This is a genomic window from Paenibacillus tianmuensis (genome assembly GCF_900100345.1).
Lineage (GTDB): Bacteria > Bacillota > Bacilli > Paenibacillales > NBRC-103111 > Paenibacillus_G > Paenibacillus_G tianmuensis.
Window position 1 is genome coordinate 156934 of the sequence record NZ_FMTT01000006.1, and the last position, 47392, is coordinate 204325.

51 protein-coding genes and 1 pseudogene are annotated in these 47392 nt (G+C 51.8%); all 52 read right to left on the reverse strand.

The window, feature by feature from the left end:
- Positions 1–635 (reverse strand): translation initiation factor IF-2 N-terminal domain-containing protein (locus tag BLO51_RS06505; protein WP_174551201.1); only part of this gene is annotated, 635 nt, incomplete at its 3' end.
- Positions 613–960, reverse strand: a complete 348-nt coding sequence (locus tag BLO51_RS06510; RefSeq protein ID WP_090668764.1) for a YlxQ family RNA-binding protein — start codon at positions 958–960, stop codon at positions 613–615. The genes BLO51_RS06505 and BLO51_RS06510, both read right to left, overlap by 23 nt.
- A complete protein-coding gene (gene rnpM, locus BLO51_RS06515) occupies positions 947–1261 on the reverse strand; it encodes an RNase P modulator RnpM (protein WP_010491249.1) in 315 nt (104 codons plus the stop codon). Before rnpM ends, BLO51_RS06510 begins: the two co-directional genes overlap by 14 nt.
- Positions 1262–1306: 45 nt before the next feature.
- Positions 1307–2404, reverse strand: a complete 1098-nt coding sequence (gene nusA, locus BLO51_RS06520; RefSeq protein ID WP_090668595.1) for a transcription termination factor NusA — start codon at positions 2402–2404, stop codon at positions 1307–1309.
- Between the two features lie 57 nt (positions 2405–2461).
- Entirely contained in the window at positions 2462–2920 is a 459-nt protein-coding gene (gene rimP, locus BLO51_RS06525) for a ribosome maturation factor RimP (protein ID WP_090668598.1), read from the reverse strand.
- Between the two features lie 230 nt (positions 2921–3150).
- Positions 3151–7464 carry a PolC-type DNA polymerase III gene (locus BLO51_RS06530; protein WP_090668604.1) on the reverse strand — a complete coding sequence of 1438 codons (4314 nt, stop codon included), beginning with the start codon at positions 7462–7464 and terminating at the stop codon, positions 3151–3153.
- 329 nt (positions 7465–7793) lie between these two features.
- Complete coding sequence (gene proS, locus BLO51_RS06535) at positions 7794–9251, reverse strand: proline--tRNA ligase (protein ID WP_090668609.1); 1458 nt, start codon at positions 9249–9251, stop codon at positions 7794–7796.
- A 32-nt stretch (positions 9252–9283) separates the two neighbouring features.
- Positions 9284–10543 (reverse strand): RIP metalloprotease RseP, encoded by a 1260-nt coding sequence (rseP, locus tag BLO51_RS06540; protein WP_090668614.1) that lies wholly within the window; start codon positions 10541–10543, stop codon positions 9284–9286.
- A gap of 198 nt (positions 10544–10741) precedes the next feature.
- A complete protein-coding gene (locus BLO51_RS06545) occupies positions 10742–11884 on the reverse strand; it encodes a 1-deoxy-D-xylulose-5-phosphate reductoisomerase (RefSeq protein WP_090668617.1) in 1143 nt (380 codons plus the stop codon).
- A 24-nt stretch (positions 11885–11908) separates the two neighbouring features.
- A complete protein-coding gene (locus BLO51_RS06550) occupies positions 11909–12697 on the reverse strand; it encodes a phosphatidate cytidylyltransferase (protein ID WP_090668620.1) in 789 nt (262 codons plus the stop codon).
- A gap of 73 nt (positions 12698–12770) precedes the next feature.
- A complete protein-coding gene (locus BLO51_RS06555; RefSeq protein WP_090668622.1) occupies positions 12771–13538 on the reverse strand; it encodes an undecaprenyl pyrophosphate synthase in 768 nt (255 codons plus the stop codon).
- Between the two features lie 59 nt (positions 13539–13597).
- Complete coding sequence (gene frr / locus BLO51_RS06560) at positions 13598–14152, reverse strand: ribosome recycling factor (protein WP_090668626.1); 555 nt, start codon at positions 14150–14152, stop codon at positions 13598–13600.
- A 3-nt stretch (positions 14153–14155) separates the two neighbouring features.
- The gene (pyrH, locus tag BLO51_RS06565) at positions 14156–14881 is read right to left on the reverse strand and encodes a UMP kinase (RefSeq protein ID WP_090668629.1); all 726 of its coding nucleotides are present in this window, start codon (positions 14879–14881) and stop codon (positions 14156–14158) included.
- A gap of 97 nt (positions 14882–14978) precedes the next feature.
- Positions 14979–15629, reverse strand: coding sequence for a translation elongation factor Ts (tsf, locus tag BLO51_RS06570; RefSeq protein WP_090668632.1), 651 nt, complete (start codon positions 15627–15629; stop codon positions 14979–14981).
- 94 nt (positions 15630–15723) lie between these two features.
- Positions 15724–16422: a 30S ribosomal protein S2 gene (gene rpsB, locus BLO51_RS06575; RefSeq protein WP_090668634.1), complete on the reverse strand. Its 699-nt coding sequence runs from the start codon at positions 16420–16422 to the stop codon at positions 15724–15726.
- A gap of 250 nt (positions 16423–16672) precedes the next feature.
- Entirely contained in the window at positions 16673–17182 is a 510-nt protein-coding gene (locus tag BLO51_RS06580) for a hypothetical protein (protein WP_090668637.1), read from the reverse strand.
- Positions 17175–17768, reverse strand: coding sequence for a hypothetical protein (locus tag BLO51_RS06585; RefSeq protein WP_245719548.1), 594 nt, complete (start codon positions 17766–17768; stop codon positions 17175–17177). The genes BLO51_RS06580 and BLO51_RS06585 overlap by 8 nt, the downstream gene beginning before the upstream one ends.
- A gap of 30 nt (positions 17769–17798) precedes the next feature.
- A complete protein-coding gene (locus BLO51_RS06590; protein ID WP_090668643.1) occupies positions 17799–18131 on the reverse strand; it encodes a hypothetical protein in 333 nt (110 codons plus the stop codon).
- Between the two features lie 39 nt (positions 18132–18170).
- The gene (locus BLO51_RS06595) at positions 18171–19580 is read right to left on the reverse strand and encodes a flagellar assembly protein A (RefSeq protein WP_090668766.1); all 1410 of its coding nucleotides are present in this window, start codon (positions 19578–19580) and stop codon (positions 18171–18173) included.
- Between the two features lie 23 nt (positions 19581–19603).
- Positions 19604–20386, reverse strand: a complete 783-nt coding sequence (locus BLO51_RS06600; RefSeq protein ID WP_036676395.1) for a FliA/WhiG family RNA polymerase sigma factor — start codon at positions 20384–20386, stop codon at positions 19604–19606.
- Positions 20387–20404: 18 nt separating this feature from the next.
- Positions 20405–20821, reverse strand: coding sequence for a hypothetical protein (locus BLO51_RS06605; RefSeq protein WP_090668648.1), 417 nt, complete (start codon positions 20819–20821; stop codon positions 20405–20407).
- A gap of 4 nt (positions 20822–20825) precedes the next feature.
- The gene (locus BLO51_RS06610) at positions 20826–21320 is read right to left on the reverse strand and encodes a chemotaxis protein CheD (protein ID WP_090668651.1); all 495 of its coding nucleotides are present in this window, start codon (positions 21318–21320) and stop codon (positions 20826–20828) included.
- The gene (locus BLO51_RS06615) at positions 21317–21937 is read right to left on the reverse strand and encodes a chemotaxis protein CheC (protein WP_090668655.1); all 621 of its coding nucleotides are present in this window, start codon (positions 21935–21937) and stop codon (positions 21317–21319) included. The genes BLO51_RS06610 and BLO51_RS06615 overlap by 4 nt, the downstream gene beginning before the upstream one ends.
- Before the next feature lie 5 nt (positions 21938–21942).
- Complete coding sequence (locus BLO51_RS06620; RefSeq protein ID WP_090668658.1) at positions 21943–22404, reverse strand: chemotaxis protein CheW; 462 nt, start codon at positions 22402–22404, stop codon at positions 21943–21945.
- 51 nt (positions 22405–22455) lie between these two features.
- Complete coding sequence (locus tag BLO51_RS06625) at positions 22456–24507, reverse strand: chemotaxis protein CheA (RefSeq protein WP_090668661.1); 2052 nt, start codon at positions 24505–24507, stop codon at positions 22456–22458.
- A 48-nt stretch (positions 24508–24555) separates the two neighbouring features.
- The gene (locus BLO51_RS06630; protein WP_090668664.1) at positions 24556–25671 is read right to left on the reverse strand and encodes a protein-glutamate methylesterase/protein-glutamine glutaminase; all 1116 of its coding nucleotides are present in this window, start codon (positions 25669–25671) and stop codon (positions 24556–24558) included.
- Between the two features lie 53 nt (positions 25672–25724).
- On the reverse strand, positions 25725–26594 hold the full coding sequence (locus BLO51_RS06635; RefSeq protein WP_090668667.1) for a MinD/ParA family protein: 870 nt from the start codon (positions 26592–26594) through the stop codon (positions 25725–25727).
- Complete coding sequence (gene flhF, locus BLO51_RS06640) at positions 26587–27885, reverse strand: flagellar biosynthesis GTPase FlhF (protein WP_090668670.1); 1299 nt, start codon at positions 27883–27885, stop codon at positions 26587–26589. The genes BLO51_RS06635 and flhF overlap by 8 nt, the downstream gene beginning before the upstream one ends.
- Positions 27882–29915 carry a flagellar biosynthesis protein FlhA gene (gene flhA / locus BLO51_RS06645; RefSeq protein ID WP_090668673.1) on the reverse strand — a complete coding sequence of 678 codons (2034 nt, stop codon included), beginning with the start codon at positions 29913–29915 and terminating at the stop codon, positions 27882–27884. Before flhA ends, flhF begins: the two co-directional genes overlap by 4 nt.
- Before the next feature lie 24 nt (positions 29916–29939).
- On the reverse strand, positions 29940–31031 hold the full coding sequence (gene flhB, locus BLO51_RS06650; protein WP_090668676.1) for a flagellar biosynthesis protein FlhB: 1092 nt from the start codon (positions 31029–31031) through the stop codon (positions 29940–29942).
- An 18-nt stretch (positions 31032–31049) separates the two neighbouring features.
- A complete protein-coding gene (gene fliR, locus BLO51_RS06655) occupies positions 31050–31832 on the reverse strand; it encodes a flagellar biosynthetic protein FliR (RefSeq protein WP_090668679.1) in 783 nt (260 codons plus the stop codon).
- Between the two features lie 12 nt (positions 31833–31844).
- Complete coding sequence (fliQ, locus tag BLO51_RS06660; RefSeq protein WP_036676425.1) at positions 31845–32114, reverse strand: flagellar biosynthesis protein FliQ; 270 nt, start codon at positions 32112–32114, stop codon at positions 31845–31847.
- 25 nt (positions 32115–32139) lie between these two features.
- The gene (gene fliP, locus BLO51_RS06665) at positions 32140–32904 is read right to left on the reverse strand and encodes a flagellar type III secretion system pore protein FliP (RefSeq protein ID WP_090668682.1); all 765 of its coding nucleotides are present in this window, start codon (positions 32902–32904) and stop codon (positions 32140–32142) included.
- Positions 32901–33431, reverse strand: a complete 531-nt coding sequence (locus tag BLO51_RS06670) for a flagellar biosynthetic protein FliO (RefSeq protein WP_245719549.1) — start codon at positions 33429–33431, stop codon at positions 32901–32903. Before BLO51_RS06670 ends, fliP begins: the two co-directional genes overlap by 4 nt.
- Positions 33432–33606: 175 nt before the next feature.
- Entirely contained in the window at positions 33607–33969 is a 363-nt protein-coding gene (locus BLO51_RS06675; RefSeq protein WP_090668688.1) for a response regulator, read from the reverse strand.
- Positions 33970–34016: 47 nt separating this feature from the next.
- Positions 34017–35267, reverse strand: a complete 1251-nt coding sequence (gene fliY, locus BLO51_RS06680) for a flagellar motor switch phosphatase FliY (protein WP_090668691.1) — start codon at positions 35265–35267, stop codon at positions 34017–34019.
- Complete coding sequence (gene fliM / locus BLO51_RS06685) at positions 35257–36258, reverse strand: flagellar motor switch protein FliM (RefSeq protein WP_090668694.1); 1002 nt, start codon at positions 36256–36258, stop codon at positions 35257–35259. The genes fliY and fliM overlap by 11 nt, the downstream gene beginning before the upstream one ends.
- Before the next feature lie 40 nt (positions 36259–36298).
- The gene (locus tag BLO51_RS06690; RefSeq protein ID WP_090668697.1) at positions 36299–36778 is read right to left on the reverse strand and encodes a flagellar basal body-associated FliL family protein; all 480 of its coding nucleotides are present in this window, start codon (positions 36776–36778) and stop codon (positions 36299–36301) included.
- A 1-nt stretch (position 36779) separates the two neighbouring features.
- Entirely contained in the window at positions 36780–37001 is a 222-nt protein-coding gene (locus BLO51_RS06695; RefSeq protein WP_090668700.1) for a flagellar FlbD family protein, read from the reverse strand.
- Positions 37002–37055: 54 nt separating this feature from the next.
- Complete coding sequence (gene flgG / locus BLO51_RS06700) at positions 37056–37889, reverse strand: flagellar basal body rod protein FlgG (protein WP_090668704.1); 834 nt, start codon at positions 37887–37889, stop codon at positions 37056–37058.
- A 163-nt stretch (positions 37890–38052) separates the two neighbouring features.
- Entirely contained in the window at positions 38053–38430 is a 378-nt protein-coding gene (locus tag BLO51_RS06705) for a TIGR02530 family flagellar biosynthesis protein (RefSeq protein WP_090668707.1), read from the reverse strand.
- Complete coding sequence (gene flgD / locus BLO51_RS06710; RefSeq protein WP_090668710.1) at positions 38427–38876, reverse strand: flagellar hook assembly protein FlgD; 450 nt, start codon at positions 38874–38876, stop codon at positions 38427–38429. The genes BLO51_RS06705 and flgD overlap by 4 nt, the downstream gene beginning before the upstream one ends.
- A gap of 34 nt (positions 38877–38910) precedes the next feature.
- Positions 38911–40383, reverse strand: coding sequence for a flagellar hook-length control protein FliK (locus BLO51_RS06715; protein ID WP_090668713.1), 1473 nt, complete (start codon positions 40381–40383; stop codon positions 38911–38913).
- Positions 40384–40409: 26 nt separating this feature from the next.
- Positions 40410–41333 carry a MotE family protein gene (locus BLO51_RS06720; protein WP_090668717.1) on the reverse strand — a complete coding sequence of 308 codons (924 nt, stop codon included), beginning with the start codon at positions 41331–41333 and terminating at the stop codon, positions 40410–40412.
- A gap of 27 nt (positions 41334–41360) precedes the next feature.
- Positions 41361–41813: a flagellar export protein FliJ gene (fliJ, locus tag BLO51_RS06725; protein WP_342672338.1), complete on the reverse strand. Its 453-nt coding sequence runs from the start codon at positions 41811–41813 to the stop codon at positions 41361–41363.
- Entirely contained in the window at positions 41810–43129 is a 1320-nt protein-coding gene (gene fliI / locus BLO51_RS06730) for a flagellar protein export ATPase FliI (protein ID WP_090668723.1), read from the reverse strand. The genes fliJ and fliI overlap by 4 nt, the downstream gene beginning before the upstream one ends.
- A gap of 3 nt (positions 43130–43132) precedes the next feature.
- Positions 43133–43951, reverse strand: coding sequence for a FliH/SctL family protein (locus BLO51_RS06735; RefSeq protein WP_090668726.1), 819 nt, complete (start codon positions 43949–43951; stop codon positions 43133–43135).
- The gene (gene fliG / locus BLO51_RS06740; protein ID WP_090668729.1) at positions 43944–44969 is read right to left on the reverse strand and encodes a flagellar motor switch protein FliG; all 1026 of its coding nucleotides are present in this window, start codon (positions 44967–44969) and stop codon (positions 43944–43946) included. The genes BLO51_RS06735 and fliG overlap by 8 nt, the downstream gene beginning before the upstream one ends.
- Before the next feature lie 4 nt (positions 44970–44973).
- Positions 44974–46566, reverse strand: a complete 1593-nt coding sequence (fliF, locus tag BLO51_RS06745) for a flagellar basal-body MS-ring/collar protein FliF (protein ID WP_090668733.1) — start codon at positions 46564–46566, stop codon at positions 44974–44976.
- A 44-nt stretch (positions 46567–46610) separates the two neighbouring features.
- The gene (gene fliE / locus BLO51_RS06750; protein ID WP_090668737.1) at positions 46611–46913 is read right to left on the reverse strand and encodes a flagellar hook-basal body complex protein FliE; all 303 of its coding nucleotides are present in this window, start codon (positions 46911–46913) and stop codon (positions 46611–46613) included.
- Between the two features lie 22 nt (positions 46914–46935).
- Positions 46936–47061 (reverse strand): annotated as a pseudogene (locus tag BLO51_RS06755) (flagellar basal body rod C-terminal domain-containing protein); the annotation flags it as partial.
- A gap of 31 nt (positions 47062–47092) precedes the next feature.
- Positions 47093–47392, reverse strand: a 300-nt coding sequence (locus BLO51_RS30970; protein WP_143006830.1) for a transposase, incomplete at its 5' end; no start/stop codon positions are given.

The window sequence follows — 47392 nt, forward strand, 5'->3', positions numbered from 1 at the left end:
TGACCTTGGCCTTGACCGCCGCGATAGCCTCCGCCCTGGCCTCCTTGACCCTGACCTTGGCCGCCGCGATAGCCTCCGCCTTGGCCCCCTTGACCCTGACCTTGGCCGCCGCGATAACCGCCGCCTTGGCCTCCTTGACCTTGGCCTTGACCGCCGCGATAGCCGCCGCCTTGGCCTCCTTGACCCTGACCACCACGATTGCGATCTTGTCCTTGGCGATCCCCTTGGCGAGGCTGGCCTTGACCTTGACGGCCTTCGCCGCCTTGACCTTGCGGTCTGTTTTGTCCCTGACCGTTGTTTTGCTTAGGTGCAGCCGATTGTACTTGCGTCGTTTGCGGGCGCTGTTCCGGTTTTGGCTGCGCCGCTACGGTTTGTTGTTTGGACTCCGGACGATTGGTCGGCTTATCCCCTGTTTTGGCTCCGCCCTCGCTCCGTTTTGCTGCTGCATTGGCTTTAACATCTCTGAAAAATTTCTCTACACTTGACACCGCATCATTCTCCATTACGCTCATATGATTGTTGACCGGAAGATCCAGTCTTTTTAATATTGTGATGATCTCTTTACTGCTCATATTCAAAGATTTGGCATATTCGTACACTCTGAGTTTGTCTTTATTGTTGTCTTGTTTCGTCAATACCGTCCACCTCCGTACGATCTAACTGCTTCAACAACATCCGCGCAAATCCCGCATCGTTTACCCCAATGACGACTCGCGCTTCTTTACCGATACTTGCCCCAAGCTGATCCCGACGGCCGTACTGATGGATAGGAACTTGATAATAAATGCACTTATCGTTCACTTTCTTGAAGGTGCCTGCGGAAGCGTCCTCGGCCACGATTACAAGCTTCGTTTCGCCGCTTCGGACCGATTCGATCACCATGTCTTCACCGGTAATCAGCTTTCCCGCCCGCATGGCGAGCCCCAGATTCGAGAAAAATTTGCCGCTATTCTTGTTCATCATCCACCGCGTCTTTTCCGGCAATAAATTCGTCTTCCACCTTAATAAAATCCTGCTCGAGAGCGTCGTATATATCCGGACTGACCGACGATTTCAGTGCGCGATCCAGCGCACGCGATTTCTTGGCCAGCTTGAAGCAGGATAGTTTACCGCACAAATAGGCGCCGCGTCCGGCTTTTTTTCCCGTCAAATCGATGAGCAATTCATCATTTGGCGTTTTCACCACGCGGATTAGTTCTTTCTTAGGCATCATCTGCTGGCAGGCTACGCATTTACGCAGAGGTATTTTTCTTTGTTTCATCGGATCATCCCCCTCCCGCATGGCCGTCAGACCGATGTCTGCGAATTAATCGATACTGACGGAATCCTGGTGCATTTCTTCAGCATATGTCTTCGGTCGGCCGTACTCCTGCTCGGCTTGCGTCTCGCTCTTAATGTCGATCTTCCAGCCGGTCAATTTGGCGGCCAGCCGCGCATTCTGCCCTTTAATGCCGATGGCAAGCGACAGCTGATAGTCCGGAACGATAACCCGGGCCATTTTCTCAGCTTCGAACGCTTGCACCTCCAGCACCTTGGACGGGCTGAGCGCGTTGGCGACATACTCCTCCACACTTTCCATCCAGCGGACGATGTCGATTTTTTCGCCCTTCAGCTCGCCGACGATCGTTTGCACGCGCATGCCCTTCGGCCCGACGCAAGAACCGACCGGATCGACTTCCGGATTGCGGGAGTATACAGCGATCTTGGAACGGAAGCCGGCTTCGCGAGCGACGGAACGAATTTCGACGACCCCTTGGAAAATTTCCGGAACTTCCAGCTCGAACAACCGTTTCAAAAGCCCCGGGTGGGTACGGGACAAAATGATCTGCGGCCCCTTGGTCGTATTTTCGACCTTGGTGATATACGCTTTAATGCGGTCTCCGTGCTTGAATTTGTCCGTGGGCATCAGCTCGTTCAGCGGCATGACCGCTTCGATTTTGCCCAAATCGATATACAGGTTGCGCGTATCTTGACGCTGCACGATGCCGTTGACGATATCTTCCTCTTTATCGACATAGGCATTGTAGATCAGCCCGCGCTCCGCCTCGCGGATCCGCTGCGTGACGACCTGCTTCGCCGTCTGCGCCGCAATCCGGCCGAAATCGCGAGGAGTAACCTCAATCTCGACGATGTCGTTCAGCTGATAATTTTGGTTCATTTCTCTTGCAGCGAAGAGCGAAATTTCCAGCCGCGGATCAAGCACGTCGTCGACGACCGTTTTGCGGGCGTATACTTTAATAAGACCCGTATGGCGGTTGATGTCGACGCGCACGTTTTGCGCGGTATTGAAATTGCGCTTATAGCTCGAAATCAGCGCTGCCTCAATCGCGTCGATCAGCACGTCTTTGGCGATGCCTTTCTCCTTTTCGATTTCGTTCAGCGCTTCGATAAAATCCATGTTCATTTGAATGGAGTTCCCCCTCTCATAAAATACGAGCTGCCCAGCGCTTTGGCAGATCGACTAGAATTTGATGGCGAGCCTGGCGCCGGCCACTTTGTCAAACGAGATTTCGTGCTTTTTCTTGCCGACCTCGACGACAACCGTTTGTTCGTCGTACGACACGAGCGTGCCCTCGAATTCCTTCAAACCGTTTACCGGTTCGTACGTCGTCACGAAGACATGCTCGCCAATCGCTTTACGATAGTCCTGAGGCTTCTTGAGCGGACGCTCCGCCCCGGGCGAAGACACTTCCAGGAAGTAAGCCGATTCGATAGGGTCCTTCTCATCCAGCTTGGCGCTGAGGTACTCGCTGATGCGGCCGCAGTCATCGATATCGATGCCGCCTTCTTTATCCACATATACTCGCAAAAACCAGTTGCCGCCTTCTTTCACATATTCGATGTCGACCAGCTCAAATCCGTTTTCGTCCAAAAAAGGGCGAACCAGCTCTTCCACAGTGGATTTGATGTTTGTGCTCAAACGTGCGTTCCTCCTTAGTAGGGTGAAAAAGCGAGCGATAGTTAGAGTATGGAAGCTCAGCGTCTTCACTCGCTTTGGGGCCTTATACAAAATGTAAAGAGTGGGTTTCCCCACTCTTTGGTCACGAGATATTACATTGCTACCGAAGAAGATTATACCACAAGTACAGAGATCATGCAATAAGGCGTAAAAAGGCGCTTGAGGAAGCAAAAAAGACTTCTTCACGAGTTCTAAAACAGCGAAAGCTGATTCGTTTCCGGAAGGCCTCGGAAGCAGCCCATGCCGCCAAGAAGCTCGATGATCGTCTTCGACGCCTTGCTTCGGGTCTGAAAGTCCTCTATCGATAAGAACGGGCCGTCGTTTTTGGCAGCCGCGATGTTCTTCGCCGCGTTCTCCCCGATCCCCGCAACGGCGGAAAACGGCGGAATAAGCGAGTCGTCTTCGATAAGAAACTTTGTCGCCTCCGATTTGTACAAATCGATCGGTTTAAAGGAAAAGCCGCGGGCCGACATCTCCAGCGCCATTTCGAGAATGGAGATCATGCTTTTCTCTTTTGGCGTCGCCTGGAACCCTTTTTCCTCAATTTCGATCAGTTTACGCAAAATCGCGTCGTAGCCTTGGCACAGCAGCTCGATCTCGAAATCCTGCGCGCGGACGGAAAAGTAAGTCGCATAGTAAGCGATAGGGTAATAAAGCTTAAAATAAGCGGTGCGTACCGCGGAAATAACGTAAGCGGAAGCATGTGCCTTTGGGAACATGTACTCGATTTTTTCGCACGAATCGATGTACCACAGGGGAACGTTATGCTTCTTCATATCTTCTTTCCACTCGTCGGTGAGCCCTTTCCCCTTCCGCACGCTCTCGGTGATTTTAAACGCCAGCCCCGCGTCCATACCCGCTTTGTAGATCAAATACAGCATGATATCGTCGCGGCACCCGATCACCGTCTTAATCGTGCAGATGCCTTTCCGGATCAGTTCCTGCGCATTGCCGAGCCACACGCCGGTTCCGTGGGAGAGACCCGAAATTTGCAGCAAGTCCGCAAAGCTGGACGGCTTTGCTTCCTCTAGCATCTGGCGCACGAACTTCGTCCCCATCTCCGGCACCCCGTAGGTCGCCACCGTCGTCCGGATTTGCTCCGGCGTCACGCCGAGCGCGCCCACGGAGTTGAACATGCTCATGACTTTCGGATCGTTCATCGGAATCGTTGTCGGATCGACGCCGGTCAAATCCTGCAGCATCCGCATCATGGTCGGATCATCGTGTCCCAGAATATCGAGCTTCAGCAGGTTGGCGTCGAAGGCGTGATAATCAAAATGCGTCGTTTTCCATTCGGCGCTCGTATCGTCGGCCGGAAATTGCACCGGAGTGATATCGTCGACCTCGATGTAATCCGGCACGACTACGATCCCGCCGGGATGCTGGCCGGTGCTTCGCTTTACGCCCGTGCAGCCGGAAGCCAGCCGGTTCAACTCCGCTCCGCGCCACTTTTTGCCATGCTCTTCTTCATACTTCTTTACAAAACCGAATGCCGTCTTTTCCGCAACCGTACCGATCGTGCCCGCCCGGAACACACTTTTCTCCCCAAACAGCTCTTTGGTATAGTTATGCGCGTGCGGCTGGTATTCGCCGGAAAAGTTCAAGTCGATATCGGGAACCTTGTCGCCCTTGAAGCCGAGGAACGTTTCGAACGGAATGTCCTGGCCTTCCCCTTTCAGCTTTTCCCCGCAGTTCGGACAGTTCTTGTCCGGCAGGTCGAAGCCGCTGGGAATCGATCCGTCGAGAATCCATTCACTGTGCTTGCACGATTTGCAAATGTAATGCGGCGGCAGCGGATTAACCTCGGAAATGCCGAGGAATGTCGCTACGACCGAGGAACCGACCGAGCCCCGCGAACCGACTAGATAGCCGTCGGCGTTCGACTTCTTAACAAGCCGCTCGGAGATCAGATAGTTCGCCGAGAAACCGTACTTGATAATCGGCACAAGTTCCTTCTCCAGTCGCGCTACAATAACCTCCGGCAGCGGGTCTCCGTAAATCTGCTTCGCCGTATCGTAGCAGGTATCGCGGATCTCATCGTCCGCTCCTTCGATAATCGGCGTGAACAGCTTGGTCGGAAACAGCTCCAATTCCTCGAACCGGTCGGCAAGCTCCGACGTATTTTTCACAACGACCTCGTAAGCCGTTTCTTTCCCCAAGTATTCGAACTCTGCAAGCATTTCTTTCGTTGTGCGAAGGTGCACATCCGGCTTGCGGATATCCTTAAGCGGGCTAAAGCCGGTAATTCCGTGAATGGTGATGTCACGGTATATTTTTTCCCGCGGATGCAGATAATGCACGTTGCCCGTCGCAATAACAGGCTTGCCAAGCTTGCGGCCGATTTCGACAATTTTGCGATTGGCATTCTCCAGCTGCGCCGGGCTGCCGACCAATCCTTTGTCCACCAAGTGCATGTTCACGCCAATCGGCTGAATTTCGAGCACGTCGTAAAATGCTGCGACCATTTCCGCTTCTTCGACCGATTTGTTCAGCACCGTTTCGTAAAACTCGCCCTTTTCGCAGCCTGAAGCGATGATCAAGCCTTCGCGCATTTCCATCAGCTTGCTCTTCGGAATGCAGGCCACCCGGTGAAAATACTCCGTGTGCGAAAGGGATATTAGACTGAACAGATTTTTTTTGCCGGTCATGTCTTTAGCGTAAATGCAGCAATGGAATGGCCGCTGCGTTTTGAGGTTTTTGCCGACCTCGTCGTTCAAACGGGACAGCAGCTTATAGCCGCGGTCCCCGGCTTCCTTCAACAGGTGAAAAAGTACGTGACCAAGCGCAATCGAGTCGTCGATCGCCCGGTGATGGTTGTCCAAGCCGACCTTGAACTTATCGGATAGCGTGTTGAGCCGGTGATTTTTAAGCGTCGGGAACAACAGCCGGGCAAGCTCCAGCGTATCCAGCACAGGATTAGTCACTTCGAGCAAACCGAGCCGTTTGCAGTTTGCTTGAATGAACCCAATATCGAATCGCGCATTATGCGCTACCAGAACGCTATCCCCTACGAACTCGATAAACTTGGGCAGCATCTCTTCCAGCTCGGGCGCACCTTTGACCATGTCGTCCGTAATGTTGGTGAGCTGCTGAATGTTGTATGGAATGCGCTCATGCGGATCAATGAACGTAGCAAACCGGTCGATTTCTTTACCGTCTTTCATGCGGACGCCGGCAAGCTCGATAATTTTGTTGCTGGTAACAGAAAGCCCTGTCGTCTCAATATCGAAAATGACATATTCCGCATCGGTCAGGCTAATGTCCGTCGCATTCATAACGACCTGCACGGAATCGTTGACGACGTTGGCTTCCAAGCCGTAAATGACCTTGATCCCGTTTTTCTTCGCAGCCTTATACGCCTCCGGAAAGCATTGAATACCGCTGTGATCGGTCACGGCAATCGCTTTATGGCCCCATTTGGCTGCGGTCTTGATATATTGGTCGACCGGCGTGATTCCGTCCATCGTAGACATCGCCGTGTGGAGGTGAAACTCCACACGCTTCTCTTCCGCATCGTCCTTCCGGTCCGGCGGGGCAACGATTTCATTGACGTCAGAAGGAATCATCACGAGCTCGGGGATTTGCATAAACCGGTCGTACTCGACCCGGCCGCGCAGCTTCAGCCACTTGCCGTTCGTGATCAGGCTGTAAATTTTAACGTCTTCTTTCGTTTTGGCAAACGCCTTGACCATGATCGAATCCGAAAAGTCGGTAACGTTGAATATGAACAGCGTGCTGCCATTCTTCAGCTCTTTCGTGTCCAGGCCGAAGACCGTGCCTTGTACCGTAACCTTCTTCTCTTCATCCCTGACGTCCTGCAGCGGAACCGCCGGATCTTTAATGTCATAACCGACCATCAGCTTCAGCTCCGCATCCTGCTGCGCATCCGCTTCGTTCTCCGCCTCAACAGCCGTCAAGATATTAATCGTTACTTCTTTCTCTTCCTGCTCGATTTGCTTCGAGAATTTCTCCAGCTCTTCTTCACGGGAATCGCTGACCGCATACTTCACATGAAAATCCACGCCGAAAAATCCGCTGAAATATCGTTGAATCAGTCCGCCGATATTTTTTTTCTTAGCCAATTCAAAGCCGATCGTGTCTAGCAAATAAAGCGTAAGCACGTTCCCGTTCGTTTCAATTTTGGCCTTGGTCATCCAGCCGTTAATCGATGCCGCTTCCCGCTGCACCCATTCGAGAAACATGCTCCAGTATTCGTGCGCCACTTCTTCCGGCTTCACATCCGGCGTGTATTGGAGCACGAAACGGATGGCAGCGATGTGCGAGAATTTGTCCCGGATCATTTTGCAGAAGGAACGGTAAATATCTTGCGGCACCACTTGAGTTTTGACGATATGAAACGTCCATTCCCTGTTTTTGCGGCTCGTTTCCACTTTATCGATATACCCGTCCGAAAAAAAAGACCGAACCACGTCTGCCGGTACACTGGCCTGCTGCATCAGCATTTCAAAGCGGTCCCGTTTCAGCGCCGTACTGTCATTGCTCATGGTGCTCCTCCCCCGTAAAACGATGAAAGGGGCAAAAGGAGTGTTGCTTTCCCATTGCCCCTTATGTAAAAGGTTAGGCGTTTGTTTTAGAAATGTAGCGATCATCTTCAGTAACTGCCGCGTCGGAAAAGTATTACCACTCCACCGCTCTTGAAATCAAGTTGCCTTATTTTATAAAAACCTACAAGGTAACAACTTGATTTCAAAGGCGGCCGTTTCACTCTCCGTGGTAACACTTTTCCTGAGGCCCTTCGAAGAAATAAGCAACTTAAGCCAACTCTAAACACAAACTCCTAATTACATTGCGTTAGTAGAAAAAATCGTGTTAATTAATACGATTTGCCGAAGACGACGGTGTGCTTGGCGTCTTCGCCGCAGACGAGACATTTCGGCTTGGATACGCCCGGCTCGAACGGAATATTGCGGCTCGTTGCGCCTGCCTCTTCTTTGACCTGCGCTTCGCAGGCGGCGGAGCCGCACCAGCCCGACAATGCGAAGCCGCGTTTTTGCTCGAGGAACGATTTCAGCTCGTCCACCGTATCCGCTTCAGTCATGCTTTCGTCGCGGAACCGCTTGGCTCGATCATACATTTCCTGCTGCGTTTCCGTCAATAGCTTTTGCACTTCTTCTACAAATTGGTCTTGCTGGACGACACGCTTCTCTCCGGTAATCCGGGACACCAGGACCACTTGCCCGTTTTCCATGTCCCGCGGTCCCAGCTCGACGCGGACCGGTACGCCACGCATTTCGTATTCGTTAAATTTCCAGCCCGGACTTTGGTCCGGCCGATCGTCCACTTTCACACGTACGCCAGCCTGCTTCAACTGGGCGTACAGCTCGTCTACGCGGCCGACAACCTGCTCTCTCGTCTTCGGAGGACCGATAGGAATCATGATGACTTGCGTCGGTGCGATCTTCGGCGGCAAAGCCAAACCGCGGTCGTCGCCGTGAACCATGATCAGAGCTCCGATGAGACGGGTGCTGACTCCCCAAGAGGTCGTATGGCAGAACTGATGCTGATTCTCGCGGTCCAAATATTTAATATCAAACGCCACGGCGAAGTTCGTGCCCAAATAGTGGGAAGTTCCCGCTTGCACCGCTTTGCCATCCTTCATCATCGCTTCGATGGAATACGTATCGACGGCGCCCGCGAACTTCTCGGAAGGCGTCTTCTGGCCCATAATGACCGGAATCGCTAAGAACTCTTCGGCGAAAGAACGATAAATTTCCAGCATCTGCATCGTTTCTTTGCGCGCATCAGCTTCATCCTCGTGAGCCGTGTGGCCTTCCTGCCATAAAAACTCGCTTGTACGCAAGAACGGCAGCGTCCGCTTTTCCCAACGGACCACGTTGGCCCACTGGTTGATCAAGAGCGGCAGGTCGCGGTAGGAATTTATCCACTCCGCATACATGTGGCCGATCATCGTCTCGGATGTCGGGCGAATCGCCAGCCGCTCTTCGAGCTTCTCACCGCCTGCTTCCGTTACCCACGGCAGCTCCGGGTTGAACCCTTCCACATGTTCTTTTTCTTTTTGGAAAAAGCTCTCGGGAATGAACAGCGGGAAATAAGCGTTGCGGTGTCCCGTTTCCTTAAACCGGCGGTCCAGCTCCCGCTGAATATTTTCCCAAAGCTCGTACCCGTCCGGTTTAAATACGATGCATCCGCGGACAGGCGAGTAGCTCATGAGATCGGCCTTTTTAATGACATCAATATACCAGCGGGAGAAATCCTCGCCCTGCGGCGTAATTTCTTTCACAAACTGTTTGTCTTGCTTTTGGTTCGACATCGTTCTGTTTTCCCCCTACGGACGGCAATTCGTTAACCTTTAATCAAACGTAATATATCGTTATAAGTGACAGCGATCATAAGCAGCATCATCATCGCAAAGCCGACAAAATGGACCATGCTTTCGCGACTCGGATCGACAGGCTTGCCGCGGAGCGCCTCCAGCAGCAAAAACAGCAGCCGGCTTCCGTCCAGCGCCGGGATCGGCAGCAGATTGAACAATCCCAAATGAAGGCTCATAACGGCCATCCAATAGATGTATTGGATAAACCCTGCGCTAGCTTGCTGGCTTGTAAATTCCACGATCCTTACCGGACCGCCCAAATCGTCCATTTTTACCTGAAGCGTCACCAGCTTGCCAAAGCCGTCCAGGATGATGGTCGATGCGGAAACAAGGGTGTTCCAGCCTCCGGTAAACCCTTCGAGCACCGTGGCAGGGCGCGTTTCAGTCAGAAGGGAGACGCCGACGCGAATGACGCCGTCCTTGTCCATAAGCGGAGTCACTTCTTTGCGGATCTGCTCCTTGTTGCGCTCAATAATCCATACCATCGGTTTATTCGGAGATTGTTGAATTAAGCCGGTCAGCTTATTGCGGTCGGAGCCGATCTGCACATGATCTACCTGAAGGATAATGTCGCCGGACTGGAGCCCCGCTTTCTCCGCAGCGGAAGCTGAACTGATTTCCTGAATTTTCACCTTGTCGGGCAGTCCAGCTACGAACACTACGGTTACAAATAGCGCCAAGGCAAGAATAAAATTCATCAGCGGTCCGGCAAAGATAGCCATTGCGCGCCGTCCTACCGACTTGCTCCCGAACTGGCGGTCCAACGGGGCAATCTGGGTCTCCTGTTCCTTGGACACCATCATGGCCTGAGGATGAATCGAATAACGTTCGATTTCCCCATCGACATCCAGACGGACGAACAAATCTTTTTCCAGATCGATCTGCTCGACGACGCCTTCAATCGCTTCCCGGCGGCTTTCGAACTCGTTCAAGTAAATGTGTGTGACCTGATTATCGTCCAACTGCACGGCGATACGCTGACCCTGGTTGATCTGAACGATCTCCGGATCTTCCCCGGCCATTCGGACGAACCCGCCGATCGGAAGAAGTCTGAGTGTAAACCGGGTTTCTCCGCGTTTGGAGGAGAGTAACTTGGGACCGAAGCCGATAGCGAATTCCCGAACGAGAATGCCCGCTCGCTTGGCAAAGTAAAAATGTCCCCATTCATGAATCGTGACTAGAACAAAAAACAAAAGAACAATTTGAAATACGATCTGGATGTTAGCCAATGGGTGTACGGCCTCCTTAAGCGCAAATGTTCATATCCAAGCTATGGGCAAATGGTATTGGCTGCATGAAAATCGTCCGAAGCCTTCCTTTAAGATTAGCATTAATCCCAAAGGGAATACAAGCCGGGACTCATGATATGAACATATGAGCAGCTTCGCCGAAAGATGCCCTGGCGTCGCATCTTCAAACGGATCATTTTAGCCCAAGCTGCGCGCCTCTTCCCGGGCCCAACGGTCGATCTCCAGGATGGCGGACAAATCCGGGCCCGGGATCGGGGAATGCTTGTCCATGACCCTGGCAATCACCTCTTCGATGGCCAGGAATGAAATTTCTCTTTTCAAGAACCGTTCTACCGCAACTTCGTTAGCCGCATTGTACACGGTGGGCATGGAGCCGCCCGTCCGTCCGCTTTCGTACGCCATCCGCAAACACGGATACCGGTCGAAATCCATCTCGCGAAACTGCAGCTTCCCGACATCGGATAAACGCAAACGTTCGGAAGGCGTTGCCATCCTGTCCGGATAGGTCAACGCATACTGAATCGGCACCCGCATATCCGGCATCCCTAACTGGGCGATAATGCTGTAGTCTACGAACTCAACGAATGAATGGATAATGCTTTCGGGATGAATCAGTACTTCTATCTGATCGTAAGGCAAGCCGAAGAGCCAGTGGGCTTCGATCACTTCCAGCCCTTTGTTCGCCATCGTCGCCGAATCGATCGTAACTTTCGCTCCCATCGACCAATTCGGATGCTTGAGCGCATCTTCAACCGTTACATGTGTAAGCTCTTCCCGGGTGCGGTCACGAAACGATCCCCCGGAAGCGGTTAACGTAATTTTATGTACGCGATCCCGCGATTCTCCGTTCAAGCATTGGAATATGGCGGAATGCTCGCTATCGACCGGAAGCAAAGCGACGCCGCGGCGCTGCGCTAATTCCGTCACTAGATGCCCTGCGCTAACCAACGTCTCCTTATTGGCAAGACCGATATGCTTACCCGCGTCGATCGCGGCCAGCGTCGGCTTAAGTCCTTGGCTGCCGACAATAGCGGTGACCACAAGCTCGGCATCGGTGCCCGCCGCAATTTCGTGCAGCCCCTCTTCACCGTATAGAACCTGAGCGTCCGATTTCGCTGCCGCACGCAGCTGTTCCGCCGCTTCCTTCGTCGCAACGGCTACCTTGCGGGGACGAAAGCGCTCGATTTGCTCCAGCAGGAGCGGGATATTATAACCACCGGCAAGCCCTTCCACCTCGAAACGTTCCGGGTAATGCGATATGACATCCAAGGTCTGGGTTCCAATGGAACCGGTAGACCCCAGAATACTGACTTTTTTCACCAACGTTCACCTCGGGGGCAATAGTTATACGTGCGGGAGCAGAGCCGCTAAATGAAGGAACGGAAACACGATCAGCCAGCTGTCAGTGCGGTCAAGCACGCCGCCGTGTCCCGGCAGGATCGTTCCCGTATCTTTGATGCCCTTGACCCGCTTATAGGCGGATTGAATCAAATCGCCCATCTGACCGACAATCGCAATGACGAGCCCGATCCAAATCGCTTGCGCAAAGCTAAGCAGCTCCGGACGGTACCAGGCAAAGCCGAGTGCAACGACAATGGACAATGCCGTGCCGCCGATCGCTCCCTCGACGGATTTCTTCGGACTAATGGCAGGCCAGAGCGGTGTTTTTCCAATCATCGATCCGGTAAAATACGCGCCGGAATCCGTTGACCAAATGCATAAAAATACAAGCAGCGTCCAATAAAGCCCATTCTCGGATAGCCAGCGCGTCTCCACCATGTAATGAAAGCCGATACCCACGTACACCATGCCCAAAAATGCCGTAGTCACATGATCGATCGTAATTTTGTTTTTCGAAATAACGGTAACGGCCAGAAAAACAAACATAAACAACCAAATCAAGCGCTCTATCGAAATCCCGGCCTCCTGCCACGGTACAACAAGGCCGATGACCCCTAGATAGCCTAAAATTGAGATCGTTTTGTTCTTGTTAAGACCGCTCATCCGTAAAAACTCGTCGTACCCGATCAGCGACAATACCAGGATTAACCCGGCAAACCAATAGCCTCCCAAATACAACAGGATGAAAAAGGCGAGCCCTGCCACGACTCCTGTGACAATTCGCTGCTTCAAATCGCGATTCCTCCATCGTTTATGCTGGCAGACGGACATAAGCCGAGCTGCCCCTACCTGTTGTCAACGGCCGCTATAAACCGCCGTATCTTCTGGCGCGGCGTTGGTACTCCCCGACAGCATCGTAGAAATGCTGCTCTGTAAATTCCGGCCAGCACAAATCTGTAAAAAATAGTTCCGAATAAGCTAACTGCCAAAGCATAAAGTTGCTGATCCGAAGCTCTCCGCTGGTGCGTATCAGAAGATCGGGGTCCGGGAGCGGATCGGTTAACAAATATTTGGAGAAAAGCGCCTCGTCCACTTCGTCCGCGGCTACTTTATTTTCTTTCATATCCTGAGCAAGCTGCTGGATGCCCTTGAGCATTTCTTTGCGGCTTCCGTAATTTAGCGCAAAGTTCAGAATGAGGCCGGTGTTGTGCTTCGTTTGATCGATCGCGTCCTGAACCGCTTTCAGCGTAAAGTCAGGCAGATCTTCCTGCCAGCCCGTCATACGGATCTGGACGTTATTCGCAATCAGTTCGCCGATTTCTTTCGGAAAAAATTCCATCGGGAGCTTCATTAAATAGTCGACTTCTTCCTTCGGTCTTTTCCAATTTTCCGTGGAAAAAGCATACAGTGTCAGCACCTTCACACCGATGCTGTTTGCGGCCATCGTAATTTTTTTTACGTTCTTCATACCTGAATGGTGGCCTGCCACCCGCGGCAGTCCCCGCTTTTGTGCCCATCGGCCATTACCGTCCATGATGACGGCGACATGGTTCGGAATGTTGTCCGCATCCAGCTTGAGAGCGGCTTGCTCTCCTTCTGGTTTGCTTCCAAACCATTTTTTGAATGACATCATGTCTGAATCCCCCATCAGGAAAGACTAAAAGCCCCCTCGAATAAGGGGGTCTTTACCGGTTACACTTCCATGATTTCTTTTTCTTTGGCAGCCAATACTTTGTCGACTTCCGCGATATGCTTGTCCGTGAACTTCTGGATGTCGTCCTGATGACGGCGGGACTCGTCTTCCGATATACCCGTCTTCTCCAGTTTTTTGATATCGTCGTTCGCGTCGCGGCGGATGTTGCGGATCGCCACTTTCGCTTCTTCACCGAACTTGCGCGTCATTTTGACGAGCTCGGCACGGCGTTCTTCCGTCAAAGCCGGAATGACGATACGGATCGCGCTGCCGTCGTTGGAAGGCGTCAATCCAAGATCGGATTTCATAATCGCTTTTTCGATAGCGGCAACCGAGCTTTTGTCCCACGGCTGAATCATCAGCGTGCGGGAATCCGGCGTATTAATGTTCGCCAGCTGATTTACCGGTGTCATAGAGCCGTAGTATTCGACTTGAACGCGATCCAGCAGTGCAGGGGTTGCCCGCCCCGCCCGAAGCGAAGCCAGCTCCTTCTTCAGCGCGGCGATCGCTTTCTCCATGCGATCTTCCGCACTTTTTTTAATGGATTGCGGCATAGATTACACACTCCCTTTTACAATCGTGCCGATCTTCTCCCCAACTACGACGCGCTTGATATTGCCGCTTTCCGTAATAGAGAAGACGACCAACGGAATATTGTTGTCCATACATAAGGAGGATGCGGTCGAGTCCATAACGCCAAGGTTTTTGTTCAGCACTTCGAGGTAAGTCAGCGTTTCGAATTTTTGCGCGGTAGTGTCTTTGAACGGGTCGGCGGTATAGACGCCGTCGACTTTGTTCTTCGCCATCAAGATCACTTCCGCTTCGATTTCGGCTGCTCTAAGCGCCGCGGTCGTATCCGTCGAGAAATACGGATTGCCCGTTCCTGCCGCAAAAATGACAACCCTGCCCTTTTCCAAGTGCCGGATCGCTCTTCTGCGGATGTACGGTTCTGCAACCTGTTGCATCGTGATGGACGTTTGTACCCGTGTCGGTACGCCGATCGTTTCCAGCGCATCCTGCAGCGCCAGCGAGTTCATCACCGTAGCCAGCATACCCATGTAGTCTGCAGTTGCCCGGTCAATGCCTTTTGCGCTTCCGGCAATGCCGCGCCAGATGTTGCCGCCGCCAACGACGATGGCGACCTCCACCTGAAGATCCACTACTTCCTTCACCTGCTGGGCGATGGACGAAATCATCTCGGAGTCGATGCCGTAACCTTGTTGTCCGGCTAACGCTTCTCCGCTTAATTTCAAAATGACTCTTTTATAAATCGGACGTTCCAAGCTCCAACCCCTCCATTTCAATCAGACCGCTAAAGCTTTCTGTTAAAAAACAAGGAACACAGCGTGTTCCTCGTTCCCTTGCATTTATCTTGTTGAATTACAGTTTAACTTGGGACATAACTTCTTCAGCGAAGTTTTCTTGTTTCTTCTCCAGGCCTTCTCCGAGCTCGAAACGAACGAAGCGGCGGATCGACAAGTTTTCGCCGATCGTTGCGATGTTTTCTTTCAGTACTTCTTCTACGGTTTTGTCCGGGTCTTTTACGAAAGGCTGCTCAAGCAGGCAGTATTCCTCGTAGTATTTCGCCAGACGTCCTTCGACGATTTTCTCGACGATTTTTTCCGGCTTGCCTTCGTTCAGCGCTTGGTTCGTCAAGATTTCGCGCTCTTTGTCCAGCGCTTCTTGCGGAACTTCATCACGGCGAAGGAATTTCGGGTTGGAAGCTGCGATATGCAAAGCAATGTCGCGTACAAACGTTCTGAACTGCTCGTTTTTCGCAACGAAGTCAGTTTCGCTGTTTACTTCAACCAATACGCCGATTTTGCCGCCGGCGTGAATGTAGGACTCGATCATGCCTTCCGTTGCGATCCGGCCTGCTTTGTTGGCTGCCGCGGAAAGACCTTTTTCGCGCAAAATCTCGGCAGCTTTGGTCAAGTCGCCGTTTGCTTCTTCCAATGCTTTTTTACAATCGAGCATGCCTGCTCCTGTTTTATCGCGCAATTCTTTTACTGCTGCTGCACTAACTGCCATGATTTGGCCTCCTTGGAATGTGATATGTATTCCCAAAAAAAGGGCGGTGAAAGGATTTTGCACCTTTAAACCACCCTTTCTCGTATTCAATGCATTAAGCTGAAGTCTCTTCGCCTTGGCGAGCTTCGATAACCGCGTCGGCAATTTTAGCCGTCAGCAATTTCACGGCACGGATTGCATCGTCGTTACCCGGGATCACGTAGTCGATTTCGTCCGGATCGCAGTTCGTGTCTACGATACCAACGATCGGAATACCAAGCTTGCGCGCTTCCGCAACGGCAATGCGCTCTTTGCGCGGGTCGATGATGAACAGTGCGCTTGGCAGACCTTTCATATGGGAAATACCGCCCAAGAATTTCTCAAGACGATCTTTTTCTTTGCGAAGAATAATAACTTCTTTTTTCGGCAGCACTTCGAACGTGCCGTCTTGTTCCCATTTTTCCAGCTCGTGCAAACGGTTGATCCGTTTTTGGATCGTTTGGAAGTTCGTCAGCGTACCGCCGAGCCAACGTTGGTTGATGTAGTACATTCCGCAACGTCCAGCTTCTTCTTTAACCGAATCCTGTGCTTGCTTTTTCGTACCTACGAACAAGATCGTGCCGTTTTCTGCGGCTACGGACTTGACGAAGTTGTAAGCTTCCTCAACTTTTTTGACCGTTTTTTGCAGGTCGATGATGTAAATTCCGTTTCTTTCGGTGAAGATGTATCGATCCATTTTCGGGTTCCAACGACGGGTTTGGTGACCGAAGTGTACCCCAGCTTCAAGCAGCTGTTTCATGGAGATAACTGCCATCCTCACGCACCTCCTCTAAATTGGTTTTTGTGGTTTCCTCCGCCGATCGCATCTCCCGGTAAAACTCCTTGGCCGAGACGCTTAAGCAAGCATCTGTCGAACCCAGTGGGAGCACCATTACCGGAATTAACCGACGTGTGGTTTTTAACACCGAAAATTACTATACCATAACTGACAATCGTATGCAACACCCGCGGCAGCTCGACGAAAAAAGACAAAGTCAGACCCCAACCGCCCGAGTCTGATCGTTTTATGGTGTCGTTAAATTGGCTATGATTTGCGTCAGCTCTTGAGACCCCTTAAATCCATGCACGCCTGAGATAATTTTATCGTTGAGTTGCTTTTGTCTCAGCTCGTCTACTAAGGCGGTCCGGTCTGCAATAACGCCGCTCTGCTGCAGCAAATCCGCTACTTGGGCCGCAGTCATGCCTTTGGAGACATAAATGTACGTTTCCTTATCGGGCGCGGCAGACTGCGGCTGTGCGGCTTGTTTGTCCTTCTCTTCTTTCAGCTTCTGCGCGATCATGGCATCGACCTGCGGCTGGTCGTACAGCTTTTGACTTTTGTCGTACACATTAAAATAGGTAGAAGCGGCTTCCTTGAGCCGGATGCGGTCCATCTCCTCGGGCGCCTGTCCTGCCGCGGGCTGCTTGGAAGCGGCGCTGCTCGACGGAGCAACCGCATTCATCAGCTGAAGCAGAACGGCGCCCAAAATCAAACCGGTGCCGAGCCCGTACAGAAGCGATTTGTTCTTAAGCATTCGAGCGTTCCTCCTGTTTGGCAAGCTGCAGGATCAGACTGATTTCCCCTTTGTTCATGCCCAGCTTCTTGGCGATATAGTCCGTCGATTTGCCGGACTCGTACAATCCGAACAGCTCGCCGTAGCGCTCCTTCATATTCATCGCAGCTTTGTTCGCTGCTTCCGGCTGCGCGTCGGGCGCGGCGGACTCCGAATAGGCCGGCGATACCGAGGCCCCGGCGCTCGCTCCCAACGCTTCTCCCAGCTTTAACGCGTCGGCTTGGCGGGACATGCGCCGCTGCTCCTCCGAGAACGTCAGCCGGCCCAGTTCGTGCCGCAGCTCCTGACATTGCTTTTCAAGCGTTTCCACACGCGAGGTCAGTTTAGCCGCATGCTCCTCGTACGTTTGTTTGGTCCCGGAGAACAGCTCGATCAGCGCTTTGTTTTGCTCCTCAAGCTCCATAGCCAAGTGATCCATTGCCTGCTCCATCTCTTTTACGATGGCGCCGTCGGGCTTGGCCGCTCCTTCGGATTTTCGCGGGATAATCTTTGCATAGACCACGATTAGAAGCCCGACCAGCACGATGTATACCCAAGGTTGGTCCAATTGCATTCACCTAGTTTCACAACAAAATAGTTATAAAGTCAAGTCGATATGACGCCCCTTGAACGGATGCTCCGGCGCGGTGCCGCTTGACGCCTGTTTGGCTTCCTCAGCCGACTTCTTGGCCCCTCCGCCGCCTCGGGAGTTCCGTTCGCCCGAACGGTCCGACTGATCGTCTTTGATCGAAGCTTGACCGGTCTCCTCCGTCTTGGCGCTAACCTGACGTTCTTTTATCGTAGACTTCTCGTTGGAGCTGTTCAGCATGGCCTGGTCTTCCACTCGCTTTTGCACCATTTGATGCTGCTTCAGACCGGCTTCGTCGTTCTTATGCAGCGCAAACTGCATTTCAACCGGTTTCATGCTCACCGGCATCCCCTCCTTCGAGCTGTACGCACACGTCAGCCTTTATACGATAGGAAGCATCGCGATATCTCCGTCGATCAGTTGAAACCTGACGCGGGGAGAAGTATCTTTAATAAACTTGGTATATCGGCCGATCACGATTTTCGTTCCGCTGTAGGCGTTAGAAATGACTTCGACCTTTGCTTTTTCCGAGTCTTCAAGCGATTTTTCAATTTCCAGCATTCGTTCCCTGGAGCTCGTAATTTCTTCCGTAACCTGTTTCTTGGTGTGATTCAACTTAACCCGCATCGCCACTTTGTTCGGCCCAAGCTGTCCCGTGGCTGCCAATTGGTCGAGCAGCACGAGCGCTTTATCCGTTTTGTCCAGGTTCTCGCTCAAAGCTCTTTGTTGCGTGCGAAGCTGCTGAAGCTCGTTGCGTAGCTCCGGCAGGACGCCGACTTCGATGACCGTGCCGGTCGACATGGAGTTGCCGATCGTTCGGGCAATAACCGCGTCGCCCGCTTGAATCATTCCTCCGACAATCAGTCCCTTGGTGCCTTTGCATACAACTTGTTTGCCAGCGCGCACCTGAGAGTGCATAATGCTCTGGCTGACCAGCACTTCCTCTCCCGCATTGATGTTGGCATCCTGGATAAAAGAGCTTTTTACCCGTTTTCCGGCGCGGATCGTTCCTTTGTTATGCCCAAGGATTCCCGCGCTGATCTCGATGGAGCCGCCTGCCTCCAAGTCTGCGGCGTCCACACTGCCTGTGATGCGGATATCTCCCACCGCTTTAATGCGGAAGCCCGGCAGAACGTTGCCGCGGATGACGACGGACCCGACAAAATCAATATTTCCGACATTATAATCGACATCCCCGTTCACTTCAAAGATCGGAAACACATTGATTTTATCCCGGTCTGTCTTGGTAACCATGCCGTCAATGGCAGCATAAATGGCCGTCTGCTCCGGATCGGTCACGACGTTTTTGCCGAGCTTGAAGCGAGCTTCTTTCCCATCCTTCGCAAAAAGCGTTTCCCCGGTTACCGCGCGTCCCGGAACACCTAAGGCGGGCGGAATTTTTTGGGCGATCAACTGCCCCTTTTTCACGTTATGGATCGTCGTCACTTCTTTATAATCGACCTTACCGTCCTCCAGCTCAGCCGGGCTTTTGGATTTGTCGTCCAAATTGTACATCATTTGGACGCGCCCGTCCTGACCGTTCTTCGGCGCATCGCCTTTGGCGATTACGTTCTGAGAGAAGAAGAAAGCCTTCGGATCGTCTACGATCGCGGCGATATTCTCCTCATCTATGCCGTATACGATGTGATACGAGGCAATCAATTCCTTAAGCTGTTCTTTGGAGACACGGAACGAATCCTCGCAATTCGCAAACTTGAGGTAAGCGAACAGTTTGTCGTCGGACAACGAAATATCCATATAATAGCTGAGCGGCATCGCCAGATCGGCCATCATTCTCCCCACTTTCCGACCCCTTAGTCATAAAATAGCTGCGACTTATGACGGCTCAAAGAACCCTTTAACCGCAAAATCGCTTTTGAGTGCAGCTGTGATATTCTGGATGGGGAAAGATTCATGACTTCGGCGATCTCGCTTAAAGACAATTCTTCGTAGTAAAAGAGGGATACAACGGTCCGCTCTTTTTCCGTCAACCGTTCGATAGCTTTAGCTAACGTTTCCTTTAAATATACTTCATTGACTTTGGATTCCGGACTTTTCGCCTTTTCGTCAATTAACAAAGAAAGCCGCGTCTCCGAATCTTCCTCCCGAATAGGATCGTCGATCGAACAGACAGTCGTCACTGCGATTTCCTGTACCATCTGTTGAAATTCCTGCTCGCTAACATCCAGATAAGAGCTCATTTCGCTATCGGTTACGGAACGCAAGTATTGCTGTTCGAGCTTTTGATAAGCGTCCTCGATCTTCTTGGCCTTCTCCCTCACGGAACGGGGGACCCAGTCGCCTTGACGGAGCCCGTCAATCATCGCTCCACGAATGCGCCAGGAGGCATATGTTTCAAACTGCAGTCCTCGCTCGTAGTCGAACTTTTCGATGGCATCGATCAAGCCCATAATACCGCAGCTGGATAAGTCTTCTTTCGAAACGTTTTTAGGCAGACCGATGGAAAGTCGACCCGAAACGTAATCGACCAACGGCAAATAGGTTTCGATGAGCGCCTGCTTCGCTTTCAACTGTCGGTCTTCTCTCCATTGCTTCCAAACATCGATATTCGCCAAATGGGATTTTTGCGCGATCATGACAGATAGTCACCATCCTTATTCTTCAGACATTCGGCGAACCGCCTGTGCCAATTCGTCAGGACTCCCTTGGATCTTCGTTGAGAGCTTCGGCGGATTCAGCGGGGAAAAATCGGTCTCCACGGCGTCCATCGGACCCGGCGACGGTTTCAGCATCTGATGCAGTTCCGCATCCTGATCGGGCGTTACAACATCGACCGCCGTCCCTTTAAGCTCATCCTCTTCTTCCGAATGCTCAGGAATGGGAGCGCCCGCGAATCCGGCAACCGTGCCAAGCAGCCAACGGAACAAAAATACAATTACAAACATCAGGACAAAGCTGTAGAAGCTGCGAATCAAGGTAGTCAGCCAAATATTGTCGGTGATCGACAAGGCAAAGGTAATGACGAATGCCGCGGCCCCTACGATAAAGTTCCAACGTATCGATCCGATCATAGGTTTACAATTCCTTCACTCCGTGTTGTACGCTGCGAATCATAAGCATACCGGATTCGCAATCGAATTCGATGGTTCGCCCGTAATTGCCGCCGGTATCTTCGGCAATAATCGAGATCTGGTAACGGCTGAGCATTTCCTTGCAGGACTCGACATTCCGCGGTCCGATCCGCATCGTGTCCGATTGGGAGCCGAAGGCGAACATTTGTGCGCCACCGGCCATTTTGGCAACCATGCGCTTCACTTGAGCCCCAAGATCCTCCATCTGGCGAATCATTTCGGGGATCGCCGTATCGGCATATTTCGCGATGTTCAGCTTTCCTTCTCTGGCAATATCCGAGGTCGGCAGCATGACGTGGGCCATTCCGGCTACTTTGGCCTTGGCATCGAACAAGGTAACGCCCACGCAGGAGCCGAGCCCCGTCGTCTTGAGCACACCGGTCAAGTGAGCGACGTTCAGGTCGGCCATTCCTACTTTAATCAGATTGTCTTGGATCATGGAGTATGCACTCCCAAAGCAACGAAAATACGTTCGAAGGACTCCGGGTCCGGGATGAGGAAGAAATGCCCTTCCACCTCGTCGCTTCCGTCCAGAAACTTCGTGTCGATCAAGAGCGCCTGGTCTCCCATTTGACCGAATTGGAGCAGGCCGTAGCTTAGAATCGCTCCCGCCATATCAATCGCAAGCGAAGGAACGGTGGGCTGCATGTTCAGCTGTGTGAAATCCGCCAGCGACGATAAGTACGAGCCCGCCAAAATGTTGCCGATCTCGTTCAGCGCGGACAATTCCATTTCAGAGTACTCGTCGCCCTCCACTACTTCGATTCCGGCCAAGCTGTGAAGAAGCTTCTTGGCCGACTCGAACTTCAGAATAAAGAACAAATTTCCCGGCGTTTCCCCTTCGACTCTGAGAAATATTGCGATAACGGGTTGCTCGGCTCCTCCTACGCTGTCCGCGATTTCCTCGAAAGGAACCATTCGCACTTTGGGCACAAGCATATCTACAGGTTTATCGAGCAGCTGCGAGAGTGCGGTAGCCGCATGTCCGGCACCGATATTTCCGACTTCCTTCAGCACATCCATTTGAAAATCGGCAAAAGAGTTAAATGCTTCCACTAGGCCTACTCCTCTACATTCTCCAGTTGAACGATCTCGCTCTTGCTCAATACTTCCTTCAGGTTCAGCAGCACAAGCAGCCGGCTTTCGCCTATTTTGGCAATCCCGTGAAGGTACTTGGCCTTAATGCCGCCTACGATTTCCGGCGGATCTTCGATATGATCCGAATCCACATCGATGACGTCGTTGGCCGAATCGACAATCAGGCCGACTTCGATGTCGCCGACGGCAACGATAATGATCCGCGAGTTGTCGGTATACTCTGTTTCCGGAAATCCGAAGCGGCCGCGCAGATCGATGACGGGGGTAACCACGCCGCGCAAATTGATGACGCCTTTGACAAATTCAGGCGTTTTCGGAACCCGGGTCATCGGCTGCATCCGTTCAATGGTGCGGACCTTCTCAACCTCTACCCCGTATTCTTCCCTTCCTAAAGCAAACACGATGACTTTCAATTCTTCTCCCATACTCGCAGCCTCCTTAAGTTATCGCGTGAATATAGACGTCTTTGCATCCCGCTATTTAATCAAGGCATTCGTATCGATAATTAACGCGACTTGTCCGTCTCCCAGAATGGTTGCGCCGGAAATCGCAAACAGCTTGGTCAAATATTTGCCGAGCGTCTTCAGCACGATTTCCTGCTGGCCGATAAATTCGTCGACGACGAGCGCCGCCATTTTGTCGCCTTTGCGTATGATGACCACTTGCGTCTCGTTCTCGGAAATATTCGTTCCTCCCGGCACATCGAACAGATCAGCCAAGGATACGAGCGGGATGACCCCGGTACGGTAGTCGACCATGCGATTGCCGTGAACCGAGCGAATTTGTTCCTGACGGACAGCCATCGTTTCCACAATGGAAGAAAGTGGGATAGCGTACTTCTCGTTATTGAGCCGGATCAGCATCGCCGAGATAATCGACAGCGTCAGCGGCAGCTGAACGGAAAATTTAGAGCCTTTTCCCCATTCCGAATCTAGTTGGACTTGTCCGCCGAGACTTTGAATCTTCGTCTTCACGACATCAAGTCCGACCCCGCGGCCGGAGATGTCCGATATTTTATCCGCCGTGCTGAAGCCAGAGGCAAAAATCAACTGATTGACCTCGTCATCCGTAATGTGCGCGGCTTGTTCCTTGGTCAAAACGTTGTTTTCCAAAGCTTTTTTCAACACTTTGTCCCGGTTAATGCCGCGTCCGTCTTCCTCAATCTCGATAAACACATGGTTTCCGCTATGATACGCGCGCAGGTGAATCGTTCCGGTTTCGGGCTTTCCAAGGGTAACGCGCTCGGCAGACGGCTCCACGCCATGATCGACGGCATTCCGAAGCAAGTGCACCAGCGGATCGCCGATTTCGTCGATGACCGTCCGGTCCAATTCGGTATCGGCGCCGGTGATGATCAGGTCTACCTTTTTGTCCAGCGTCTTGGCGACATCCCGGATCATGCGCGGGAATCGGTTGAAGACGGTATCGATCGGCACCATGCGCAGCTTCAGTACGATATTCTGCAAATCGCTGCTCACCCGGGACATATGCTCGACGGTTTCCGTCAGCTCGCTGCGGCGAATTTCGCTGGCAAGCTGCTCCAGCCGTACCCGATCGATCAGCAGCTCGCTGAACAGGTTCATCAGCGTATCAAGCCGCTCTATGTCGACGCGGATCGTGCGTCCGGCTACAGGGGCACCGCCTGAGGCAGGCGCTTTTTTGGCTTCCTGCTTCGGCGCTTCCTGCGTCGATGCGGCGGCTGTCTCGGCTTGTGCCTGTGCGGCCGCTGCGTTGGACCCGGAAGGCGGGCTCATGAACTCCATGAGCTTGGCCTGATCCAAAACGATGACGTCCACTTTATCGATTTCGGATACGCTCGCGACTTGCTTTTGCAGATCGTCGCTGTCGATTTGGGATATGTAATAAACGACGAACGATTGATCGAACCGCTCCTGCTCGATATCTTCCACGGAAGGGTTGGACTTGATGACCTCCCCGTTCTGCTCGAGCACATTGAACACCATATAAGCGCGAGCCGCTTTTAACACGCAATCTTGTCGTACAGTTACTTCAAGGCGAAGCACAGGAATGCCCGCTTCGATGGATTGCTGAAGAATCGAATACTGAAATTCGTCAAACTCTCCCCCGGCGGCAGTTGTCGGTTCCGCTTTGGGGGTTGCGCCTCCGGCTGCACCGCCCTTGGCATAATCGCCGGAAACGATGGATTTCAGCGCGGCGACGATTTCGGTTACGTCCGCTTGGCCTGTACCGCCTTGAATGATGTCCTCCACCATGGACTCCAAGGAATCCAGGCTTTTGAACAAGCCGTCAAAAATAAACGAATCCATCTTCAGCTTATGGTTCCGGACGAGGTCCAGCACATTCTCCATCTCGTGAGTCAGCGACGCCAGATCCTCGAATCCCATCGTCGCCGACATTCCTTTCAACGTATGTGCCGACCGAAAAATATTTTGCACGATCGTGATGTCTTCCGGGCTGCTCTCCAGACTGAGCATCTGTTCGTTCAACGCTTGCAAGTGATCTCTCGACTCATCGATAAACATCGAGAGGTATTGATTCATTTCCATATCTACACCTCCATCATGGTAATTGCTCTATCCAAGCTTACCCGGAAGTCAGGGTTCGCGGGCGACGGCTTGCACCAGCTTAGCGGTAATTTCCTGCTGGGGGAGCACATGAGTTACGCATTTCAGCTCCACCGCCGCACGGGGCATACCATATACGATGCAGGTGTCTTCCGATTCGGCGATCGTCGTTACGGCCCCGGATTGCTTCAGCGCGAGCATCCCTTTCGCTCCGTCGGAGCCCATTCCGGTCATGAGTACGATATGGCGTTTAAGCTCCCTCATCGGCAGCAGCGATTCAAAAAGCACGTCCACCGAGGGGCGGTGTCCGCCGCGCGGATCTTCTTTGGACAGATGGATCTTGTAAGAATGGCTCCCGTTGCGGGCGACGGTCATATGATAGCCGCCGGGGGCCACGTAAGCGGTGCCGCTCTCCAGAATCATGCCCGCTTCCGCCTCAACCACCTTCAGCCTGGAAACGGAATCGAGCCGCTGCGCCAGCGACTTGGTAAAATTAGGAGGCATATGCTGGACGATAACGACCGGAGCGGGAAAGTTATCCGGAAAATCGGACAGCACCTGGTGCAGCGCCCGAGGCCCTCCGGTCGAGGTGCCGATGGCGACGATATGTTCGAAGCCGGCCGTACCGGCAGTGGGACGCCGTTCCGTTCTTGAAGCCGGTTCCGAGAACGGCCGCGGATCTTTCGTCACCTCCGGGGCTTTCAGCGACGGCTTGCTCATCGCGGGTCGCGACAGCTTGCGCATGTTCGTTTTTACCGCGATGTGCAGTTTTTCGAGCAGCAGTTGTTTGACTTTATGCAAATCGAGCGAAATCGAACCCGACGGTTTTCCGACGAAATCGACAGCCCCCCATTCGAGCGCTTTGATGGTCTCCGCCGCGCCTTCCTGAGTCAAACTGCTTAGCATGACGACCGGAACGGGGTGTTCATGCATGATCGCGCGAAGCGCATCCAGCCCGTTCATCTCCGGCATCTCAATATCCATGGTAACCGCATGGGGGGTCAACTTTTTGACCAGCTCGACGGCTTCCTTGCCGTTCTTCGCGGTTCCTACTACCCGCAGCGCCGGGTCCCCCGATATAAGGTCGGTGATGATTTTCCTCATAAAAACCGAATCATCCACCACCAGCACATCATAAGGCTGCATACGTTTCACTCCTCTGCGTTGTGTCCGATTCTGAAGGCGGAGGACGTTCTCTTTTATTTAAGCAGCTTAATCATTCGATTCAAGAAGCCTTTGACCGCCCCCGAGTTCATATCCGCCGGTTTTTGGTTCGCAATAAAATCATCGGTCAGATCATAGATCGATTTGGATGCGCCGCTCGACGGAAAAGCTACGGTGAAAGGCACCTGCTTTTTTACGGCTTTGGATACCGCAGCATCATCAAGCACGTAGCCGATTGTTGGAATATCCAGATTCAAAAATTGCTTGGCGACCAACCTGATCTTCTCGGCGGTTTGCCTGCCCTCTCGCCAATCGGTCACCCGGTTGACGACCAGCCGGAAGCGAATGTCGTAATCCATCGAGCTCACCATTTTGATAATGGCATAAGCATCGGTAATCGAAGTCGGCTCCGGCGTCGTCACCACGATCGTTTCTTGCGCGGCAACGATAAATTTGAGCGTTTCTTTGGACAACCCGGCTCCCGTATCGAAAATGATAAAGTCCGCATGTCCGTTCAACTGGCCGATCTGTTCTTGAAAATAATCCAATTGTTCCTCGGACAGCCGGATCAGATCGTTAAAGCCGGACCCACCTGCGATGAATTGCAAATCGTTATAACCCTTATGAATGATATCCCAAATCGTTTTTTCTTTTTTCAGCAAATGATACAAATTGTACTTCGGCGTAATTCCCATCAGCACGTCGATATTGGCCAGACCGATATCGGCGTCGAAAATGAGTACTTTGAACCCCTTTTTTTGAAGCGCAAGAGCAAAATTCAGGGTAAAGTTCGATTTGCCGACCCCGCCCTTACCACTCGTAACGGCGAGGATGCGTGTCGACTTCTCTGTGGAGTTCCATCGATGCTTGATCAGATTCCGAAGCTCTTGTGCCTGATCATTCATGGTTGTTATCCTCCAGAATCCAGTCGATCAACTGCCTCTCGTTCAACTCCTCGATATCGTCGGGAACGCTCTGCCCGTTGGCGATATAAGAAGTCTGCAATCCGAAATCGCGGATGAGGTTGACGACGGCGCCGTACGAATCGGTCTCGTCCTTCTTCGTAAACAATACTTTATCTAGTTTGAACTTGCTGAAGTTGTATGTAATGGCCTTCATATCTTTATATTTAGTCGTTAAGCTGAGTACCAGGAACGTTTCGCTCTTTCCTCCGGATTGAAGCAGCGCATTCAACTCCGAAACGTACATCTCGTTGCGGAAGTTTCGACCGGCCGTATCCATAAAAATAAGATCGCAGTCTTTCAAATTCTCGAATGCCTTGTTCAAATCCAGCGGAGAAAAGACCACCTCAAGCGGCACGTTCAAAATGGTAGCGTACGTCTTGAGCTGCTCCACTGCTGCGATCCGGTACGTGTCCGAGGTGATGAACCCGACCTTGCGGCGGTGCTTCAGCACTTGTTCGGCGGCCAGCTTGGCAATCGTCGTCGTTTTGCCGACGCCCGTAGGCCCGACAAAATGCGCGATTCGGGTATCGGAAGCGATCCCTTTGCCGCCCTGCGGCTGAAGCAGCGTGTGGAGCTGCGTCCGGAGGGAGTCAATCGCAAATTGTTCCGTGACCGGAACGCCTTCGGTTTCGGCTTCCTCTGATACTTTAGCCAGAAGCTCCCGGATAAGCTGCGAATCGATCTCTTGGTCGAGCAGCCGGTGTTCCAATTCCATCAAGACGGGATCTTGAGCTGCCTCCGGCATACGCTGCAAAGACAGCTTCTGCATCATTTCTTTCATTTGCTTGATCTCTTCAAGCAGCGTGTCTTCCTGAGCTCTGCCGCTGACGGATAGCGGCTGTGACCCCACAGGGCCGGCCGGGGAAGGCGGGCTTTCCGGGAGCACGTCCGGCACTTCGGGAAACGACAGCGCCGGCTGCGCTTCCCGTTCCCGGTCTCGCTGCATCCCGTAAGCGGCAGCCGCAGCCGTGCTCCCCACAAACGCATTAGCCGCCGGGGCGACCGGCTTGGCTAACGTAGCGGTCGCCGACTTGCCGGACGCCGGCTGCCCGCCTCCGGACACCGAATCCGTAGCAGCGATCACTTCGATCTTTTTCTTCGAAAACATGCCGAGAAATCCGCCGGAACGAATTTCTTTCGTGTTGATAATGACAGCGTCTTTCCCGAGGTCCGTGCGAATTTTTTGCAGGGCATCCGGCATGGAGTCTACGACATACCGCTTCACTCTCATAGATTAACAACCCCCATGCTCTGAATTTCAACGCTCGGTTCGAGCTCGCTGTAAGACAAAACCGGAATGTCCTGCATCGTACGTTCAAGCAGCTGCCTCAAGTACATGCGAATGGTGGGCGAGGTGAGAACGATCGGCTGCTGACCTGCTTGAAGCAGCTTGGTCACTTGATCGGTAACCTTCTGATAGATCACTTGGCTGGACGTCGGATCGAGCGCGAGATAGCTGCCCTGATCCGATTGCTGTACCGACTCCGCAATTTTTTTCTCCAGCGTCGGTCCGACGGTAATGACTTTCAGCGACTCGCCTCCAGTCATGTACTGCTGCGTAATTTGTCTGGATAGGCCCTGGCGGACATATTCCGTCAGCACTTCCGGATCCTTCGTGTACGTGCCATAATCGGCGAGCGTCTCCAGAATGGTGACGAGATCGCGGACGGATATTTTTTCGCGAAGCAGCTTGACCAGCACTTTTTGCACATCGCCGATCGACAGTACATTCGGGATTAAATCGTCGACCAGCGCCGGGTGATGCTCCTTGACGTTCTCGATAAGCGCCTTCGTTTCTTGGCGGCCCAGCAGCTCGTGAGCGTGCTTCTTAATAATTTCCGTCAAATGAGTCGCTACGACGGATGGCGGATCGACGACCGTGTAGCCGGAAAGCTCGGCCCGTTCCTTAGTCGCTTCGTCAATCCATAGCGCCGGCAGGCCGAAGGCCGGCTCCAGCGTATCGATCCCCGTAATCGAATCGTCGTCGATTCCCGGGCTCATCGCCAAGTAGTGACCGAGTAGCAAATCGCCGCGTGCGACCGTGTTACCTTTAATTTTAATGACATATTCGTTCGGGCGCAGTTGAATGTTGTCACGAATACGGATCACCGGTACGACGATTCCGAGCTCGAGAGCGCACTGTCTGCGGATGAGAATGACGCGATCGAGCAAGTCGCCGCCCTGCTGCGTATCTGCCAGCGGGATAAGTCCGTAGCCGAATTCGAACTCGATCGGATCGACCTGCAGCAAGCCGATGACACTTTCGGGGCTTCGTACTTCTTCGATTTGCTGTTCCTCCTCAAGCTGGACTTCGGCGGCTTGCTTGCGGTTCATCGTCTGCTGCATTTTGTAAGCGGCGAATGCAAGTACGGCAGCGATCGGCAATGTCGTGATCAGATGGATCGGCGTGAAAATGCCCAGCGCCGTAATCGTTCCCGCTACAATATAAAGCAGCTTCGGATAAGAAAAGATTTGCGATGTCAAGTCGTGCGCCAAGTTTCCTTCGGATGCCGCCCTCGTCACGATAATCCCCGCTGCGGTAGAGATCAGCAGCGCCGGGATTTGGCTGACGAGCCCGTCCCCGATCGTCAGGATCGAATAAAGCGCTCCCGCTTCCTTAAGCGACATTCCTTTCATCGCCATTCCGATAATCAAGCCGCCGATGATATTGATCAACAGCATGATAATGCCGGCGATCGCATCCCCTTTGACGAATTTGCTCGCACCGTCCATCGCGCCGTAGAAGTCGGCCTCGCGCGAAATTTTTTCGCGTCGTTCTTTGGCCTGCTGTTCGTTGATCAGCCCTGCGTTCAAATCCGCGTCGATACTCATCTGTTTCCCCGGCATCGCGTCGAGCGTAAACCGCGCGGCCACCTCGGCAACCCGCTCGGAGCCTTTCGTAATGACGATAAACTGCACTAGCACCAAAATGATAAAAACTACAAAGCCGACGACAATGTTGCCCTCAGCAACGAACGAGCCGAAGGTGCTGACCACGTTGCCCGCGTCCCCATGGGCCAAAATGTTTCTGGTTGTCGATACGTTCAGCGCAAGCCGGAACAAGGTGGTGATGAGCAGGAGCGACGGAAAGATGGAGAACTGGAGCGCGTCCTGTGTGTTCATGCCGATCAAGATGATCATCAGAGCAGCCGATATGTTGATAATCAGCAGGACATCCAGCAACCATATCGGCACCGGGACGACCATCATCAAAACGATGCCGATCACGCCGATCAGCACGACCAGGTCTTTTGCTTTCATTGCAGGGTGTCCTCCTTTCCGGAATTAGTTCGCTTTTCCTTTAACTTTGTATACGTATGCCAGCACCTCGGCTACGGCCTGAAACATATCGGCCGGTATCGATTCTCCGATCTCAACCTGCGCGTATAACGCGCGGGCGAGCGGTTTGTTTTCCATCGTTATGATGCCGTTATCCTTGGCAATCTGCCTTATCTTCAAGGCCATGTAATCTGTCCCCTTGGCGATAACGGTAGGCGCTTGCATCTTGGAGGCATCGTATTGAAGCGCGACGGCAAAGTGCGTCGGGTTCGTGATGACGACGTCCGCTTTAGGAACGTCCTGCATCATCCGCTGCAGTGCCATGCGGCGCTGCTTCTCGCGGATTTTCCCTTTAATCAGCGGATCCCCTTCCGTTTTCTTGTATTCGTCTTTAATATCCTGCTTGGACATCCGCAAGCTCTTCTCGTACTCGTAGCGCTGGTAAATGTAATCCAAAATCGACATGACGATCAAAATCAATCCGATTTTTATCCCCAATTGCAGTGTCAAGGAGGCGGTGAAAGCGATGATTTCTTCCAGCGGCAGCCGCGCAAGCTGCAATATGTTGTCCTTTTCCGCCATTAGCGTCGTATAAACAACAACACCGATCACCGTCATCTTAAGCACCGATTTGAGAAAATCGACGATGGCCCGCATAGAGAACAGCCGCTTTGCCCCTTCGAGAGGATTAATTTTGCTAAACTTCATCATGAGCGGATCGCCCGTAAACAAAAAGCCGATCTGCACATAATTTCCGGCAACGCCGATGACCATCGAGATCAAAAAAATCGGACCGAGAATCAAAAACATTTGTGTGGCGATCTTTTCGAATAACACCATACTGTTATCCATGGTAACGTTCATATTGAGAAAGTCGATGAAGATCGAGCGAAACAAACCGACGAGTCGCTCTTTCATGTAGCCTCCGAACAAGAAAAACGATAAGAAGGAGAAAAACAAGATAAAGGCGGCCGGCACTTCCATGCTTTTGGCCACTTGCCCTTTTTTGCGGGCTTCTTGTTTTTTCTTAGGCGTCGCCGCTTCCGTTTTCTCTCCCGAGAACAATTGCAAATCCAGCTTTAAACGTAATGCAGCCACGGCCTGCCTCCTCACACGCTAACTGCCAGCGAACAATCCGAAAAACTTGGCCATCGTTTCCAACATGGTCGAGAATTTCTCTTTGTAGATCAATTCGTATCCCGGAAACAAGAGAAGCAGCAGAATAAAACCAACGATAATCTTCACCGGAATCCCGATGACGAAAATGTTGAACTGCGGGGCTACCCGAGCGAGAAGCCCAAGACCGACATCGGTCAAAAACAGCGCGACGACAAGCGGCGTCGCCATTTGAAAGCTTATGGCAAATACTTGAGAGAACGTCTTCAGCATAAAGTCCGAAAGCTGACCGTTATAATTTTTGACAAACAAATCGTTATTCAAAGGAATCCATTCGTAGCTTCGCATAATCCCTTCGAGCAAGTAATGATGGCCGTTGAAGCTTAAGAACAGCAGCGTGGCGATCATGTACTTCAGGTTACCCAGAATCGGACTTTGTGCTCCTGTCAGCGGATCGATCACGTTCGCTATACCGAACCCCATCTGAAGGTCGATGAACGCACCGGCGATCTGAACGACCTGAAAGAACATATACGCTATGAAACCGAGGCTTAATCCCACAAGCACTTCCCGGAAAACGGAAAGAATGTACAACGAATCCATAGCCACAGGCGTCGCCAGCCCGATACTGAAGAACGTAATGAAAGCAACGAAAAACGATAGCCCTACCTTGAACTGCATCGGCACATTACGGGCCGCAAACACCGGAGCAATGACAAAAAACGAAGAAATCCGACAAAAAAACAACAAAAATCCGGGAAGAGCCTGCAAAACCCACTCCATTTCACCCACAACCTATCCCACGTATTTATACAGGTTATTCAACAGATTATAGGTAAAATCAACAAGTGTCGTCAGGATCCAAGGACCGAATATAAGTATCGCAAGCAGCACAACGACGATTTTCGGAACAAAGGCAAGGGTCTGCTCCTGAATTTGCGTCGTCGCTTGAAACACACTGATGATCAAGCCGACCGTCAGCGCCAGCACCATCATCGGAGCGCTGGCTTTAAGCGTGGTGTATACCGCTTCTCCGGCCAATCTGATTACAAATTCCGAGCTCAATGCGCTTTCCTCCCGAGTGGTCCGTCTATGTATTGTAACTGAGCAGCAGCGAACGAACGACGAGATACCAACCGTCCACAAGGATGAACAGCAAAATTTTGAACGGCAATGAAATCATCACCGGCGGCAGCATCATCATCCCCATCGCCATCAGCGTACTGGCAATGACCATATCAATGACCAAAAACGGAATAAAGATCATAAAGCCCATCTGAAACGCCGTCTTTAACTCGCTAATCGCATAGGCGGGAACAAGTGCCGTAATCGGCGTATCTTCCACTCCGCTGGGCCTTGGCGCCTTGGTGTAGTCCAGGAACAGCTTCAAGTCTTTCTCCCGGGTATGCTGAAACATGAACTTCTTGATCGAAACGGATGCTTTCTCCAGCGCTGCCGTCTGGGTCAGCTCTCCCTTAAGATAAGGCTGCACAGCCGTTTGGTTGATGTCCCCAAGCGTTGGCGCCATGATGAAAAAGGTCAGAAATAACGCAAGACCGATCAGCATTTGGTTCGGCGGCATTTGCTGGGTACCGAGCGACGTCCGGACAAAGCCGAGCACGATGACGATTCGGGTAAAGCTGGTCATCAGAATCAGAATGGCCGGAGCGATGCTGAGAATGGTTATCAGCAGCACGATGGTAACGGCGCTCGAAGCCCCCTGCGGATTGTCGGATGCCCCGATATCGATGTTGATTCCGGGAATCGGATCGGCCGCATAGGCAGAGCTTGCGAGCGAACCGCACAGAACAAGAAGAATCAGCAGGAAAATGAGCCTCTTATTGAATTTCATCATTTATCATTCAACCGATCTGAATTAGTGTCTTGCTTGAGCAGCTGCTCCATTTGTTTCTTCTGATCCGACATATGCTGGATTTTTGTGTGAAACACCTCTTGGAATGAGGCTGTCACTTCGATGTCTTCTTCGACTGCCGGCTTGTTGCGAAGCTTTTTGAGCCAGCCTCCGATGGAATCGAAGGTCGGGCCCGCAAACGCCGGGCCGGAGGACATCAGCTCCGTAATCAAAGCGACCTCGGTTTCGTCCTCGATCTTTTCGAGCAGCTGAATGTTCTCCCCTACTCCGACGATATAAAGCGAACGGCCGATTTCGACAACTTGAATCGATTTATTTTGTCCGAGCGGCAATCCGCCCAAAGATCGAATCGACCGCCCGGATAAAAATTTATTTTTCTGCGAAATCATCTTCACGATGACCAGAAAAATTCCGATAATAAGTAGAAGAAAAAAAAGAACTTGGAAGATCATCCAGAACGTGCCCCCTGAACTGCCTTCCGTTACAAGCCGATCCGGTGTTCCCAGCATTCCCGCCCCGGAGGGGGCCGGGTTCTCCGGTTCCGCGAAACAAACAGCAGCAGGCCATACTGCTGTTTGCACCCAAACCATAGCAACACCGGACGATAACTTGGCTATGAGTCTTCTCAACATTTCACTTTCCTTTCAATTTGCGCAAGACCCATCGTTTAACCCCTGGTTAAAATTATCCCAAGGTTTTATTAATCGCTTCAATAACACGGTCCGCCTGAAACGGCTTCACGATGAAATCTTTGGCGCCTGCCTGGATCGCATCGATAACCATAGCCTGCTGCCCCATAGCGGAGCACATAATGACCTTGGCATTCCCATCAAGCTTCTTGATTTCTTTAAGCGCATGGATACCGTCCATTTCCGGCATCGTGATGTCCATCGTAACGAGATCGGGGCGGAGCTCTTTAAATTTTTCAATCGCTTGTGCGCCGTCGTTTGCTTCCCCGCAAACTTCATAGCCGTTTTTCGTTAAAATATCGCGAATCATCATTCTCATAAATGCTGCGTCGTCTACAATCAAAATACGGTTTGCCATGGGTAACCATTCCTCCTATAGGATGCTTGAGTAGTCTTATTTATTGATTATTGTAATTTTTGAATCCGATCCCATTGGTTCACAATATCCGTCACACGGACACCGAAGTTTTCGTCAATGACGACGACTTCGCCTTTGGCGATCAATTTGTTATTGACTAAAATATCGACAGGTTCCCCGGCCAGCTTGTCCAGCTCAATGATCGATCCTTGAGATAATTCGAGAATGTCCTTAATGACCTTATGCGTACGACCCAGTTCGACCGTCACTTTAAGCGGGATGTCCAGCAGCAGATTCAAGTTCGTATCTTCTGCAGGAGACAGCTGTGGGTGACTGAAATTGGCAAATTGTGCCGGCTGGACGTTCACTCCCCGTGCCGTCGGAACACCATAGTTGGCCGGCTGCGGCGGATAAGCTTGCGCTGCAGGTGGAGCCATCGGCGGCTGGTACGCTGGCTGTTGATAACCGTGCTGCGGCGGCGCCTGATGCCCTGCCGGAGGCTGCGAATAAGGATCCGGCGCGGCATAGGCTGGCTGCTCCGGTGCAGGTTGGGAAACGGGCGGCGCGGATTGTACAGGCGCCGGTGCAGGTTCCTCTGTTGCATCTCCACCTCCCATTAACGTAGACACCATCTCTCTGGCGAAAGGGACCGGCAGCAGCTGCATGATGGTCGAATCAATCAGGTCGCCGATCCTCAGTCGGAAAGAGATTTTGATAAATACATCTTCTGGAGGCAGGTTAGCAGTTCCTTCCCCTGACGCTAAATTTAATATGTCGATTCCCGGCGGCGAAATATTGACAAACCGGTTGAAGATCGTCGACATCGATGTTGCGGAGGAGCCCATCATCTGGTTCATCGCTTCCTGAACCGCGCTGATATGAATTTCACTCAGCTCTTCCGTTTGTCCCGTTCCGTCTCCGCCCATCATCAAATCGGCAATGACCTGGGCATCGCGGGTTTTGATCACCAAAAGGTTGATCCCGTGAAATCCGTCGACGTAGTTTACATGAACAGCCACGTGCGGCTTCGGAAACTCGTCGACGAGCTCCGATTGTGCGATGATGGATACTTTCGGAGTCGTAATATCGACCTTTTTGCCAAGCAGGGTGGAAAGTGCAGTAGCTGCGCTTCCGAATGTAATGTTTCCGATTTCGCCAAGCGCATCCTGCTCCAAAGAAGACAAATAATCTTCTACTTGAGGAACAAACTCGGAAATAGCGGAGGAGCCGCTATCGCCCGATTGTTTCAATAGCGCATCAATCTCTTCTTGAGACAAATAATCCTTGTTATTCGTCATTCTCTTCCACTCCTTCTTCCTGGACAATCTCGCTGATTTGGACAGCCAGCTTGCCTCGCGTCGTTCCGGGACTGCCGTAAAACTTCAACTTTTCCCCTATGCGAATGTCTAACGGCTCATTCACAGATTTGCCAAGCGTAATGACATCCCCGGCGTTGAGGCTCAAAAACTCCCTCACGGAAATTTGGGAAGAACCCAGCTCCGCGATAATCGGCAGTTTCGCTTTATGCACCCTGGACTGCAGAGCCGCTAACTCCTCCGGGGCACTTGTTTTTTTCTGGGAAACGAACCAATGGTGCACCGAAAGTCTCGGCATAATCGGTTCGATGACGACATGTGGGATACACAGGTTAATCATCCCGGTTGTGTCGCCGATTTTGGTGCTGAGCGAGATAAGCGCGATCGTTTCGTTAGGCGATACGATCTGCATAAACTGCGGATTCGTTTCGAGCGCTTCCAGCCGCGGGGACAAATCGATAACTGTCTTCCAAGCCTCCTGCAAACTGTCGAAGGCCCGGCTGAAAATCCGTTCGATGACAATGGTCTCGATCTCGGTCAACGCATTGATCTTCGTTGGCGATGTCCCCGCTCCGCCTAACAGCCGATCCAGCATCGCAAAGGCTACGTTCGGGTGAACCTCAAGCACCATGCGGCCTTCCAACGGCTCCGCTTCGAAAATGTTGAGAATCGTCATCTTCGGAATGGACCGGATGAATTCGTCATAAGGCAGCTGTTCGACCTGCACTACGTTAATCTGGACAAAGGTTCTAAGCTGAGCGGAAAAATACGTCGTCAAATACCGGGCAAAGTTTTCGTGAATTCGGGTTAAGCTCCGGATATGATCCTTGGAGAAACGTACGGCTCGTTTAAAATCGTAAACCCGTATTTTTTTCTGCGTCTCTTCCTTTTTAAGCTCCTCCGCGTCCATTTCCCCTGAAGAAAGCGCCGCTAGCAAGGCGTCAATCTCATTCTGTGAAAGAACATCAACCATTAGCGTCACCTCCTTTGAGCTGCTGCAGCATGCTATGTAGTTATTGGAGTACGAAATCCGTAATCAAGATTTGATTGATTTTTCCCGCCTGGAGAAGCGGGGTCATTTTATTCATAAGGGCGGAAGTGAGATTGTCGAAGCCTTTGCTTCCCGATACTTGCTCCGGTGTCATATCGGAGAGCGTTTGAATGACAATGGCCTTCATTTGGCTGTCCAACTTCTCAAACTCTTCCTTGGCCTTCTTATTTTCCAGTTCAAAGGCAAAGCTCAATTTAATGAATTTGCCATTGCCCCCGGCCAAATTGGTAAGCACGTCTTTCATGATGACTGTATTTTGCTTGACCTCATCCGGAGTCAGCTTTTTGGCTTGTTTTACATCGCGGGCGGAACTTTGCGCCTGCTCTTGAGGGTTCCGACCAGTTTTATCCATATAGTTCCACAGGACGAACGCAGCCGTCAATATCAATGTAATTGCAATAAGAATAGCAACAATCATAATGAAAATTCTGCTTTTAAACAACTTACGACCCCTCCGAATTCAGGCTCTTAACCGTACCGCCGACAAGACCTACGGTTTGCAAAAAGCGGTGTACGGTGTCCATTACTTCCGTCACCGGCTCGAGCACCATGATTTTTTTACCGGTCACCAGCGTGACCATAGTGTCCGGCGTTTCTTCGATTGATTCGATCAAAAGCGCGTTCAGGACGATTGCTTTCCCATTAAGCCGTGTCAGGCGGACCATCGGTTACCTCCGAAAGGATAAAGTCGGGGGAGAGTCCCTCCCCCTTGAAGCAAACTATCGTTTCAGACCGACGACTTCTTGAAGCACTTCGTCGGATGTCGTAATAATTCTCGAGTTGGACTGGAAACCGCGCTGAGCGATGATCATTTCCGTAAATTCGGCCGTTAAATCCACGTTGGACATTTCCAACTGTCCCGAAACGATAGCGCCGGTGCCCGTTGTCGGGTTGTTGGCACGGGCGGCGTCTCCTGTAGGGAGCTCAATAGCATCCGGCGGCATTGCGTTCGGTGTAACACGGTACAGGTTTCCGCCAATTTTCTCAAGTCCGCCAGGGTTCACCACTCTAACGACACCGATAAATATATTCAACGGCGTCGAAGCTCCGTCGGCGCCAACCCCAACGAGTTCACCGTTATTAGCAATGGAGAAAGCTGTTACCGTCTCCGGGATTGTGACAATTGCTCCCTCGCTGTCCGTCACGAAAAGCCCGTCAGCATTAACCAACCGACGTTGGGAATCCACATCAAAATTGCCCGCCCGAGACAGGAAAGGTTGTGCTTGTCCAGGGTCAGCTTTTAATGTGAAAAACCCGTCTCCGTCTATGCGCAAATCCGTAATCTTATTTGTTGTTTGAGCGCTGCCAGGTGTATGGAGAGTATCAATAGCGCCAACCGTGACACCTAGTCCGATCTGCTTGGCATTTACCCCGCCTTTATTATCGGTAGGAGCCGTAACACCCGAAATATTTTGGCTTAACATGTCTTTGAACGCTACGCGTCCGGCTTTGAAGCCGTACGTATTCACGTTTGCGATGTTGTTGCCAATGACGTCAAGCTTCGTTTGAAAACCTCTCATACCCGAAATACCGGAATAAAGCGATCTTAACATCGATAGTTATCCTCCCATATTGCAACTGCGCATCGATGGATGGAAACAGTTGTCAATGATGATGTAATTAACGTGAGTTACAGCAAGTTTTATAACCTATTCGTTCTTCGGTTGTTTCAGTCGGTCCACAACCTCGGCCTCCGAAATTCGGGCCGGCCTATCGCTACGAAATAATCATGGCCGAGTCGATTTGGGTAAATACATTGTCCTTCATCGATGCTCCGTCCATGGCTGTAACTACCGTGCGATTCTTGATGTTGACGATCAGAGCCGTATCGTTGATCAGCATCAACGAATCCTTTGCCCCTTTGCTCGCGGCTTTGTCAATCGCGGTGTTGAGCTTGACAAGCTGCTCGGGCCCAAGCTGAATGCCCCGCTGCCGCAATCGTTCTTCCGCGTGATGACTGAAACGCACGAGTTGATTTTGCAGCATCGCATCAAACGAGGTTGTCTGAACCCTTGGTTCCGGGTCCGTTCGTCGTACGGGCTGCGGCGCCATTGCATTCGGAAACAGGCGACCAACCGTTATTCGATCCGTCATGGAGTTACCTCCGGATTGGAAATCTGGCTGATCTGATCCACCTTCACTTCGTCGCCGTTAATTTTTGCGTACTGCTCGTCCTTCTTCATCAGGATGGACTCCACAGTTCCGGTTTTGACGACCGATTTGTTGTTATTGTCGACGTAGGTATAGGTAACCTTTTTACCAATCAGACCGGAAGCAAATCCTAGCGACTGCCGAAACATTTTCATTTCCGAACTCATTTTGGTAAGCTGCTCGACAGATGTAAATTGAGCCATCTGAGCGATGAATTCTTTATCCTGCATTGGCTGCGTCGGATCCTGGTTTTGCAATTGGGTCATGAGAATTTTAAGAAATTCGTCTTTTCCCAATTTCCCTTTCTCCTCGGCTTTGCCGGCGTTCTGAATATTTCCTTTGGCGTAATATGGCCATATGTTCCTGGTGCTGACATTTGAATCGGGCACGGTTTCACCCCCTGCTCCATCGGTGTAAGCTTACTTAGGCCGTAACGTCAATCGATCCGGTTCCCAGGCTGCCTGCGGCGCTCGAAGTCTTCGCTTCTTCCTTCAGCTCGTCTTCCATCGCGGCGATTCGGCCGCTGGCCGCTTTTTGCTGTTTGGAGGATTGTCCGGACTGCTGCTGGCGTCCTTCTTGGAACAGGCCGGACTGGTAGTTCTGGCTTTGACTTACTTCAAGCTTCTCCACTTGGATGCCCTGATTTTGCAATGTTGTTCTGAGCTGCGATAACTGGCTTTCCAGCATTTCCTTACCGGCCAAGCTGTCCGCTACGAATTGCGCTACCAGTTGTCCGTTATGCATGGTCAGCTTCACTTCAACGTGTCCGAGATGCTGAGGATACAACGAAATTTTAGCCTCGGTCATTCCGTCTGCCGAGGTTCCCATAAATATGGAACGAACGACAAACTGCGTCATGTCCTCCGAAAAAGTACCTGCCTGCATCTGCACAACCGGCGCTTTTATCTGCGCATGTCCGCCCTGCTGCTTGATGTATTCGTGCAGCGGCATCGGCTGATTTTCCGCACCGTCTGCCATTCCCGCGTTCAGCGGCTCAAACAGAGGCCCTTCGTCGGCTTTCGGCGGGTCCAGATGAAGCTGAACCATCGTGGCCTTGGCTGTAAGCGCTTCGAGCTTCTGCACCGGGCTAGGGACCACCTGGACAAGCTTCCCGGCATCTGAAGACGGAGCTGCTTCCGCTGTCGCTGCCGTCTGTATAGTGGAAGGAACACGGCGTTGATCGGCGCTTGGTTTTTGCAATTCGCTTAATTTGGAAGCAGCCGACATCAGAACAGGCGGCAACTCTTTCACCGTTTGCTGAAGCTTCGGATCTGTTTTTCCTTCCGCTAACAGGTCTTTCAACTGTTTCAACAATGCGGCGGCTTCCTGCGCCGTCAACGCTTTGGGCTGCTGAATCGCGCCAAGCTCACCGGTCTCCTTCTCCGCAGGCGTATCTACAGCAGGCGTCGTAGGAATAAACAGCAGCGGGTTAAGCGCATCCGCACTCTCTTCTGCGTTATCTCCTTCTTCCGTTGGAACAACCGCTTGATCGCTATCCGGCTGATTCGAGGAAAGTGCTGCCAGCATCGCTTGAAGCTGCTGCAACCAAGCTTGCAAATCCGGGTTGTCCGTCAGCGCGTTCGCATCCTCACCCTTAGGCGAGTCTAGCAGTTGGATTAAGCCGTCGATTTGTTGAACGGTTTGAGCCTGAGCCTGATCCGCCGTCTGCGGGAGCGCGGCAACTAAAGGAGTGATCAATTGAGCGAGTGCCGACAAGCCGGCGTTTCCTGTAGTGGCAGCCCCCGCTCCGGAAGCATCGCCTGTCATCGTTCCGCTTAGAGCCGACGAGAAAGATCCGGCCCCTCCGGCTGCGCTCCCCGTACTGGCGGAAGCGTTCGATCCGGCAGCGGATGTCCCGGCAGAAGTGGCCACAGGAGTTTGTTTCGAAATTTCCATCTTTTTTCACCTCCTTTCCATTAGTTTTATTGAACCAGTCGGGCCGAAATCAGGGCCGCGGTTTCTTTGGATTGATCCGATATGGCTGACAAAACTCTGGAGCGTCCGCCGCTATCCATAGAGCTCAAGATGGAGATCACTTTGTCGGAATTCGATTTCTGCATCTCCAGCAAGACGGTAGCCGCGCTTTTAGGCGTCATATTTGCGAACGTGCTGCCCAAATCGTCTTTGCTCAGCTTGTCTGCGGGCTGTTTGCTCTGCGCCGCCAATTCTTTCAAGCGTTCCTGCAAGGCTGCAATTTCCGTATCCCTTACGTTCGTTTGGTCCTTCAGCAGAATCGAGGCGTCAGCGGCCTTCTTCGGGTTCATCTTCTCCAGCACCTTTACGCGCTCGTCCGGCTTCATCATCCCAAGCACCAGAACCAATTCTTTGGAGGTTAAGTTCTCCATAATCGGCGCCGATTTGCTCGGCGACATCTTTGCATACATGGTAGCAAGCTGCTGAATTTGATGCGCATACTCTTCGTCGCTCAAAGTCTTGCTTTTTGCGCTTTCTTCCAATGTACTGTTCTTGAGCTGCAATTCCTTAATCGTCTCATCCCGCTGCTGCAGCGTGGCTTCCGCCTTTTTCAGCGATTGTTCCAATTCCTGAAGCTTATCCGTCGTGCCGGCATTCGCATGATCCTGTGTCGGAGCGGACGACTCGGCCCCAGCGGGTTCCGCCGTTTCCGGCTTGTTTTCCGTCTCCTTCGTTTTCGGATCCGGGATGATGCTGTTCACAATAGGAATTTTATTGGCTGCCCGAAGGACGTTGTTCATCACGTCATAATCGAAAATCGTCAGTAGAACGCCGAGCAGTACAGCTGTAAAAACAAAAGGGATAAGGAACCATATTAAAAACCGCTCCATAGCTCCGTAAGAGGAGGACTTCTCCGTATCTGTGTTTGCCACTTCCTCACCTCCCCGCATGTTCATAAATTACGAAAGCCGCTTAAAACGATTCGTCGCCATTTCGTCCAACTGATTTTGTTCTTTCTTCAAAGCCTCGCTGGAAAAATGCTGAAACGCTCTTTCTTTTGCTTTCGTCCAAACTTTTTCTTCAAGCAGCTTGCCGGTCAAATCATCCTGTTTGAGCTGCACGATCGTTTTGGCTTCTTGCACATCCCGATGCTTGAGCTGAATGCGGCCGTCAATATGGTTCACATAACCTTGCAACATGAGCAGGTTGGATACCGTCGTCACTTGGCTGGAAGATTTATGAAGCTCCTCCTGCATCTCGTACTTGGCTTTCTCCAGCTCGGCCAGAGAAGATTCCTCCGCATGCATTTTACCGAGCGCTTCGGACAGCATCCATTCCGCTTGCGTTTTCTCGTTCATCTTCAAATCAACGATTTTTTGAAAAGCGTATCGAAATCGCATGCTCCTTCTCATCCCCTGTAAAATTCTTGAATTAGCCTTTCCTGCGCTTCCGCGTATGTTAGCTTCTCCGTGACGCGCTGTCGCGTATAATCCCATATCGCTTGTATAGCATCGAGAGATTGATCAATTTCCAAATTCGATCCTCGCTGGTACGCCCCGATATTGATCAGATCCTCCGAATCTTTATACACAGATAGCAATCTTTTCAGGTTCTCGGCCGCAAGCTGCTGCTCGTGAGGAACAATTTCTTTCATCACCCGGCTAACGCTTGCAAGAACGTCGATAGCGGGGTAATGCCCGCGGTTGGCTATGTTACGGTTCAACACGATATGACCATCCAGTATTCCCCGTACAGCATCCGCTATCGGCTCATTCATATCATCCCCGTCGACAAGAACCGTATAAAAGGCCGTAATGGAACCCTTAGGCCCGGTGCCCGACCGCTCCAGCAGCTTAGGGAGGGTCGCGAATACGGAGGGCGTATAGCCGCGAGTTGCAGGAGGTTCGCCTACTGCCAAGCCGACTTCACGCTGTGCCATGGCAAACCGGGTTACCGAGTCCATCATCATCATCACGTTCATCCCGCGATCGCGAAAAAATTCGGCGATCGTCGTAGCGATCAGCGCACCCTTGATCCGGATGAGCGCCGGTTGATCTGACGTTGCGACAATGACAACCGAACGGGCCAGCCCCTCGGGACCGAGATCGCGTTCGATAAAGTCGAGCACCTCACGGCCGCGCTCTCCGATCAGCGCAATCACATTCACATCGGCTGATGTATTGCGGGCGACCATTCCCATCAGCGTACTTTTACCGACGCCGGACCCGGCGAAAATACCGACGCGCTGTCCCTTGCCTATCGTCAGCAGGCCGTCGATGCATCGTACGCCGACGCTTATCGGCTCCAGAACGCGCGGCCGTTTTAACGGATTGTTAGGTATATTATTCGTAGAATATTGTGTCATGCGCGACGGCAAAAACGTTCCGTCGAGCGGTTGCCCGAGCCCGTCCAGCACTTTGCCGAGCAGTTCGTGTCCTACCTGCACCGTCAGCGGCTTGCCGGTTCCGACCACATCGCAGCCTGGACCGATCGCATGAAGCTCGCCGAGCGGCATAAGAATAACCTTGTTGTTCTTAAAGCCGACAACTTCCGCTTTGAGCGGCTGGTTCGATTTGAGCGGATAGATGTAGCATACGTCGCCGATGCTCGCATCCGGTCCCTCCGATTCGACCGTTAATCCAATGACCTGAGTGACTTTTCCGTTTACACGCACCGGGTCGACTTGACTTAAATGCTCTATGTATTTCTGCGCGGATGGCACCTGCATGATCTAAGATCCCTCGCTTCGCAGCGCCACTTGCCGAAGCGCATTCTTGATTTCGTTCAGCTGCGTGTCGATGCGGGCGTCGATGCTTCCGAAGGAGGACCGAATAACGCATCCGCGATCTTGTACCGAAGCATCCGGAATAATTTGCAGCTCCGCTTGCGAATCTAAGTGCAACAAAAGTTCTTCTCGCGCGTCTTGTATATAGGAGAATTGAGAAGGCGATACGCAAAGCGCAATAATTCCCTTTTCTCTTCGCCGCGACAGCACCTTTTTGATGAGTTCGATGACCCATTCGGATTCCAGCGTCAGCTGGCGGTCGACGATTTTCTCGGCAATCGAGCAGCTGAGCTCGATTAAGAACGGTTCGGATTCTTGAATGATCTGCTGCTTTAATATGTACGATTGTTCCAAAATTTGCGACGCTTCCTGCAGCATGCTGTCGTACTGTTGGCGAAGCTCCGTTTCGGCTCTGGCCAGCCCTTCCTGATAGCCTTGCTCGAAGCCCCGGTCCATCGCTTGCTCGATCGTTTCCTGATCCAGCTGTCTGCGCTCGTCCCACCAGGCTTCAATCTCGGCTTGGGCTTGCTGTCTGACGGCTGCGGCTTCATCCATAGCGGCGCGTACCTGCTCTTCGGCAAACGACTCGGCATCTTGAAGAATTTGGTCCTTCATCTGCATCAGATTGTCGAGCTCAAGCCGTTGTTCCTCCGTCAGTTCGCCGTCTTGCAGCGGTTCTTGTTTAAGAACGGGAGGGGCCGGAGCTTCTACAAGCTTGCTGTCTTCCATCGCTACATATTGAAATGATTTGATGACATTAGACAATAATATCATCTCCTCCGCCACGGGCGATGATGATTTCACCGGCTTCTTCCAAACGCCTGATCGTAGCTACGATGCGTGTTTGCGCTTCTTCGACGTCACGCAGCCGAACCGGTCCCATGAACTCCATTTCTTCCCGGAACGATTCGGCCATCCGCTTGGACATGTTTTTGAAAATGGCTTCCCGAACTTCTTCGCTGGCCACTTTAAGCGCCAATTGGAGGTCGGCATTCTCGATGTCGCGGATAATCCGTTGGATCGAGCGGTTGTCGATGTTGACGATGTCTTCGAATACGAACATCCGCTTCTTGATTTCTTCGGCAAGCTCAGGGTCCTGAATCTCAAGCGAATCGAGGATCGTACGCTCTGTCCCCCGGTCGACGCCATTCAAAATTTGAACGACGGCCGAAATCCCGCCGGCATTCGTATAGTCCTGCGTAACCGTGGCGGAAAGCTTCTGCTCAAGTACCCGCTCAACTTGGCTGATGACCTCCGGCGACGTGCTGTCCATCAAGGCAACCCGCTTCGCCACATCCGCCTGCTTCTCCTGAGGAAGCGAGGACAGGATGATGGAGGCTTGCTCCGGCTGCAGGTACGCGAGAACCAAAGCAATGGTTTGCGAATTTTCATTCTGGATGAAGTTCAAGATTTGAGCAGGATCGGCTTTCCGGGCGAAATCGAAAGGTCTCACTTGAAGCGTCGCCGTCAACCGATTGATGATATCCAATGCTTTTTGAGATCCGAGTGCTTTCTCCAAAATCTCTTTCGCATAAGTGATACCGCCTTGCGATATGAATTCTTGGGCTAAGCAAATTTGATGGAATTCTGCCAAGATCGCTTCTTTTTCGGCGTTGTCAACTTTTCTGACATTGGCTATTTCCAAAGTGAGCTGCTCAATTTCTTCGTCACGCAGATGTTTAAAAATTTGAGCGGACACTTCCGGACCCAAACTAATCAATAGAATTGCGGCTTTTTGTCGCCCCGTTAAACCCGGTTGCTGTACTTTAGCCAAGTGTTGCACACCTCTATTCGTCTACTAACCAAGTGCGGAGCAGATTCACAAATTCATCCGGCTTTTTCTTGGCAAGCTGTTCCAGCTGCTTGCGCACTTGATTTTCATTGTTCAAGTTATCGATATCGATGGTCGGGAATTCCACTCGCGGCGACTCGTCCAGAATCTCTTCTTCCTCTTGCTGCGCCTTGCGTCTGCGTATAAACCAGTAGGCGCCTCCGCCGAGCAACGCAAGAGCCAAACCGCCGAGTGCCCCATAGAGCAGCATCGAATTCGTGCTCGTTCCTTGAGTTCCGTTCGTTTTAGCGAACGTGTGAGGAAACACGGTTACCTTCTTTTCAAGTTCTGCGTCCGTCAGCGTCTGCTTATTATCGGCCAATCCTGCACGTACGACGTTGACGAGGATTTTCCGGATCTCCTTAACCGTTTCCTCTGAAAGCGAGTTCGAATCGGACGGATCGGGTGGTTCAATCCCGACGTTAACGGTTAAATCTTTTACTATGTAAGGCGTCATCTCAATTTCGTTTGTAATCCGGTTGACTTCCCGGTTTACCGTTTTTTGCAGCTCTTCGGAATTCGTCTTTCCGCTGTTGCTGCTACCGGGGTATCCCGGCACATCCGTCGCGCCCGTTCCCGGAACGCCGGACGTCCCTGCGCCGCCGTCACTCGTATAGTTCTTTTGGATCTCTTGGATCGAAATATCGAGCCCGGTTTGGTCTACCGTATTCGGCGCGGTCACCAGCTGCTCCTTGCGTCTTGTCTGATCGAAGTTCATCGTCGAGAACACGCTTACGATCACTTTGTCCCGACCGAGAATGGAGCCGAGCATTTGCTGCACATTGCGCTGCACGTCGTTTCTGAACTTGTTGTTGATTTCGAACTGCTGCAAAGCGATATTGGAAGCTCCGCTCACTTTGCCGTTCGCTTTGGAGTACTCCAGCAGATCGCCGTTTTGATCGGAAATCGTAATGTTCTCAATCGGCAGCCCTTTGATGCTGTGGGAAACCAAGTTATACATCGTATCGACCTTGGCTTGATCAAGCGTATAGCCCGGCTTGATATCAAGCACGACGGAGGCCGATGCTTTCTCCGGTTGCTCCCCCTTCCGCAAGAACAAGCTTTCCTGTGGCAAGCTGATCAATACTTTCGAGCTTGCGATCGCATTGTTCGAGTTGATGAGCTGCTGCAGCTCGCCTTGAACGGCATTGACGTATTTGACATCGAATTCTCTGTCTGTGGTGCCGAAGGTGCTGCTTTGGCTGAAAGCGCCATAGCCGACGTTGCCGTTTTTGTTCAAGCCTTGCGATTCGACGGCAAGCTTGACACTGGCGACTTGACTGCGCGGAACGCCGATGCTTTTTCCGTCTTCGCTGAGCTGATACGGGATTTTGGCGCCGTCCAAGTACGCTTTGATGGCCGCTGCGTCGCTAGGCTGCAAGTTCGTATAAGCCAAGGCATACTCGGTTTTAGAAAAATTATAACTAATAATCCCCACCGTCAGTATGACTAAAATCACAGTTGCGACAACAGTCCACTTTTGCGTTTTGCTGAATTGATTCCAATATTGCTTCGTTCGGTTCCAATATTGGAGCACATTTTCGTTCACTGTTTCACCCCATCTGATGAACCCTCGTCAGGTACGATTGAAGATTAGATTTGCGTTCTCATGATTTCTTGATAGGCCTCGATGACTTTGTTTCGCACTTGAACCGTGAGCTCTAATCCCAAGGACGCTTTTTCAGAGGCGATCATCAGTTGATGCACGTCGGAGATTTCTCCTGTGACGAACTGGCCTTTCATTACATCGGCGGTGGACTGCTTGTCATTCAAATCGGCGATGGCGTCGCTCAAAAATTTTCCGAATTGGTCCGAAGCTTCGGATGCGCTTGTTATTTTGGGTTGAACGGCGCCGGCAATCTGCTGCGGCTGCTGCAATTTCAGGGATTCGATCATGATTATTACTCCTTTTCGTTAACTATTTCCCGATTTCCAACGCTTTCCCGATCAAAGCTTTGGAAGCGTTCAGTGCGGTGACGTTGGCTTCGTAGGATCGGGTAGCCGAGATCATATCGACCATTTCTTTCAAAATGTCCACATTGGGCCAGGCCTGTTGATTAACCAAATTATGTAATCTAAACAACCCTCTGGGGGTTATGTGTCTGCACAATATATTGAATCTTTATAAGCCATTCAGCAGGCAGCAGATGAAGAGCGAATAAACGTGTAAATCGGACAAAGGAGAGTTCCACATGCCGAGATATGGATGCAGAAACGGAGTCAAACAGCCATTTCAGCAGAACGTACACCATCAATGCTGCAAATAACTGACCATAAACGGCGTTCTCTGTTGTCCCAAACAACGTAGGAATGTTTAAATGCTGCTTAATCCAACGAAAAAATACCTCGATCTGCCAACGAGCTTTATACATCTG

Excerpts from the sequence above, each read along its gene's own strand:
- BLO51_RS06510 (WP_090668764.1), bottom strand. The coding sequence starts at position 960 with ATGAACAAGAATAGCGGCAAATTTTTCTCGAATCTGGGGCTCGCCATG.
- rnpM (WP_010491249.1), bottom strand. The coding sequence starts at position 1,261 with ATGAAACAAAGAAAAATACCTCTGCGTAAATGCGTAGCCTGCCAGCAG.
- nusA (WP_090668595.1), bottom strand. The coding sequence starts at position 2,404 with ATGAACATGGATTTTATCGAAGCGCTGAACGAAATCGAAAAGGAGAAA.
- BLO51_RS06530 (WP_090668604.1), bottom strand. The coding sequence starts at position 7,464 with ATGAGCAATGACAGTACGGCGCTGAAACGGGACCGCTTTGAAATGCTG.
- proS (WP_090668609.1), bottom strand. The coding sequence starts at position 9,251 with ATGTCGAACCAAAAGCAAGACAAACAGTTTGTGAAAGAAATTACGCCG.
- BLO51_RS06555 (WP_090668622.1), bottom strand. The coding sequence starts at position 13,538 with ATGATGTCATTCAAAAAATGGTTTGGAAGCAAACCAGAAGGAGAGCAA.
- frr (WP_090668626.1), bottom strand. The coding sequence starts at position 14,152 with ATGCCGCAATCCATTAAAAAAAGTGCGGAAGATCGCATGGAGAAAGCG.
- tsf (WP_090668632.1), bottom strand. The coding sequence starts at position 15,629 with ATGGCAGTTAGTGCAGCAGCAGTAAAAGAATTGCGCGATAAAACAGGA.
- rpsB (WP_090668634.1), bottom strand. The coding sequence starts at position 16,422 with ATGGCAGTTATCTCCATGAAACAGCTGCTTGAAGCTGGGGTACACTTC.
- BLO51_RS06580 (WP_090668637.1), bottom strand. The coding sequence starts at position 17,182 with ATGCTTAAGAACAAATCGCTTCTGTACGGGCTCGGCACCGGTTTGATT.
- BLO51_RS06595 (WP_090668766.1), bottom strand. The coding sequence starts at position 19,580 with ATGGCCGATCTGGCGATGCCGCTCAGCTATTATATGGATATTTCGTTG.
- BLO51_RS06600 (WP_036676395.1), bottom strand. The coding sequence starts at position 20,386 with ATGATCGCGCAAAAATCCCATTTGGCGAATATCGATGTTTGGAAGCAA.
- BLO51_RS06605 (WP_090668648.1), bottom strand. The coding sequence starts at position 20,821 with ATGATCGGATCGATACGTTGGAACTTTATCGTAGGGGCCGCGGCATTC.
- BLO51_RS06610 (WP_090668651.1), bottom strand. The coding sequence starts at position 21,320 with ATGATCCAAGACAATCTGATTAAAGTAGGAATGGCCGACCTGAACGTC.
- BLO51_RS06620 (WP_090668658.1), bottom strand. The coding sequence starts at position 22,404 with ATGGGAGAAGAATTGAAAGTCATCGTGTTTGCTTTAGGAAGGGAAGAA.
- BLO51_RS06625 (WP_090668661.1), bottom strand. The coding sequence starts at position 24,507 with ATGGAAATGAATCAATACCTCTCGATGTTTATCGATGAGTCGAGAGAT.
- BLO51_RS06630 (WP_090668664.1), bottom strand. The coding sequence starts at position 25,671 with ATGCAGCCTTATGATGTGCTGGTGGTGGATGATTCGGTTTTTATGAGG.
- BLO51_RS06635 (WP_090668667.1), bottom strand. The coding sequence starts at position 26,594 with ATGAATGATCAGGCACAAGAGCTTCGGAATCTGATCAAGCATCGATGG.
- flhF (WP_090668670.1), bottom strand. The coding sequence starts at position 27,885 with ATGAGAGTGAAGCGGTATGTCGTAGACTCCATGCCGGATGCCCTGCAA.
- flhA (WP_090668673.1), bottom strand. The coding sequence starts at position 29,915 with ATGAAAGCAAAAGACCTGGTCGTGCTGATCGGCGTGATCGGCATCGTT.
- fliR (WP_090668679.1), bottom strand. The coding sequence starts at position 31,832 with ATGGAGTGGGTTTTGCAGGCTCTTCCCGGATTTTTGTTGTTTTTTTGT.
- fliP (WP_090668682.1), bottom strand. The coding sequence starts at position 32,904 with ATGATGAAATTCAATAAGAGGCTCATTTTCCTGCTGATTCTTCTTGTT.
- BLO51_RS06670 (WP_245719549.1), bottom strand. The coding sequence starts at position 33,431 with ATGCTGGGAACACCGGATCGGCTTGTAACGGAAGGCAGTTCAGGGGGC.
- BLO51_RS06675 (WP_090668688.1), bottom strand. The coding sequence starts at position 33,969 with ATGGCAAACCGTATTTTGATTGTAGACGACGCAGCATTTATGAGAATG.
- fliY (WP_090668691.1), bottom strand. The coding sequence starts at position 35,267 with ATGACGAATAACAAGGATTATTTGTCTCAAGAAGAGATTGATGCGCTA.
- fliM (WP_090668694.1), bottom strand. The coding sequence starts at position 36,258 with ATGGTTGATGTTCTTTCACAGAATGAGATTGACGCCTTGCTAGCGGCG.
- BLO51_RS06695 (WP_090668700.1), bottom strand. The coding sequence starts at position 37,001 with ATGGTCCGCCTGACACGGCTTAATGGGAAAGCAATCGTCCTGAACGCG.
- flgG (WP_090668704.1), bottom strand. The coding sequence starts at position 37,889 with ATGTTAAGATCGCTTTATTCCGGTATTTCGGGTATGAGAGGTTTTCAA.
- BLO51_RS06705 (WP_090668707.1), bottom strand. The coding sequence starts at position 38,430 with ATGACGGATCGAATAACGGTTGGTCGCCTGTTTCCGAATGCAATGGCG.
- BLO51_RS06715 (WP_090668713.1), bottom strand. The coding sequence starts at position 40,383 with ATGGAAATTTCGAAACAAACTCCTGTGGCCACTTCTGCCGGGACATCC.
- fliJ (WP_342672338.1), bottom strand. The coding sequence starts at position 41,813 with ATGAGAAGGAGCATGCGATTTCGATACGCTTTTCAAAAAATCGTTGAT.
- fliI (WP_090668723.1), bottom strand. The coding sequence starts at position 43,129 with ATGCAGGTGCCATCCGCGCAGAAATACATAGAGCATTTAAGTCAAGTC.
- fliE (WP_090668737.1), bottom strand. The coding sequence starts at position 46,913 with ATGATCGAATCCCTGAAATTGCAGCAGCCGCAGCAGATTGCCGGCGCC.